The following is a 54,585-nucleotide window of genomic DNA, read 5'->3' as shown; positions in this document are numbered from 1 at the left end:
TATTGAAAATCAAAAAAATAAACTGAAAAATGAGTAAAAAGAAAATCGCCTAAAAATTACTTTTTAGACGACCTCTTCTTATGAATATTAAAAAAACTATAAAATTGCTTTATATTTTTTTCTTTAGATGATAAAAGTCATCTTTTCTTCTCAGATTTTTTAAGAAATTTGATATAGAAAGTAAAACGATTCATCATGAGAAAAAGAACACCAATATCAACAATAATGTCAACAAATTTAGTAACTCTTAATATAAAAGACGACTTAGTAACTGCAGAAAAATTATTTCTAGAAAAAAAAATAAAACACATTCCTGTTGTAAATAATAAAGAAATTATAGGGATGTTGAGCTATTCAGATATTCTGAGAATAAGTTATGCAGATAGCACAGATGATGAAAAAGGAGTAGACACATTTGTATATAACACGTTTACAATTGAACAAGTGATGGTGAAAAATATAATTATGGTGCCACCTTATGCTACAATTAAAGAAACAGCAGAATTATTAACAAAAAAAGACTTTCATGCTTTACCAGTAGTAGAAGATAGAGAATTGGTAGGCATTGTTACTACAAGAGACTTATTAAAGTACTTAATAGAGCAATTATAAATTAGTATTGCTTGGTTTTTTAAAAGTATTTTAGGCTTTATATTCAGAAGTTAATTCATCTACAATTAAGCCATCTTCTAAGGTTTGTATTACGCCCATGGCAGCTCTTTCTCCAGAAATCATAGCTGCGTTTAAAGAGCCATTCAACAATTGATCTCCTGCTAAGAATATGGTCGATTTTAGTTTTGTTTCTGTACTAGAAATCTCATATTGAAGATTGGTTAGTTCTGGCAATGCTTTTTTAATTTGATATCTCTTTAAGAAAGTAATATCAACAATACCACACTGAGTATTAAGATTTTCAATAACTTTTGCAATCAATTCTTTTTCTTCTAATTGATGCGTTTTTACTACAGTTACAGACAATAATTCTTTTGTTGTTTTTACAGAGGTTTCCAGACTGCTATGATAAAAAATATTATTTACCAAAGAACTTTCATCAGCAATTAAACCAATTAGGGGCTTGCTTATTTCTCTTTTAGTTGAAGTGAAATACAGAGTATCACAACTTTTCCAGGCTGTTTCTTGATTTTTTAAATTTGAAATTAATGAACTTACATCAGTTGCAATAATTGTAATATGGCTTTCTAAAATACTACCATCTTCTAAAAGAATACTTTTATCTTTAATTTCTTTTACTGGCGAATTGAGTTTGAACTTTGTATTCTTTAAATTATTTTTTAATTGATTTGGTATTGCTTGCATACCGTTTTTAGGAATTACTGCCAAACCATCTCCAAACATTTTGTAAACAAACTCAAACATTCTGCTTGAGGTTTCTAAATCTGGTTCTAAGAAAATTCCACTAAAGAAAGGCGTAAAGAAATCGAAAATCATAGAAGTTGAAAATCCGAAATCTTTTAAATACTGAAGCGTTGTTTTTTCTTCAGTATTAAAAATTGCGGTTATCTTTTTTTTCTTTAAAAGTGTATTCAACTTTAAAATTTTCACTTTATCAGAAAAAGTTCCAATCGAAGAAAGTAGCGTAGGAAACAATAAAGAGAAATTACGCAAAGGATCTCCAATTGTTTGTGCTTTTCCGTTTTTAAAAACGGTTGCTCCTGGTAAAAAATTTTGAAGTTCTAAATCATTATAATTTAAATATTTTTGTGCTGCAGGATAGGAAGTCAATAAAACTTGAAAACCATGGTCTAAAGTATAGCCTTCAACAATATCAGATTTTACACGTCCGCCCACAGTATTAGAAGCTTCAATAATTGTTGGATGATATCCGTGATTTTCTAGAATTTGAGCAGCAATTAAACCGCTAATTCCAGCGCCAACTATGTTAATTTTATATGCTAATTTCTTCATTTTCTAAATTTTTTAAGGCTTCTTTTTTCTTTAAATAAGAAGCTAATATTTTCTGAATATCGCTATTGTCTTTTTTAGGTTCTACAAAAAACTGATAATCTTCTGGGTTATTTAAACTTGCATCTTGTGAAAGATCTACATAACCAAAACCTTTGTAATCTCCTTCTAAAATTAGCGCAAAACCTATTTCGTTTTTAGTTCTTCCAGATTCTTTTAGTACTAAATTTTTAGCTCCAGTTCCTATAGAACTTATAGCGTCTAAAACTCTAATATTATAATTTTCTGGAGTTTCTTCATTACAACAAACTCCTTTGCAATCTTTCAATTGGTGATGAAAACAGCTAGTTACATTGGTTTGTAAATGACAATATTTAGGGCACAAAGTAAAATCTTTACATAAAATTTCTAAATAATTTCTGCATTCTTGCAAAGAATAAAAGGTTGTTATTGGGTTTGGAGTTAATTTTAGTTTGTTAAAAGCTAGATGAATTACGCCTTTTTGGTCTTCGTAAGAAAACAAACCAATAGCTTCTCGATGGTGTTTTTGAGCGCGATTGTAGGTAGGATATCGATGCTTTATTTCTGATGATTCTAACAAAAGTGCTAATAATTCGCTACCTGTCTCTGTAAAAGAAATATGAGCTGTTTCTAAACACATTTCTCTTTCTTTTTTCTTTCTGTCGTAAAAATGACTAATCACACGTTGCTTTATATTATTCGCTTTGCCAACATAAATAATTTCTTTCGCAACATTTTTAAAATAGTAAACTCCGAATTTTTCTGGTAAATTGTCTACTGCTTTTTTGTCTAACAATGGTGGTAAAGTAGCTTGTCTAGAACGCGGGTTTAAGAAAGCATTAATTATAAATTGATTGTCTCTTTTAATTAATCTTCTAAACAGCTCTACAGTAGCTTCTGCATCTCCTTTTGCTCTGTGTCTTCCGTTAATAGGAATATTTTCACCCGTACAAATATTACCCAAACTGTAAGATGGTAAACCTGGAACTATTTTTCTAGTTAAACGAACCGTACAGAGTTTTTTCCGATTGAAAATATGTCCTAAACTTTTAAATTCGTCTCTAATAATATTGTAATCGAAGTTTACGTTGTGCGCTACAAAAATAGTATCTTTAGTAATGTCTTGCACTTTTTTTGCAATCTCATAAAACTTCGGTGCGTTTCTTACCATTGCATTTGTTATGCCTGTAAGATTGGTAATAAATGGTGGAATGTTTTGCTCAGGATTTACCAAAGAAGTAAACTCATTTATCACAACTTTTCCATCAAAAATTAAAATAGCTATTTCGGTTATTTTTTGACCCTTATGCCCGTTTCCTGTAGTTTCTATGTCTACTACTGCGTACAATTTATCCAATACTATTTTTTAAATCTGCAATTGTTTCTGTTGGATTTTTACTTTTAAAAATATAACTTCCTGCGACCAAAACATTGGCACCAGCTTCAATGAGTTCATTGGCATTTTCGTTGGTAACACCACCATCAATTTCTATTTGACAATTTGATTCTGCAAATTCAATTAAATGTTTTAATTGTGCTGTTTTCTTGTAGGTGTTCTCAATAAAAGATTGGCCGCCAAAACCAGGATTTACACTCATAATACATACCAAATCTAGATCTGCAATAATATCTTCTAAAACAGCAATGGGTGTATGCGGGTTTAAAGCAACACCAGCTTTCATTCCAGCTGCTTTGATGGCCTGTACTGTTCTGTGTAAATGTGGACAGGCTTCGTAATGAACCGTTAAAATATTTGCGCCTAAATCTGCAAATGTTTGAATGTACTGATCTGGATTTACAATCATTAAATGCACATCAATTATTTTTGTAGCATGTTTAGCAATTGCTTTTAAAACGGGCATTCCAAAAGAAATGTTGGGCACAAAAACACCGTCCATAATATCAATATGAAACCAATCTGCTTCGCTGTTATTTATCATTTCTATGTCTCTTTGCAGGTTGGCGAAATCGGCGGCTAAAATTGAAGGTGCAATTAAATTACTCATTTTTTATTATGTTTTCACAAAGGTAATTAATTTAAAAAAAACGACCACATAGTAAGTATAGATTCTACGTCAGTTTTTATTGAGTAGAATTATTAATGAATTAGTTTTTAAAAAAAGAAGAATGGTTGAAAAATGAAATAGCGTGCAATTTGTCACGCTGGAAGCGTCTCACATAAGAGTGAGGAAAATAGTGAGAGATTCCTACGGAATGATACGTTTGTGGACAATACAAATACTATCTAAATTAAATCGAAAAGTTGATAAAACAAGTTTTAGCCCCGATTGAAGCATTTGTCTGAGCTCTTTTTATTCTTTTTCAGAATAAAAAAGCGAGTGCGGAAAGCGGGAAATAGCTTCAAAAAAAACTCCCAAAAATTAATTTGAGAGTTTTATAATTTTTATAAAAATTAAGATTTTTAAGTATGAGTGAGATGCTTAAAATGGTCTGCGATCATTAGCCTAAATAGGTCATTAAAATTTTACTTCTAGAAGTATGTTTTAATCTTCTAATTGCTTTTTCTTTAATTTGACGAACACGCTCACGAGTTAAATCGAAGGTTTCACCAATTTCTTCTAAAGTCATTGGTTGGTGTTCTCCTAAACCAAAGTATAGTTTTACAACATCTGCTTCACGCGGAGTCAAAGTTTCTAAGGCTCTGTTAATCTCAATACGTAAAGATTCATGTAATAATTTTCTATCAGGATTTGGAGATTCTCCAGAATTCAAAACATCGTATAAATTAGAATCTTCACCTTCAATTAAAGGTGCATCCATAGATACGTGACGTCCAGAATTCTTCATAGATTCTTTTACATCATTTACCGTCATGTCTAATTTCTTTGCAATTTCCTCAGCACTTGGTGGGCGCTCATTTTCTTGCTCTAAGAAAGCATACATTTTGTTAATTTTATTGATAGAACCAATTTTATTTAACGGCAAACGTACAATTCTAGATTGTTCTGCTAAAGCTTGTAAGATAGATTGACGAATCCACCATACGGCATAGGATATAAATTTAAAACCTCTTGTTTCGTCAAAACGTTTTGCAGCTTTAATTAACCCTAAGTTTCCTTCGTTAATTAAATCTGGTAATGTTAATCCTTGATTTTGGTATTGTTTTGCAACGGAAACCACGAATCTTAAATTGGCCTTTGTTAATTTTTCTAATGCTCTTTGATCTCCAGCTTTAATAAGCTGTGCCAATTCTACTTCTTCATCAGCAGTAATTAAATCTACTTTTCCAATTTCTTGTAAATATTTGTCTAACGATGCAGTTTCTCTATTGGTAACCTGCTTGGTAATTTTAAGTTGTCTCATGTATTCTAACCTGTAAGCTTTTTAGGATTATTGAGAGGCTTACAATTACTTATACGCAAGAAAGGATGTTTATGTTACAAAAAGAGTTGTATTTTTTTGAAAAAGAATCTTTGCTACCATTCATCGATAAAATTTGCGTGTTGAACTTTTTAAACTTTTTAGGTGTGACTTATTCATTTATTTAGTGTCATAAATACAACCAAAGTGAATACAATAGCAGTAAAAATTACCGATGAAGATTTAGTTTTTGAAATTGTTAGAACCAACAACACAGCATTATTTGCCACCTTATATGACAGATTTTCTACTGTAGTTTATAATAAATGCTACAGTTTTTCTAAAAATAAACAAGAAGCAGAAGATTTAATGCATGATGTTTTTGTAAGATTATTTGTAAAATTAAAAACATTTAAAGGGCATTCTAAATTTTCTACCTGGTTGTATTCTTTTACGTACAATTTTTGTGTAAATTATGTACAGAGAAATAGTCATAAAAAGAAAGAGAAAGTAACAGTTGTTACAGATCAAATTAAAGAAAATGATGCTGTTGAAGCGTTTGAAGATACGAACTTACTTGAGTTAAAATCTGCGAAATTAGCAAAGGTTTTAACTTTAATAGATCCTTCAGAAAAAATGATTTTATTGATGAAATACCAAGAAGAAATGAGTATCAAAGAGATTAAAGGTATTTTGAATATTGGTGAAAGTGCCGTAAAAATGCAGATTAAAAGAGCAAAAGCAAAAGCAATCAACCTATATGAAGATTTGTAAAAAATAATGAGTAATCCTTTTAAAAAGAAGCTTCCAAAACACAAGGTCTCACCAATTGTAAAACAAAAAGTACTTGTAGACATTCAAATGATTAAACAGACATTAGACATTGCAGAAATGTATATGCGTAAAAACCCAAAAACACGTACCAATTATTTTATCAACTTAGAAAACTAATAAAATAGTGGTGAACTAAAGTTAAGATGATATATTAAGCCAAACTGTATGTTCGAAGCCCATTCATTATTTTTATTCTCAAAAGCTTCTGCTTTTAGACCATCTAGTTTATCAGAAAAAAAGTATAGATAATTAAACTGTGCTACTAAATCTAGCTTTTCAGTTAATTTATATCTTGTTCCTAAGCCCATGCTAAAGGCAAAGCTTTCTCCTTTACCAATTGCTAAACTATTGGATTCCTGATATTTTTTAGGTAATAGAGTAATATCTTGTTGCCAGTCTCCTAAATCAGATTTTAAACCATTATTGTAAAATGAATATTGAACTCCGAAGGTAAAAAAGGGATTAAAAGACATATCTGAATGCGGGTATACAAATTCTTCTAAAGGTCTTAAAAAATATTCTAGATAAGCTCCTACATTTAACATTCTTAAACTTCCTTTCATGGCCCTTAGCTTTTCACCTCCAACAGATTGTTTGCTAGCCCAAGTACCATGATGTCTTAATTCTGTAGTACTTATATACTGCAATTCAGTTTTAACCATTATGTGATTATGCAGTACATTATTTGGATCCCAACGTAATGTTCTATTAAAAAAATGTAGATAGTGCGCAACTGAAAAAGACAAGTCTTTGTTGTTTAAGTCGCTTCCGAAATGATTTCTCTCTCCATAATCGCTTTGTAAACTAGTAGAGCCAACGAAACCACCAATATCATGGGTGTAGTGTTGAGCCTTAAATTCTAGAATAAAAACAATTATAAAAATAATTGTTATAGGGGTTTTCAAGAGTTAGGGTCTTAAAGTAAAGAACCAAATATATCAAATTTTTTTAGAGTACAATGTTTATTCTAAATTATTAATGGTAAAAGTATTACCTTCTAAGAAATAATTGGCTCTAACCTCTAGCTCTTCTTTATAATAAATAATATTTTCTGGTTGTTTTTTAAGAAGATAATTTCCCGTATCCCATTTTTTATTGTTGTTTTCATCAATAATTGCTCTAACTGTATATGTTTTTGGTTCTAATAAATCAAAAACCACCGTTTCTGAAGCACTCAAATACCTTCTTTCTATGATTTCTTCGTTGTCTTTTCCTGATAACAAATCTATGATAAGGTTCTTAGATTCAGTATTTACAATATTTAAAGTAATTCTACCATAATCTTCTAATTCTATGGTCTTCAGGTTGTAGTTTAAAGTATCATTTTTATAACCGTAAATATCTTCAAAAGTGCCAGGAAATGCTTTTATTACGTATTTTTCTTTCTGATTTTTTTTAAATAAAAAGCCTATTTTATTTTCCTTTTTTGAAATATAATTTGTGTAATTTACTTTTAAAGTATCTTTATCTACAAAAGAGATCTTACTGGTATCTATATTGATGATCGGATTGTTACTTTCTATAAAAAAGGTATCTCTTAAGTGTAGTGTTCCACTAGTAGAAGGTTTTAAAGTTAACGTATCTATTTTTTTCTTTCTAAAATTAACAGTTACAGTATCTAAAAAAACGTCATTTGAAACTAAAAAAATTAAAGAATCTACAGCTATTGGAGTGTGCCAATAATTTAGAGTGTCTTTGTCTACTTCAAATTTTGAAATACTTTTAAAAGTGTCTGAGACTTTAGATAACAATGCTACATTTAAATCTTTTACTTGACCTTCAAAACCAAACTGAATTTTTCCCTTAGAAACTTCTTTTGCTCTTCTAAAACGATACGGTTGAGTTTCTTTATATAACTTAATAGGTTTTGCAAGAATACTATCTTGTGGTAAAGAAATAGTATCTGTATACACCCCAATTTTATCAACCTTCGGGTCAAAAATATAATCGTTAGAACTCTCTTCTAATGCCACTAAAAGATATTTTCCTTTTCTTAAATTTGTAAAGTTAAATATTGTGGTATCTAAAGCTGTAGTTACATAATTTGGTTTTTTCTTATAGATGATAGAGTCTGTAAAAACGCTATCTATTCTATATAAAACAATGTTGGTTTTTTTAGGGTCTTTCTTAGAGAAAGCATCAACAACAGCACCAGAGGTTTCTAAAGAATCGATGTATGTACCTGTTGAGAAAACGTATTTAAAACCTTCTAATTTGTTACTCTCATTATTATCTTCAATAGCATTTCCAAAATTGAAAATATAAGTAGTATTTTGTTTTAGAGTATCTAATATTTCTATTTTTAAAAATTTACTCGCAGTTCCTTGAGGCGTTACTAATAAAGGACTTTTTAAGGGTGGAGAAGCAATTAATTGTTTGTTTAAGTCTTTTAATTTTATAAACTCATTAAAATAAAGTTTTACTTCGTTTTCTTTAAAATTTATAGTTTCATAGGGTGGTTCTGAAGTTACAAATAGTGGTGCATCTTCATCTTTTGGACCACCTTCTGGTCTTCCCGTTTTAGCACAATTGGAAATTAAAAGAATAGAAAGTATAAAAAATAGCGTTTTATAAATAAGTTTCACGAAAAATAAAATTTTGTACAAATTAACAATTAATTTTCATATTAAAATCACAAAATTTACTCAGTAAAAGCCATTGTTAAAATACTTATTTTTATTCCAGAAGTTTTTAAAAGTTCTAGACTGCAAGCTTCTAAAGTTGCACCGGTTGTAATTACGTCATCAATAATTAAAACGTGTTTGTTTTTAAAATAAGCAGTATCTTCTAGAAAAAACTTTGTTTCTAGCTCATTAAATCTTTCAAAACGAGCTTTTAGGGTTTGTGTTTTTGTAGATGATTTTCTTATTAAAATATTTTCAACAAACGGAATTTTTAAATGACTGCTTAAGGATTCTCCAAATTTAGTTACCTGATTGTAGCCTCTTATTTTTCTTTTTTTAGGGTGAATAGGAACAGGAATTATAAAATCTACATCAGAGAATTCGTTATTTTCAGCAAGTATTTCTCCAAGCCAATTTCCAAAGAAAATACCAACGTCTTCATTTCCTCTATATTTCAATTCGTGAATTAGATTTTTTGTAATGCTTTCTTTTCGAAACACTAAAAGTGCATATGCTTTTTTTATAGTAACTCTTCCGTAAAATATTTTAGAAACAGTATTCTCTTTATAACTTTTAAAATTAGTCAATGGTAAATCATGTCTGCAAAAAGTACAAATTACATGTTCATTTTGTAGTAATTGCTCGTTACAATTCGCACAAATTTTAGGATAAAAGAGGTAAAAGAAATCTTTTAATAGTTTCATTTTTTTCTAGCAGAATTCCTTTTAAAGATACTTAAAATTGAAAAACTTTAAAATTTTAAGGAAAATGGAAGAATTATTCCTAAAAAAACAACCGTTTTTTGATTAAAAAATGAAGCTATTTTTTTCTTGAAAAAGTTCGCTAAACGTTTATCTTTGTCGCCATTATGGCAAAACAAGAAGATCAATTTAAAAAGGTATTATCGCATGCGAAAGAATACGGTTATGTATTTCAATCATCAGAAATTTATGATGGTTTAAGCGCGGTGTATGATTACGCTCAAAACGGCGTTGAGTTAAAGAAAAATATTAGAGATTATTGGTGGAAAGCAATGGTGCAAATGCACGAAAATATTGTAGGTATAGATGCTTCTATTTTAATGCATCCAACCACTTGGAAAGCTTCTGGTCACGTAGATGCCTTTAATGATCCATTAATTGATAATAAAGACTCTAAAAAACGTTACAGAGCAGATGTTTTAATTGAAGATTATTGTGCCAAAATTGAAGGTAAAATAGACAAAGAAGTTGCCAAAGCTGCAAAACGTTTTGGAGCTTCTTTTAATAAAGAAGAGTTTCTTTCTACTAATGGAAGAGTTTTAGGATATCAAGAAAAAATAAAAACAATTCTTGCTAGAATGGGTAAATCTTTAGAAAATGAAGATTTAGCGGATGTAAAATTACTCATTGAAGATTTAGAAATTGCAGATCCTTTAACGGGTTCTAGAAACTGGACAGAGGTAAAGCAATTCAATTTAATGTTCGGAACCCAAATTGGTGCTTCTGCAGAAAGTGCTACGCAGGTGTATTTAAGACCAGAAACGGCACAAGGTATTTTTGTGAATTTCTTAAACGTGCAAAAAACGGGAAGAATGAAAATTCCTTTTGGAATTGCACAAACAGGAAAAGCTTTTAGGAATGAGATTGTTGCAAGACAATTTATTTTTAGAATGCGTGAGTTTGAACAAATGGAAATGCAATTCTTTGTAAAACCAGGTACGCAGAAAGAATGGTACAAAGAATGGAAAGAAACCCGTTTAAAATGGCATTTATCTTTAGGAATGGGTGCAGAGAACTATCGTTTTCATGACCACGATAAATTAGCACATTATGCAGATGCAGCTGCAGATATTGAGTTTAAATTCCCTTTTGGTTTTAAAGAATTAGAAGGAATTCATTCAAGAACCGATTTTGATTTAAAAGCACATGAAAAACATTCTGGTAAAAAATTACAGTATTTTGATCATGAAGAAAATAAAAGTTATACACCTTATGTAGTGGAAACTTCTATTGGTTTAGATAGAATGTTTTTAGCCGTTTTTTCGAACTCCTTACAAGAAGAAGCCTTAGAAAACGGAACTACAAGAACTGTTTTAAAATTACCAGCAGTTTTAGCACCTTTTAAAGCCGCCATTTTTCCGTTAGTTAAAAAAGATGGTTTGCCAGAAGTTGCTCGTAAAATTATGGACGATTTAAAATGGGATTTCAATGTTTTTTATGACGAAAAAGATGCCGTTGGTAAACGCTATAGAAGACAAGATGCCGCAGGAACACCATTTTGTATTACGGTAGATCACGATTCTTTAAATGATGATTCTGTTACCATACGTCATAGAGATACAATGGAACAAAAGAGAGTTTTAATTTCTGATTTGAAAGACATCATCAAAGCAGCAGTTGATGTAAAGACTTGGTTGCAAAAAATAGAAAAAACTGTCTAAAAACCAAAAACTTTTCGACTCTGCTCAAGGAGACAAACCTTAATTATAGAAAAATCCGTTAGAAATTAATTTCTAACGGATTTTTTATTTACAATATATTTCACTCAAGAGTGAGCTACTTATCTGTGGCGATTTGCCACTACATCATTCCTGGCATTCCACCACCCATTGGAGGCATTCCACCAGCAGGAGCATCTTCTTTAATATCCACCAAAGCACATTCTGTAGTTAAGATCATACCCGCAACAGAAGCTGCATTTTCTAACGCAACACGTGTTACTTTTTTAGGATCTATAATACCTGCTTTTAGCATGTCTACATACTCATCAGTTTTTGCGTTATAACCAAAGTCTTTTTTACCTTCTAAAACTTTATTTAATACAACAGAACCTTCGCCACCAGCATTTTCAACGATAATTCTTAAAGGAGCTTCAATAGCTTTGTTAATAATTTGTACACCTGTAGTTTCGTCTAAATTTTCTGTAGTAATTTTTTCTAAAACTTTTTTAGCACGAACAAAAGCAACACCACCACCAGCAACAATACCTTCTTCAACGGCAGCTCTTGTAGCATGTAAAGCATCATCAACTCTGTCTTTCTTTTCTTTCATTTCTACTTCAGAAGCAGCACCAACATATAAAACGGCAACACCACCAGCCAATTTCGCCAAACGCTCTTGTAGTTTCTCTCTATCGTAATCTGAAGTTGTGGTGTCTATTTGTGTTTTAATTTGATTTACTCTTGCTTTAATAGCATCTGCATTACCAGAACCATTTACAATGGTTGTATTGTCTTTATCGATAGTTACTGTTTCTGCAGTTCCTAATAAATCTAAGGTTGCATTTTCAAGAGAAAATCCTCTTTCTTCAGAAATTACAGTTCCACCAGTTAAAATAGCGATGTCTTCTAACATTGCTTTTCTTCTGTCTCCAAAACCTGGCGCTTTTACAGCAGCAATTTTTAAACCGCCACGTAATTTGTTTACGACTAGAGTAGCCAATGCTTGTCCGTCTACATCTTCAGCAATAATTAATAAAGGTCTGCTAGATTGCGCAACAGGCTCTAAAATTGGAAGGATTTCATTTAAGTTAGAAATCTTTTTATCGAACAATAAAATATACGGATTTTCTAAATCGGCAATCATTTTATCTGCATCCGTTACAAAGTAAGGCGATAAATATCCTCTATCAAACTGCATACCTTCCACAACATCTACATAAGTTTCCATCCCTTTTGCTTCTTCAACTGTAATTACTCCTTCTTTACCCACTTTGGTAAAAGCAGTGGCAATTAAATCTCCAATAGTATTGTCATTATTTGCAGAAATTGCAGCAACTTGTTTTATTTTTTCTGAAGAGTTCCCAACTTGCTTGGCTTGTTTTTCTAAATCAGCAACAATTGCAGTTACTGCTTTATCAATACCACGTTTTAAATCCATAGGATTTGCACCCGCAGCAACATTTTTGAGTCCTTCTTTTACAATTGCTTGTGCCAAAACGGTTGCAGTTGTAGTTCCATCACCTGCTAAATCATTGGTTTTAGAAGCAACTTCTTTTACCATTTGAGCTCCCATATTTTCTAGCTCATGCTCTAGCTCAATTTCTTTTGCTACAGAAACACCATCTTTGGTTACTGTTGGTGCGCCGAAAGATTTAGAAATAATTACATTTCTACCTTTAGGTCCTAAGGTTACTTTTACTGCGTTTGCTAAAGCGTCAACTCCACGTTTTAAACCATCTCTAGCTTCTATATCAAATTTTATATCTTTTGCCATTTTTTGTTTTTTTTTTTTTTGTTTCCTGCGAAGGCAGGAATCTTGTTAATTGAATTTCAGTTTTTTTAAAGAGATTCCTGCCTGCGCAGGAATGACAGCTGGATTATATAATTGCTAAAATGTCGCTTTCACGCATCATTAAATAATCTTTACCTTCTAATTTTAAATCTGTTCCACCATATTTACTATACAAAACAGTATCCCCAACTTTTACTGTTAAAGGCTCGTCAACTTTACCATTTCCAATGGCAACAACAGTTCCTTGTTGTGGCTTTTCTTTTGCGTTGTCTGGTATGATAATTCCAGATGCTGTTTTAGTTTCTGCAGGTGCAGGTTCTACAAGAACTCTATCTGCTAAAGGTTTAATGTTTAATCCCATTTTATATGAATTTTTGACCTATCTAAGACAGGCAGGTTAATTAATTATTTCTATGGATACTATGTAGTCAGAAATTATGCCAATACATTAAAACTGACAATTTTTCAAAAATTAAAATTTATGACTTCAATTCAATGCAAAAAAAAATGCCAACGTGTCATTTACGTTGGCATTTTAAATTGTTTCTAACAAATAATTATTTTAAACTATCGTTAGTATTTGTTTCTGGCGCTGCAGGAGTTGAAGTTTCTACACCTTCTAAAGTGTTGTTCAACTCAAAATTATTATCTCCGCCTCTAGGAATTGCAAAGTTTGCTAATAAAATTAAGGCAAACATAGCAATTGCTAAGGTCCAAGTTGTTCTGTCTAAAAAGTTGTTTGTGTTTTGCACACCTCCTAAAGATTGTGCTCCACCACCACCAAATGAAGAAGATAACCCTCCTCCTTTAGGATTTTGAACCATAACAATTAGTATCAAAGCTACTGCTACGATCAAAATTACAATTAAAAAAGCTGTATAACTCATGATCTATTTTTTTGTAAAATTTGTATTCTTTTAATTTGGTCTGCAAAGAAACCACTTTTTTCTGGATATTTCAAAATTAAAATTCGATATGCTTGTATGGCATTTTCATATTTTTTTTGCTCTAAATACACTTTTGCTAAAGTTTCTGTCATTAAAGCAACATCTTGTTTGTTTTTACGTACAGGAACCGAAACTGTTTTTCCTTTTTCGATGGGTTCTATTTTGGGATTGTTCTGAATAAATTTATCAATTAAATCTGCTGCTTTTACAACTTTTTGAACTGTTTTTTCTTCAACTCTAACAATTGGCTTTTTTGTTGATAACTGCAACCATTGATTAAAAGAATAATTTTCATGAACCGAAAACGATAATGGTTTTCCTAATTCTAAATTTTCTTTAACATTTACAATTTTTTCAGCAGTTTCATTAGTATTATTAGAAAGTGTAGCAATCTCTTTTTTTGCTGGTATTTCATCAGCAATTTTTGCTGTTATTTGTTGATGAATATTTTCTTCATCTTTATTTTCGGGATTGAACGATGTAATAAAATTGAATAAAACAGTTCTATCTGTGGTGTAGGCAGCCGTAACTTTTAATTCGTTATTGTATTTAAAACTATCTTGATTTTTCAAACCTTTTAAATACAAAGCTCTTGCAGATTGAAAATAAGGAAATTCTTCAACAACAGACTTTAGCTCAGCAGTTTCTATTTGTTGAATTTCAATATTTTTTTTTAGAATATTTATAAATGTATTTGTTTTCAAATTATTTAATTTTCTTCAAACTTCTCTTACCATTTTCCTACAGAAGCATTAAAAATATCTTGTGTAATTCTATCTATAATTTCCTCAAAAGCAGCTTCTAAAACACCTCCAGTAAGTTGCGATGTAGCGGCGTAATCTGAATAAAAAGAAAAAGATTGTTCAAAATCTTTCTTTTCATCTAAGGTGTTTATATACCGAACATTTACTGTAATTGTCAATCTGTTTTGAGCAGAGGTTTGATCTGATGTCGCACTCATAGGAGCAACTCTATAGCTAGTTATTTCTCCACTAAAATACAAATCTCCATTAGTATTTACCAAGGTTAAATTGGTTTGGCGTATAAATAAATCTCTTAATTCTTCTGTAAACTGCTGACTTAAGGTTGGCTCGATTAATTGTGCCTGGTTTTGAAAGAAATCTACTTGAATGGTTTTTGCTTGTCCAACATCTCCACCCGTAAAAGAGTAAAATCCACAAGCAACAAAAAGAATGCTGCTAACTGAAAATAAAAGGATATAAATTATTTTTTTCATCGATTGTGTCTGGTCGAGCCTTTTGGTTACGCTCAAGATAAACTAAAGGCGAGACCTAAAAGCGGTTATTATTAAAACCTCTCGATAGCTTCGCTAGCTACTTTCAATGAAAATGTATTTTCATTTCAGTAATGCTCGAGGGAACAAATTTATATTATTTAAACATTAACTTACAAATCGTACTGTTTAATTTTTCTATACAGCGTTCTTTCAGAAATGCCTAGTTCTTTTGCCGCCATTTTACGTTTGTTGTTATTTTTCTCGAGCGATTTTTTAATCATTTCAATTTCTTTGTCTTGTAAAGATAAAGATTCGTCTTCTTCTATTGTCTCAATATAATCATAATCTTTTTCTGATGATGAGTTTTGAGGAATATTTAAAACTTCAATATCATGCTCTCTCAATTCTTTATCGCTATAGATTTTTTCTAATAATTGATGATTTTCTTCTTGAACTTCTTCTATATTTCCATTTTTTATCAAATCTAAGGTCAGCTTCTTTAAATCGTTGATATCATTACGCATGTCAAAAAGAATTTTATACATGATATCTCTTTCTGAAGAAAAATCACTTTCTTTTTTACTACCAATAACTGCTGGGAAATTTCCTTTATTATTGGGTAAATATTGTAATAACTTCGCACCTGTAATAGTTCTGCTTTCTTCAATAACAGAAATTTGTTCTGCTAAATTTTTTAACTGGCGGATGTTTCCTGGAAAACGATAATTTAACAATGCAGCTACGGCATTTTCGTCTAAACGAATAGAAGGCATTCTGTATTTTTGTGCAAAATCTGAAGCAAATTTTCGAAACAGCAAATGAATATCCTCATTACGTTCTCTTAATGCGGGTAAATGAATTTCTACCGTACTTAATCGATAATATAAATCTTCTCTAAAACGTTCTTTTTCAATTGCTTGGTGCATGTTGATGTTTGTAGCAGCTACAATTCTAACATCTGTTTTTTGTGTTTTAGAAGAACCTACTTTTATAAATTCACCATTTTCTAAAACACGTAACAAACGTACTTGTGTTGTTAAGGGTAGTTCGCCAACTTCATCTAAAAAAATAGTACCGCCATCGGCAACTTCAAAATAACCTTTTCTGTCTTGAGTAGCTCCTGTAAAAGATCCTTTTTCGTGACCAAAAAGTTCACTATCTATGGTTCCTTCAGGAATCGCACCACAGTTTACAGCAATATATTTTGCATGTTTTCTATGTGATAAAGAATGTATAATTTTGGGTATATTCTCTTTACCAACACCACTTTCTCCTGTAACTAAAACAGAAATATCTGTTGGTGCAACTCTAATGGCTTTCTCTAAAGCATGATGCAAATGCACATCATTACCTATGATACCAAAACGTTGTTTTATTGTTTGTAAGTTTTCCATAAGCCCCTTTTAATTTCCCCGAAGGGGAAAACACTGTTGTGTTCTCAACTGTGTTTTTAACTATTTTTTTTAATAAATTTTATTTTGTCAAACGTCATAAATCATTCAGTAAGCGCCATTTTTTCAGAACAGTTTCCTTTCCTTCGGAAAGGATTAAGGATAGGATCTTTCGCAACAGTTTCTTTCCCTTTGGGAAGGGTTAGGGATGGGAATACCCAACAGCTTTCCCTTTTAAGGTTGCTGACGTACAATCTTCTACTTTTACCATCACAAAATCACCTAATTTATAATGTTCTTTTGGAAAAACAATTACAGTATTTTGTGTATTTCTTCCTTTCCATTCATTCGGGTTTTTTTTAGAGGTTCCTTCAATTAATACTTCTTCTGTTTTTCCTAAATGTTGCTGTGTTCTAAATAATGCGTGTTCTTGCTGCAAGTCTATGACTTCTTGTAATCTTCGTTTTTTTACTTCGAAAGGCACATCATCTTCCATCTTTTTTCCTGCCAAAGTTCCTGGTCTTTCAGAATAGGCAAACATAAAACCGAAGTCGTATTTTACATATTCCATCAATGCCAATGTATCTTGGTGGTCTTCTTCTGTTTCCCCACAAAAACCAACAATCATGTCTTGTGATAAAGACATTTCTGGGATAATTCTAAAAATATTATCAACCAATTCCATGTATTCTTCACGCGTATGCTGCCTGTTCATTGCTTTTAGCATGGCGTTGCTTCCGCTTTGAACTGGCAAGTGCAAGTATTTACAGATATTTCTATGTTTTGCCATCACATGAATCACGTCTAAACTCATATCTTGAGGATTAGAAGTTGAAAAACGAAAACGTGTTTTTGGAAATTTCGTAGCACACATGTCTAACAATTCTGCAAAACCTACTGCCGTTGCTTGTGCCATTTCAGTAGCTTTTTTAAAGTCTTTCTTTAAACCACCACCAAACCATAAAAAACTATCTACATTTTGTCCAAGCAATGTAATTTCTTTAAAGTTTTTATCAACCATAGATTGAATTTCGGCTAAAATACTTTTAGGATCTCTACTTCTTTCTCGTCCGCGCGTAAAAGGAACCACACAAAAAGTACACATATTGTCACAACCTCTTGTAATTGAAACAAATGCAGTAACACCATTTGTATTTAAACGAACAGGAGAAACGTCTCCATAGGTTTCATCTTTAGATAATAACACATTTACAGCATCTCTACCTTCACTAACTTCCGCTAGTAAATTTGGCAAATCTCTATACGCATCTGGACCAACAACTAAATCGACAATTTTTTCTTCCTCTAAAAATTTCTCTTTTAAGCGTTCTGCCATACAACCTAAAACACCAACTTTCATCTTCGGATTTACTTTTTTTACAGCATTGTATTTTTGTAAGCGTCTACGAACTGTAGTTTCTGCTTTTTCACGAATAGAGCAAGTATTTACCAATACTAAATCTGCTTCTTCTAAAATTTGAGTCGTATTATACCCTTCTTTATCTAAAATTGAAGCAACAATTTCACTATCATTCATATTCATTTGACAGCCGTAGCTTTCAATGAATAATTTCTTAGAGTTTTCTGGTTTATTTTCGGTTACAAGCGCCTTTCCTTGTATTTTCTCATCAATAACTTTTTCGATCTGTTCCATATTCAAAAAATGAAATGCAAATATACAACCAAAAATGAAATTTAATGACAATTTGGCAGAAAACACAAGCAATTTTAGTGGAGATTTATTGAAAAAATGTAGATAAACTATGTGTATTTCTTGTTTTTCATATTATTATTTATAGATTTGAGTATCTGATAAAATTTTAAAGATGAAAAAAATCTTACTTTTAGTCGTGTTAATCGCCTTCATTTCCTGTAAAAAAGAAAAGATAGAAAAAGCTAAAAAACCAAATATTCTCTTAATAATTGTAGATGACCAAGGGTATGCAGATTTTACTCCTTTCAACATAAATACTACTGAAGTTGCGACACCAAATATTTCTAGATTAGGAAATAGAGGAACCGTTTATACACAAGCCTATGTAACCGCGCCCGTATGCAGCCCTTCAAGAGCAGGAATTTTAACAGGTAAAAATCAATTTAGGTGGGACAAACCCGCAAGTTGGGGGCCAGGCTTGCCAGGCAATGTAAAAACAGTTGCAGAATATTTAAAGGAAGCGGGTTATGCTACGGCAAAAATCGGAAAAAATGATTTGGGAAGAAATTTCCATAAAAATAATGTTCGAGAATATCCTCTAAATCATGGTTTTGATGAATTTCTAGGGTTTAGCGCGCACGCGCACGATTATTGGTTGAATTCTCAAAAAATAAAAGACATTACTCCAGATCCTTTTGGAACAAGTGCACTTTTAGGACCTTTAATGCACAATATGGGTGAAAAAAGCTATGACGAAGGCTATTTAACGGATATTTTTTCTGATGAAGCAATTCATTACATCAAAAAAGTAGACAAAGAAAAACCATTTTTTTTAATGCTTTCTTACAATGCTGTACATCATTTAATACATGAAGTTCCAAAGAAGTATTTAGATAAATTTGGGGTTGAAGAAATTCCGAACTATCACCCAGACAGTTTAATTGCTTATGGAAAGAAAAAAGCAGGAACCTATGCTGCGTATTATGATACATATTCTAGAGTTGGAGATTTACAATCAGACCAATTAAGAAAGTATTATTTGGCGAATTTGAATTCTTTAGATGATAATATTGGTCGTGTTTTAGACGTTTTATCCGAAGAAAAGCTAGAAGAAGAAACCATCATTGTTTTTATTTCAGATAATGGAGGTTCGCCCTTAACAGGATCAAGTAATGCACCCTTAACAGGTGGAAAATATGCTCTTTGGGAAGGAGGCATTCGGGTGCCAATGGCATTGGTCTGGGATGGAAAGGTAAAACCAAACACTATTGAAGATACGTATGTTTCTGCAACCGATATTTTACCAACTTTGGTTGCTGCTGCAGGCATTGAGTTAATGGACACAACATTAGATGGTAGAAATTTGCTTTCTCAAACAGATTCAGAGCGTTTGCTAGTTTGGAAATGGCGTAAAAATTGGGCAGTTAGAAAAGGTGATTGGAAATTAACAAACGCAAAAGAGAATCACTGGAAAAGTGAACCCACTCAATTTTATATTGCGCCAATTGTAGATAATAAAGAACTGAAGTTATTTAATGTAAATGAAGACGCTGGAGAAAGAATTGATTTGGCTTTAGAACATCCAGAAATTGTAAAAGAATTAGAAATGGCTTACAATTCTTGGTATAAAAATAATTATGGTAAATTTTAAATTCACAACTTTGAACCTATAGATTATGAGCAAATATATTTTAGCGTTAGACCAAGGAACTACGAGTTCTAGAGCCATTGTTTTTGATAAAAAAGGAACTATTAAATCGGTTGCTCAAAAAGAATTTACACAAATTTTTCCAAAACCAGGCTGGGTAGAACATGATGCTGTAGAAATATGGTCTACACAGGCAGGTGTTGCTGCAGAATCTATTGCAATGAAAGGTTTAGATATGGAAGATATTGCTGCAATTGGTATTACCAATCAACGTGAAACAGTGGTTGTTTGGAATAAAACTACAGGCAAACCAGTTTATAATGCTATTGTTTGGCAAGATAAAAGAACATCAGAGTATTGTGATGCATTAAAAGCTGCTGGAAAATCTGAAATGATTAAAGAAAAAACAGGTTTAGTCATAGATTCCTATTTTTCTGGAACCAAAGTAAAATGGATTTTAGACAATGTGGAAGGTGCAAGAGATAGCGCAGAAAAAGGAGAATTATTATTAGGAACCATTGATTCTTGGTTGGTTTGGAATTTCTCAAAAAAACAAAAACACATTACAGATGTTACAAACGCATCTAGAACCTTGCTTTTCAATATCAATACGATGACTTGGGATGAGGATTTGTTAGCATTATTCACAATTCCGAAATCGATGTTACCAGAAGTAAAACAATCTAGCGAAATATACGGACATACAAAATCTACTTTTTTTGATTGTAATATTCCTATTGCTGGCATTGCAGGAGATCAACAAGCAGCACTTTTTGGGCAAATGTGTACCAAAAAAGGCATGGTAAAAAACACCTACGGAACGGGTTGTTTTATGTTGATGAATATTGGTGACCAACCAATTCTTTCTAAAAACAATCTATTAACAACAGTAGCTTGGAGGATTAATGGCAAAACTACCTATGCATTTGAGGGTAGTGTTTTTATTGCAGGAGCAGCCGTACAATGGTTAAGAGACGGATTAAAAATTATAAGAAATTCATCAGAAGTTGAAGCGTTGGCAAATTCAGTAGAAGATTCAGATGGTGTTTATTTTGTTCCAGCGTTTGCAGGTTTAGGAGCACCCTATTGGAATCAAAAAGCACAAGGAACTATTTTTGGAATCACAAGAGGTACTACAGATGCGCACATTGCCAGAGCAACTTTAGATGCGATTGCGTATCAATCTATGGATATCTTAAAAGCTATGGAAGCAGATGCAGAAACAAACATAAAAGAATTAAGAGTCGATGGAGGCGCAACCGTAAACGATACATTAATGCAGTTTCAGGCAGATGTTTTAAACACAAAAACAATTAGACCAAAAGTGGTGGAAACCACAGCAATGGGTGCTGCTTTTTTAGCAGGTTTAGCCGTTGGTTTTTGGGAAAATGAACAAGAAATTCAAGAAATATGGCAAGTAGATAAAAATTTCGACCCCACAACAGAAAGAGCAAAGATTGATAAAAATATTAAAGGTTGGTATAAAGCTATTGATGCTTTAGAATATTGGGCAAAATAATTCAATTCAAAAAAGAATAGAGGATGACACCATTTATCGCAGAAATTTTAGGTACTTTTTTTCTGATCCTTTTAGGAGGAGGCGTAGTAGCAAATGTAGTTTTAGAAAAAACAAAATCAAACGATTTAGGTTGGATGGTGATCACCACCGCTTGGGGCTTTGCTGTTTTTGTAGGTGTGTCTGTTGCTGGTCCATATAGTGGTGCGCATTTAAATCCCGCAGTTAGTATTGGTTTGGCTGTTGCAGGAAAATTCGAATGGACTTTCGTTTTAGAATACATACTTGCACAATTTATGGGTGCCATGTTAGGTGCTTTTTTTGTGTGGTTGGTTTATCGAGATCATTTTAAAGCTACAGAAAGTGGCGAATTAAAGAAAGCTGTTTTTTGTACTTCACCAGCCATTAGAAATTTTTCTAGTAATTTAATTAGTGAAATTGTGGGTTGTTTTGTGTTGGTTTTTGTGGTCTTATATTTTACAGATGCTTCTGTAAACGATGCTGATAATGGTGCGATTCCTATTGGTTTGGGTTCTTTAGGGGCAATGCCCGTTGCTATTTTAGTTTGGGTAATTGGTTTGTCTCTGGGAGGTACAACGGGTTATGCAATAAATCCTGCCAGAGATTTAGGACCAAGAATTATACATGCAATTTTACCATTTAAAAATAAAGTTTCAAATGATTGGAGTTATTCTTGGATTCCTGTTGTGGGACCAATAATTGGTGCAGTGTTAGCAGGGGTATTCTTTTTACTCTTATCAAATTGATTTTTTTTGATAAAAATATGAATTTAAAAAACTTGAAACTTTCTACACTACTAAAAGATAAACTTCTCGATACAATTTTTTTCGTACCTCAAAAAATCACTACCATTGACGTAGCTTGTAAGTTGCTGTTTTACAAATTATTAATATATGTCTGGTCGAGCGCAGTCGAGACCTTCTTTAACCTCTCGACTGCGCTCGAGGAGACATTACGTCATTCCAACCGCTTGATAAAAATTTTTCTCGGGTCTCGAAGTGACAAGCTGTTTCTATTGTTGCCCACATTGTCACATCGAGTGAAATTCTTTTTTCAAGAATTTTGTATCGAGATGTTGTATAGGCTAAAAATAATTATATTTTTATTATTTTTTCTAATTTCTTCAATAGTAATTGGGCAAGAAATTCCTCCGATTTTAAAATTTCAACCAGAAAATTACAATGCAGAAAATCAGAATTGGGCAATAACACAGCATAAAGATAAATTTATTTTTGTTGCAAATAATGAGGGTTTATTAGAATTTAATGGCGGAAAGTGGAAACTATATAATTCTCCAAACAACACAGTTATAAGATCGCTATTGTCTGACAAAGAGAGGATTTATAGTGGCGCTTATATGGATTTTGGGTATTGGAAAAGAGATGAAACAGGTCACTTAAAATATACCTCATTATCAAAAAAAATAAAAAATAATCTTCTAGAAGATGAAAATATCTGGAATATAAAAAAGTTTGATACGTGGGTTTTATTTCAGTCTTTTCATCGGATTTATTTTTACAATACAGAGACCGAAGAAGTAAGTTACCGTGGGGAATTCAATAATTATTACCGAATATTTGAAATTGATGCAATTATTTATATCATCAAAAAAAATGGAGATCTAGTTCGACTTCAAAATGATAATGAAGAATTAATTGCAAGATTTCCTGCCAATTATAATGTAAAACTAGTTTTAAACTTATTTAAAACGAATACTGGTTTTATAGCATTAACAAGAAATCAGGGCTTCTTTAAAATAAAAAATAATACAGTTGTAAAATGGCAGCTCCCATCTTATAAAGAAATAAATGCTTACCAAATTTTCTGTGGAATTAAATTAAGAGATAACACGTATATGTTAGGGACTATTTCTAACGGAATTATTCATTTATCTGAGAATGGTAAGATTATAAACAGGATAGACCAGACAAGAGGTTTGGCAAATAATACGGTTTTAAACTTATTTGAAGACATCGATGGCAATGTTTGGTCTGCCTTAGACAACGGAATTAATTGCCTCAACGTTCAATCTAATATTAGAGAATTTAATGACGACGATGGACAATTTGGAACAACCTATTGCTCCATTGAATTCAATAATAAAATTTATGTTGGAACCAATCAAGGACTGTTTTACAAATCTTTACATGCAAATGAACCTTTAAAAAAAGTGAAAGGATTGAAAGGTCAGGTTTGGTCTTTGTTTGTTTCGAATGGAGATTTATTATGTGGGCATACATCTGGTACTTTCAATATTAAAGATTATATAGCTAAACAAATTACAGATTTTTCTGGCACTTGGAATTTTAGAAAGATTCCAAATCAACCTAATTTGATATTACAAGGTCATTATGCTGGTATGAGTATTTTAAAGAAAGAAAACGGTAGTTGGACATTGAAAAATAAGATAGAAGGTTTTCAAAACTCTGCTCGTTTCTTTGAAATATTTCAAGAAAATATTGTTTTTGTAAATCATGAATACAAAGGAGTTTATAAGCTTGTTTTATCGGAAGATTATAGGAATTTTAAAGAGAATGAATTACTGTCTTCAGTAGAAAAAGGGAAAGGTTCTGGCTTAACAATGTATGAAGATAAAATATTATATAGTCAAAAGAAAGGGGTGTTTAGTTTGAGTAATGCTAAACCTACGTTTAAAAAAAATAACAAATTGAGTATGCTCTTTTCTGAAGACGAATATATCTCTGGGAAATTAATTGCTGATAAAAAAAATAGATTATGGTCTTTTAATAAAAGTACAATTAGTTACTTAGAAAAAGGCCCCGTAAAAAATAAACTCTCCGTAAAATTTATTCCGATAAAAAACTATCTCAGAAAAACAACAGTAAGTTTTGAAAATCTTTCAAATATTTATGAAAACACCTATTTAATAGGTAAAACAAATGGTTACTTATTATTAGATTTAAATAAAAAACAAGATGTATCACATACTATTTTTTTAAATGAAATACGCATAAAAAATAATGATAGTGTGAGAATTTCAGTTTTAGAGGAACATGAGTTTCAATTCAGTGAAAATTCTTTAGTGTTTGAATACAGTAGTCCTGTATATAGCAAATATGAGTTTGTAAATTATCAGTACAATCTCAATAATTCTCGTTGGGTCGACCTTGGAAATCAATCTGAATTAGCCTTCGATAATTTATCTTTTGGTGAATATGAATTGCGTATAAAATCAAACATAGGGAATCAAGATTCTGATAATACCATCTTATATAGATTTGTTATAAAACCGCCAATATATTTTACAAATACAGCCATTGTTTTATATATTTTACTATTTCTTTTAATAGGCTATTTTATTCATAAGTTAAACAGAAAATATTACAGAAAACAAAACGAGGAATTAATGAAAGAAAATTTGAGACAATTTGAAATTCAGAAAATTCAAGCAGATAAAGAAGTCATTCGATTAAAAAATGATAAATTAAGTCAAGATATTGAAGGGAAAAATAGAGAATTAGCCATTTCTACCATGAGTATTATTAAAAGAAATGAGTTTTTACATAGCATTAAAAAAGAATTGAAAAAGAATGTTAGTATCGAAGAAGATAATGAAGTATTTAAGCTGATAGAGAAAAATTTAAATAGTACTAAAGATTGGGATTTTTTTAGAGAGGCATTTAACAATGCAGACAAAGATTTTTTAAAAAGAGCAAAAAAATTGCATCCAGATTTAACCCATAACAATTTAAAATTTTGTGCCTATTTAAGACTGAACTTATCTTCAAAAGAAATCGCTCCGTTATTAAATATTTCTGTGAAAAGTGTAGAAATTAGAAGGTATCGACTAAGAAAAAAACTCAATTTACCGCACGAAACGAACTTAACGGATTATATCTTAAACATTTAAATTGTTTAAATACCTTTAAAAAACTCTACATTACCTCTACATTACTAATATTTTTCGTCTTCTTAATTTTTACTTTTCACTTCTTGAAACCTTTAAAATAGGTGGTTTAATACTTGCTTTGCTGTTGAATTTTTTCTGTAGTTTTTTTGTAAAGGTTCATTTTAGTGAACACAACTATTAATATACATAAATTTGGTTTTAAGTTAATGTTGCGTTAAACTTGAAACTTTCTCTTTCATGTAATATTGTAACACACATTCAAATCTAAAACTATATGATAATGTTTAAATTAATCAAAAAAAGAAAATTTTTAATGGTATCTTTTTTATTCTTTTTTGCTTTTAGCTTTACTTCATTAGCACAAAGAACAATTAAAGGTACCGTATTAGACGAAAGCGGAATGCCTTTGCCAGGAGCATCTGTAGCAGTAAAAGGAACCACAAATGGAACATCAACAGATTTTGATGGACAATTTTCATTAAATGCAACAATTGATGCTAAACTTTTAGTAGTCTCTTACCTAGGTTACAAAACAAAAGAAGTTTCAATAACAAGCAACACCATTACGATTGCTCTTGAAGTAGCAACAAATGCATTAGATGAAATTATTGTAGTAGGTTATGGTACGCGTAAAAAAAGCGATTTAGTAGGTGCAGTTGCTAAAGTTGATTTAGCGAAAGGTACTTTAATACCCACTTCTGATGTAACAGAGATGCTAAGAGGTAGAGTAGCGGGTCTAAGAGTTGATGTTGGTGGAGGTTCTTTAAGGCCTGGTGGAGCATCCGAAATTTTGCTAAGAGGTAGAAATTCTATTGAAGGAAATAATAGTGGAATATTTGTAGTAGATGGTATTATAAGAGATGGAGGTATAGAAGACATAAATCCTGATGATATAGAATCTATAGAAGTTTTAAAAGATGCGTCTGCGCAAGCAATTTATGGTGGTTTAGGCGCTAATGGAGTTGTGTTAATTACTACCAAAAGAGGTAAAACAGATAAGGTATCTGTTTCCTATCACGGGTTTTTAACAACAAAATCTTTAGAGAGGAATTTTGATGTGTATAATGGACAAGAATTCGCACAACTTAGAAGAGAAGCTGTAAGAGCAACAGATGCAAATAATGAATATCCAGATGATGCAACAATCTTTAGTGATGTAGAATTAAACTCCATTGAAAATAACGATTTTGTAGATTGGGAAGAAGAATTGATTGCCCCAGGAATTGTAAATAGCCATGCTGTAGGTATTTTAGGCGGTACAGAATTAACAAAAATATATGGTAGTTTAAATTATTTTAGAGAAGAAGGTATTATTCCGACATCTACATACACTAGAAAAAATCTACGTTTAAATGTAGATCAAAAAATAACAGATAAAATTTCTGCAAGATTCGATATTAATATTCTAAACGATTTTACAGAAAGAGCTGCAAATGTAAATGTAATTACAAGATCTCCTTTAGGCAGAGCTTATAATGATGATGGTACTATTACACAATTTCCAAGCGGAGAAGATGGAACAGCTTTTAATCCTCTATGGAATTTGAGAGAGCAAGATGACGATGAAAAAGGAAACGATTTTGTAATCAACTTTATTCCTACCTATCAAATAACAGATAATTTAAAATATCAATTAACAACTTCTTTTACTAGAAGAACATCAGAAAGAGGACGTTACCAATCTTCTTTAAGTGCTGCGGGAGATACAGATAGAGGTATTGCAAGTATTCAAAACCAATTAAAAGAAGCATATTTTGTTGAAAACATCATAAATTATGATAAAGTAATAAATGAGAATAACAAATTTGATATCACACTGGCACAAACAGTTAGTGAAGATAAATTTACACAAACCTTTACTGAAGGGAGAGGGTTTCCAAATGAAGATTTAGGCTATAATAATATTACCAATGCTATCAATGGTGTTTTTGTAGAACGATTAGAATCATCCTATAGAAGATTGGGATTTATGGGAAGAGTCCGTTATAACTTGTTAGATAAATATTTGTTTACTGGAACTGTTAGACATGATGGTTCGTCTGTAAATGCAAATAATTTTAAATATTCTACAAATCCTGCAGTTGCATTCGCTTGGAAACTTCATAATGAATCATTTTTAAAAGATGTCTCTGCTATACAACAATTAAAAGCGAGAATTAGTTACGGTTCGTTAGTGAACGAATCTACAAACCCTTATCGATCTCTATTTACAGCCTCTGGTCAAAATTATATCTTTGATGGGCAAACAGCCTCTGGGTATTCTCCATCGCAAATCTTACCAAGTACAGATTTAAGACACGAGAGAATAAAAACGTTAAATACAGGTTTAGATTTTATTTTATTTGATAATAAAATATCGGGTGCTATAGAATATTATGATGCTAGAACAGAAAGCTTATTATTAAGAAGGCCTGTACCACCTACAACAGGTTTTACTTCAACATATTTTAATGCAGGAGAAGTTCAAAATACAGGTGTAGAAGTAAGTTTAAATGCTAATATTTTTAATACAGAAAGTTTTAAATGGTCTGTATCAACAATTTGGTCAACAAACAGAAATCAGATATTAGACTTGTACACAAATGGAAATGGTGATCATATAAAGGAAGATGATGTTTTCAATTATTTTGTTGGGCAACCCACAAATGTGATACGAACCTATCAGTTTGATGGTATTTGGCAAGAAGGAGAAGATTTTGAAAATTCAGCGCAAGCGAGCCCAGATTCAGAATTTCCTCAGCCAGATTTAAGGCCTGGAGATATTAAAATTAGAGATATCAATGGTGTAGACGTAGATGGAAATATTGTAAGTGGTGCTGATGGTAAAATTACGCAAGAAGATAGAGTTTTTGTAGATCCAAACCCAGATTGGTTTGCTTCATTTTCCACAACATTCGCATACAAAGGTTTTGATTTGTTTTTAGATTTCTATGCAGTTGAAGGCGCTACGAAAGTAAATCCTTTTTTATCAGAATTTAATAACGGAGGTACATTGTCAGGTAAACTCAATGGTGTAAAAGTACCCTATTATACACCAGAAGATCCATCCAATACTTTTCCAAGACCAAATTTTGATAATGCACCAAGATATTTAAATGCATTGGCAGTAAAAGATGCTTCTTACCTTAGGTTAAGAACGGTTAGTTTAGGATATACATTACCAAAAACGATTACCACAAAATTAAATATAGACAATTTGAGAATATATCTAACAGGAACAAACATATTTACAAATACAGACTATATAGGTTATAGTCCAGAAGTAAATATTAGAAGTACATTTTCTAACGCAGATACTGGTTACCCAGATGCAACAGCATTTACAGTAGGTTTAAAACTTAAATTATAATAAAAAAATTATGAAAACAATCATTTTATATAAAAACGTATATAAAGCAATGTTATTCTTATCAACATTACTTTTAATAATTTCTTGTGAAGGTTTTTTAGATGAAGATCCAGGCACACTTATAGATTCAGATTATATTTACAGCACAGAAGAAGGGTTAAAATCTGGAGTAGTTAGTTTGTATAAGTTCAATAGAGATAGATATGATACAAATATTCAAGATTTTATGGGAGCTGTGTTAATGCAATCTAGAAGCGATTTGACTTTTAGCAGAACAGGTTATACAGGTCTTATGGGAAGATATCAAAGAGGAATTTCTCCTATAGATTTAGGTACAAATTTTACATCAAGATTATTCTGGAAACATTTTTATAATATTACCAATAAAGCAACAAGTATTATCAATGCAGCAGAAAATTTAGAAGGATTAGATGAAGATGCTAAAAAACAAATTATTGCAGAAGCAAAATTTTTTAGAGCAAATTCTTATTTCTTTCTTTACAGAATGTACAATAATATTTACGTAAATGCAGAAACTATTACTGTAGATAATGCTTTTGATGTTGTAGAAACAAGCTCAACTGAAGAAGAAATTTTTTCGTTGTTAAATAGCGATTTAGAGTATGCTATAGAAAATCTAGATTGGAATGTTACTTACGGAAAAGTTTCTAAAGGAACTGCAAAACACGTAAAAGCAAAAGTTGCCATGTGGGAAGGCAATTGGGCAGAAGCAAAGAAACAAGCTTTAGATGTCATAGAAGATCCTATGAGTCCTCATAGTTTAGTGGCAACAACTGCTGACGTTTTTAAAGGGAATAAAAATAATTCGGAGCAACTATTTGTAGTACAATCTCAAGACGATGTTTTAGGAGGAGGAAATACTACGATGATGAATGCAAATTTTGTGACACAGTATTTTCAAATATCTGGTATAGAAGCTAATATAGAACAAGGAGGTAGAGGTTTTTCTAGAGTTTTGCCCAATAATTATTTACTTGGTTTATTAGCTGAAGATCCAAACGATACTAGAGATGATGATACGTATTTTAGATTAAAATATTACTACACATCTGGACCCAATGTAGGACAAGAAATAGAAATTTATAAACCCATTTCTCCAGCAAATCCTAATGGAATTCAATATCAGAGATATTATCAAAGACTGCATCCTTCTTGCATAAAGTTCGCAGAAGAAGATGACAATCCAGAATCTTACCTACAAAGAAGTAATATAATGGTCTACAGGTTGGCAGAGACGTATTTAATAGCTGCAGAAGCAATGATGAGGTCTACTGGAGATCCTTTGCCATATATCAATGCAATTCGAGTAAGAGCCAAAGCTGCTCCTGTGGCTGTTGTAAACGAACAAGTTATTTTAGACGAACGCGCTAGAGAATTGTCTTTTGAAGGTCAGCGTTGGTTTACTTTAAAAAGAATGGGACAAGATGTTATCAACCGTCAAATAAGAAACTATGCAGGTGATGGTGATTTCTTCCCAGCAAATAATGGCGTAAAAGATCCAAGAGCAAACTGGCAAGACCATTTTATCAATTGGCCAATTTTTCAAGAAGATTTAGATTTATTAGGGTCTAATTATCCACAAAACCTAGGATACTAAATTCTAAAGAATATTAAAATTAATTTTTAAGAACAGTATCGAAACTAGTGAATTATTTTTTTCGATACTTTTCTTTTATTGTGCTATTTTTATACTTACAAAAACCCTCTTTTCATGCGTTTTTTAATATTTATTGTAACCACTATTATGTTTTTTTCTTGCGATAATTTTTCTGATCGTAAAAAAATAGCATTTGCTAAAAATCCTGTAATAGCTCATAGAGGTGCTTGGAAAACGAATAAGCTACCTCAAAATTCTATCGCATCCTTAAAAGAAGCTATAAAATTGAATTGTCATGCAAGTGAGTTTGATGTAAGAATGACCAAAGACGAAGTTTTAATAGTTGCACATGATAAAGATTTTAAGGGTTTACTAATTGAAGAAACGGATTATAAAGAATTGGCAAAAACGAACCTTTTTAACGAAGAAAAATTACCAACTTTAAAAGAGTATTTACTAGCTGGAATGGAAAACAATGCTACAACAGGCTTTGTTATAGAAATAAAACCAACATCTTCTAAAGAAAAGAATATTCTAATAACAGACAAAGTTTTAAATTTGGTAAAAGAACTAAAAGCAAACCGTTTTATTGTTTCTTATATTAGTTTCAATTTTAATATCTTAAAAAGAATTATTGAAAAAAATCCTACCGCTAAAACACAGTATTTAGATGGTTCTAAATCTCCAGAAACTTTAAAAGAAAACGGAATTACAGGGTTAGATTATTTAATTTATAAGCTAAAAATAAAACCACAGTTTATACAAGAGGCAAAAAATATTGGAATTACGTTAAATGCGTGGACCGCAAATGCTGTGCAAGATATTGATTGGTTGTTAGCAAACGAATTCGATTATATCACCACCAACGAACCCGAATTGGTGTTTGAAAGAATTAAAAAATCGCCTGTAAAAGATGGATGTAAACTAGTTTGGAGTGATGAATTCAATTACAAAGGAAAACCAGACCCCAAAAAATGGAATTATGATTATGGCTTTATTGCCAATAGAGAAGAGCAATATTATACAGATCGTTTAAAAAATGCCAGAGTAGAAAGCGGAAAATTAATTCTTGAAGCGCATAAAGAAAGCATTGCCAATAAAGATTATAACAATCCCGTTTTTTTAAAGAAAAGTTGGAAAAAATATGCTGCCGAACGCAAGGTAGGAACCTATACTTCCGCAAGATTAACCACTAAAAGTTTAGCATCGTGGAAATATGGACGTATTGAAGTCAGCGCAAAATTACCAAAAGGCGTTGGTTTGTGGCCTGCAATTTGGATGTTGGGAGAAAACAAAACGGCAGTGGGCTGGCCAGCATCTGGTGAAATAGATATTATGGAACATGTTGGTTTTAACAGCGATTCAATTTTTGGAACCGTACATACAAAAGCCTACAATCATACTAAAAATACAGAACAAGGAAAGAGTATTTTTATAGACAAACCTTACGATACTTTTCACATATTTGCACTAGAATGGACTCCAGAAAAAATGGATTTTATTTTAAATGATACTGTTTATAATACGTTTAGAAACGAACATCTCTCAACCGCAGAATGGCCTTTTGATCAAAAATTTTATTTGATTTTAAATGTTGCTGTTGGTGGCATGTTAGGCGGCAGAAAAGGAATTGACGATTCCATTTTTCCACAACAAATGGTCGTAGACTATGTAAGAGTATTTCAAAAAGAAAAATATTAAAAGACCTCAAAGGTTTTTAAAATCTTTGAGGTCTTAAAATAGATAAACGTTATGAAAAATATTTTAATGATAATTTTAGTAATTTTTGCAAGTTGCGCTTTAAAAAAAACAAAAAAAGGGAACAAATCAGAAAATCTAAAAGTAATGACCTATAATATTCGTTTGGATGTTGCTTCAGATGGTGAAAATTCTTGGGCAAATAGAAGCAATTTTTTACTGTCGCAAATTAAATTTTACGAGCCAACAGTATTTGGTATTCAGGAAGGTAGACCAAATCAGATCGAAGATACCACCAATGGTTTGCCCAATTACAGCTTCATTGGTCATGGTAGAGATGGTGGTAATGATGGCGAATACTCGGCTATTTTTTATGATAAAAGAAAAGTGAAATTCAGCAAAGTAAATACATTTTGGTTGTCAGAAACTCCAGAAAAACTTTCCAAAGGTTGGGACGCTGCCTATCCAAGAATTTGCACATACGGTTTAATGACCGTTTTAAATTCTGATAAAAAAGTATGGATTTTTAATACACATTTAGATCATGTTGGGCAACAAGCACAGTTAAATGGTATGAAATTAATTGAAGCAAAAATTAAAAAAGTAAATACCAAAAATTATCCTGTAATTATTACTGGTGACTTTAATGTGGAGCCAGAAAGTAAACTAATTTCAATATTAAAAAATAATTTTTCTGATGCCAAAGAATTGGCGGGTAAAAATGCATTTGGTGTAAACGGCACTTTCAATGGTTTCAAATTTCATGAGCCCGTCACAAGAAGAATCGATTATATAATGCTTTCTAAAAATACAAGTGTAGCAGTTAAAAAATATGCAGTACTTACCGATTCTAAAGATTTAAAATATCCGTCAGACCATTTTCCTGTATTTGCAGAAATACAATTAAAATGAACCACTATAAGTCAAAAGCCCATAGTTTTAGTTTGCAGACTAAAAAGTTTGCCCCCTGAAATTAGCTAAATTTAGTCACACTGTGTTGATTAATTTGTGAATTCATGGCTACAAAATTTATAGAAACTAAAACAACTGCAATAAAATTGCAGGGTTTTTAACCTTTAATTAGATAATAAATTAGAATGAGTAGAATAACATCATTTTTTATAGCAATCATAATCATTACAGTTACTTTTTTTAATTGCGAAGATTCAAAGAAACCAATGATAAAATCAAGTTTAGACCAACATATAGAACAGCAAGTAGATTCTGTTTTAAATCTGATGAATTTAGACGAGAAAATTGGTCAAATGGTGCAATATTCCGCAGGTTGGGATTTAACAGGGCCAGCATCGTCTAAAAGTGCACAGAGTAAATTAGATAAGATGAAGAAAGGATTGGTGGGTTCTGTTTTGAATGTGGTTTCTGTAAAAGAAGTACGTGAAGCACAAAGATTGGTTATGGAAAACTCCCGTCTTAAAATACCAATGATTTTTGCCTACGATGTGATTCACGGCCTAAAAACTATTTTTCCTGTTCCTTTAGCAGAAAGTGCAAGTTGGGATTTAGAGATTATAAAAAAATCGGCTTCAATTGCAGCAAAAGAATCTGCAGCTTCTGGTTTAAATTGGACGTTTGCACCGATGGTAGATGTTTCTAGAGATGCAAGGTGGGGAAGAATTATGGAAGGCGCTGGAGAAGACCCGTACTTAGGTTCTTTAATAGCTGTTGCACGTGTAAAAGGTTTTCAAGGAGATGATTTATCTAACAAGTATACAATTGCAGCTTGTGCAAAACATTTTGCAGGCTATGGTTTTGGTGAAGCTGGTAGAGATTACAATACCGTAACTGTCGGTGAATTTGAGTTGCACAATATGATTTTGCCGCCGTTTAAAGCCGTCGCAAAAGCTGGTGTAGCTACTTTTATGAACTCTTTTAATGATATTGATGGCATTCCTGCAACAGGACATAAACATCTTCAAAGGAAAATTTTAAAAGGAGATTGGGGTTGGAATGGTCTTGTAGTTTCAGATTGGGGTTCTATAGGAGAAATGAGGGCTCATGGTTTTGCAAAGGACAAAAAACAAGCAGCAGAAATTGCGTTGAATGCGGGGAGTGATATGGATATGGAGTCGTATGCGTATGAAGCTTATTTAGGGCAGTTATTAGAAGAAAATAAAATTTCTTTAAATCATATAGATGATGCTGTAAAACGTATTTTAAGATTAAAATTTCAGTTAGGTTTATTCGATGATCCTTATAAATATTGTGATGAAGAAAGAGAAAAAAAAGAAATCTATACCAAAGAACATCTAGAAATTGCAAGAGAAGCTGCAAAAAAATCTATTGTGCTGTTAAAAAATGAAAATGATATTTTGCCTGTATCTAAAAATGTAAAAAGTATTGCAGTTATTGGTCCTTTTGCAGACAATAAAAATCAACCTTTGGGAAATTGGAGAGCAAAAGGAAGGTACAATTCTGCAGTTTCCTTATTAGAAGGTGTCAAAGCAAAAGTGGGTGAAAACACAAAAGTATATTATGAAAAAGGGGTAGCATTAACCATTCCAACAGTAAAACCTGGTAAAAATCAATTTTTATATCCTTTAAAATTTAATACAGAAGATACCTCTGGAATTGCAAAAGCGGTTGCTGTAGCAAAAAAAGCGTCGATTGTTTTTTTAGCAATTGGTGAAGATGCTTACCAATCTGGCGAAGGAAGAAGTCAAACAAAAATAGGTTTTGCAGGTTTGCAAAATGAACTTTTAAAAGCTGTTTACAAAGTAAATAAAAATATTGTTTTGGTATTGTCTAACGGAAGACCCATGGATATTTCTAGAGCAAATGACATTTTACCAGCAATTTTAGTTACTTGGCATTTGGGTTCAGAATCGGGCAACGCAATTGCAGATGTGTTGTTTGGTGATTACAATCCGTCAGGAAAATTACCAGTTTCATTTCCCAGAAATGTAGGTCAAGAACCTTTGTATTACAATCAAAAAAACACGGGAAGGCCTTTTAATTCTAGACATGTAACGTATTCAGGATTTACAGATTCAAAAAAATCTGCTTTATATCCTTTTGGTTTTGGCTTGAGTTATGCTAATTTTTCTTATGATCATTTAAAGGTTGATAAAAATATAATGACTGCTGATGGCGAAATTTCACTTTCTGTAGAAGTCACAAATAATGGAAACGTAGCTGGTAAAGAAGTTGTACAACTCTATATAAGAGATCTAGTAGCAAGTATTGTAAGACCTGTAAAAGAATTGAAAGGTTTTAAAAAAATTATGCTGAAAGCAGGTGAAACAAAAACAGTTTCTTTTCAAATACATAAAGAGACACTTCAGTTTTACACAATCAATAGAAAGTGGGAAGTAGAATCAGGTGATTTTTATCTTTTTGTTGGTGGAAATTCTTCAACAAAATTGAAGCAAAAAATTACGGTTGAGTAGTAAAATCAAAAAAAGTACGCAACCTTTTCATACTTTTTGCATCTATATTGTAAACTCACAAAGCTATGAAGATATGAAGATCAAACTTTACCTAGGATTCCTGTTGGCAACACTTCTTTTTACCTCTTGTGATCATGATACTTACGAATTAGTAGACGTTTATACTCCAGAATATCTCTCTTTAGATATCTTTAGAGCTACTTCTGTAGAAATCTCAACGCCAAAAAATATTGAAAAATCTGGTAAAATATACGTTTATAAGAATTATGTTTTTGTAAATGATTTTCAAAAAGGAATACATATTATAGAAAACTCTAATCCAGAAAATCCCGTTAAAATAGGTTTTATTAAAGTTTTAGGAAATGCAGATATAGAAGTTAAAAACAACTATTTATATGCAGACAGTTATATGGATTTGATTGTTTTTGATATTTCTTCTATAGAAAATATTAAAATAGAAGCAAGACTTAAAAATGTATTTCCTCGTAATTTTGGTTTAGGATATGGATACAATGAAAATGGTATTATTACAGGATATAAAGTAACCAAAGAGTGGAGAAAAACGAGTGATTATGATTATTATTTAACAAATGATGCCCTTAATTTTAATTCAGAAGGTGGCACAGGTCAAGGAGGTTCTTTGGCAAGATTTAAAATTGTAAATGATTATTTGTATGCAGTAGATCAATCATCAATAAACGTTTTTGATATTAGCAATTTAAACACGCCTCAAGAGTTAGAAGATGTCTATGTAAATTTTGGGATAGAAACCATTTTTAACAGAGGCAATACGCTCTTTTTAGGAAGTACAAATGGCATGTATATCTATGATATTTCTTCTCCAGCATCTCCCGATTATGTGTCAGAATTACAACATGTAACTTCTTGTGATCCAGTTGTTGTAGATGGTGATTATGCGTATGTAACTTTGCGAGGCGGAAATAATTGTGGCGCCACAGAGAGTTCTTTAGAAATCATAGATATTTCTGATTTAAAAAATCCAACCTTAAAAGAACGGTATTTGATGGATAATCCTTACGGTTTAGGTGTAAAAGACGATTTTCTATTTATTTGCGATGGAACTTCTGGTTTAAAAGTTTACAATAAAAATAATATAGAAAATTTAGAGCTCTTACATACGTTTAAAAATATAAACGCTTTTGATGTTATTCCTACTGCTAATCAGCTTTTAATGATAGGAGATAGCGTTCTTTATCAATACACCTATTCGAATAACGGAATTCAACTTTTAAGTGAGTTTTCACTTCAATAAACCTGTTAAAATCGTTTAAAATTCGTCCAAACAATTTTTAATAAAAAAAAACTACATACTTTTGCAGTCAAAATCACGCAATTTAAACTGCGTTAATTACGACAAAAGAAAGATACATGGCAAAGAACTTAGTAATTGTAGAGTCACCAGCAAAAGCAAAAACCATAGAAAAGTTTCTTGGGAAAGATTTTCAAGTAGCATCTAGTTATGGACACATTGCAGACTTACCTTCTAAAGAACTAGGAATTGATGTAGATGGAGATTTTAGCCCAAAATATATCGTTTCAGATGATAAAAAACCAATTGTTAAGAAATTAAGAACCTTAGCAAAAAAAGCGGATATGGTTTGGTTAGCAAGTGATGAAGATAGAGAAGGAGAAGCAATTGCGTGGCATTTAAAAGAACAATTAGAATTAAAAGATGAAAATACAAAACGTATTGTTTTTCATGAAATTACAAAAAATGCCATTTTAAAAGCGGTCGAAAATCCTAGAGATATAGACTATAATATGGTAAATGCGCAACAAGCAAGAAGAGTTTTAGACAGATTGGTTGGGTATGAATTATCGCCTGTTTTATGGCGAAAAGTAAAAGGAGGCTTGTCTGCAGGAAGAGTACAATCTGTTGCAGTTCGTTTAATTGTAGAAAGAGAACGAAGTATTTTAGATTTTAAATCAGAAACACATTATAAAGTAGTTGCACAATTTTCTAATAACGAAGGAAAAACGTTTAAAGCAACCATCCCAAAGAATTTCGATACAAAAAAAGCCGCCGAAGATTTTTTAAAATCATGTGGGAAAGCAGATTTTTCAATTGCAGATTTAACAAAAAAGCCAGCAAAAAAATCACCAGCAGCACCTTTTACAACCTCTACCTTACAACAAGAAGCTTCTAGAAAATTAGGGTTTCCTGTAGGGAAGACCATGCAAGTTGCACAAAGGCTGTATGAAGCAGGTTTAATAACCTATATGAGAACAGATAGTGTAAACTTATCTGTAGATGCAAGAAATGCTGCCGAAGAAGAAATTAGTAATTATTACGGAAAAGAATACAGCAAACAGCGTGTTTTTAAGTCGAAAGCAAAAGGTGCACAAGAAGCCCATGAAGCCATTAGACCTACAAATATGAAAATGCATACGGTAGATACAGAATACGACCAAAATAGACTGTACGATTTAATTTGGAAAAGAACCTTGGCTTCTCAAATGAGTGATGCACAATTAGAACGTACCAACGTAAAAATTGAAAACTCAGAAAATTCAAAAATATTTACTGCAAACGGAGAAATGATCAAGTTTGAAGGTTTCTTAAAAGTATATTTAGAAGGAACAGATAATGAAGATGAAGAACAAGATGGTATGTTGCCAAATTTAAAAGTAGGTGAAAATTTAGACTATACTTTTATCAACGCAACACAACGTTTTACGAGTCCACCATACAGATTTACAGAAGCATCTTTAGTAAAACAATTAGAAGAATTAGGTATTGGAAGACCATCTACCTATGCACCAACAATTTCTACGGTTCAAAAAAGGGGGTATGTAGAAAAAGGACAAAATGAAGGAGTCGAAAGAGCATATCAACAATTAATTCTCTCTAACGGAAATGTAAGAAGTGAAACTTTGTCTGAAAAGACAGGTTCAGATAAAAATAAATTAGTGCCTACAGATATCGGGAATATTGTAAACGACTTTTTAGTAGCAAATTTCTCTAATATTTTAGATTTTGGTTTTACGGCAAAAGTGGAAAATTCTTTTGATGATATTTCTGAAGGAGAAGAAGATTGGATAGAAATGATCAAAGGTTTCTATACCAAATTTCATGACAATGTAGAAGATGTCAAAGAAAATGCGGAAAGAGAAAGTGGAGAACGTATTTTAGGAAAACACCCAGAATCTGGTAAAACAGTTTTAGTTCGTCTAGGAAAGTTCGGGCCCATTGCACAAATTGGTGCTCCAGAAGATGAAGAAAAATCATTTGCAAGCTTAAACAAAGATCAGAATTTAGGAACCATCACTATGGAAGAAGCTTTAGAGCTATTCTTGTTGCCAAAAACTTTAGGAACTTATGACGGTGAAGAAGTAATTGTTTCTAATGGACGTTTTGGACCTTATATTCGATTTGGAACTCTATTTGTTTCTTTAGATAAAGGCGAAAACCCAATGGAAGTAGATTTGCCAAGGGCAAAAGAATTAATTGTTGCTAAGCAAGAAGCAGATGCTCCAATTTGTCATTATGAAGATTTGCCTGTGCAAAAAGGTGTGGGACGTTTTGGTCCTTTTATCAAATGGAACTCAATGTTTATTAATGTTAGTAAAAAGTATGATTTTGATAATTTATCTGAAGAAGAAATTTCTGATTTAATAGAGATCAAAAAGCAGAAAGAAATAGATAAAGTGATTCATAATTGGGAAGATGTTGGGATTCGTATAGAAAAAGCAAGATGGGGACGTTTTAATGTACTGAAAGGTAAAATTAAAATAGAATTGCCTAAAACAACAGAAGTAGAAAAAATTTCGAAAGCAGAAGCTGTTAAAATGATAGAAGCCAAAACACCAAAGAAAAAAACAACAAAAAAGAAAACGACGGCAAAAAAAACTGCTAAAAAGAAATAATTTGTTAGTATATTGCATACTTTATTGACAAGAAATTAATGAACCTAGATTTTTTAACCCCTGTAAAAGATTCGGTTGTTGCACAATTGGTGCTGCAATCATCTATGTGTTTGGGTCAAAATATCCAAATTCATTCCTCTCAAAACGGCTTTCCCGAGCTAGAAAACGTTCAAATTGCAATTTTCGGTGTTCAAGAAGATAGAAATTCTCAAGACAATTTTGGTTGTGGAGAGCATTTGCATTTTATCAGAGAAAAATTATATCAATTATTCCCTGGAGATTGGCATACCAATATTGTTGATTTAGGCAATGTTAAAAAAGGAAATTCAGTTTCAGATACCTATTTTGCAGTCAAAGAAATTATTACTTCTTTGTTGAAAAAGAATATTATTCCAGTAATTATTGGTGGTGGTCAAGACATTACTTATGTAAATTATAGAGCCTATGATGCTTTAGAACAAACCGTAAATGTTACCGCAGTAGATAGTAGGTTCGACCTTGGTAATTTAGAAGAAGATTTAACGTCACAATCTTATTTGAGTAAAATAATCATGCAAGAACCCAACAACTTATTTAATTATTGCAATGTGGGGTATCAAACATATTTTAACTCTCAAGAAGAAATTCAACTTTTAGATACGTTGTTTTTTGATGGGTACAGATTAGGTAAATCAAAAGAATTAGAACATATAGAGCCCGCTTTTAGAGATGCAGATATTGTATCTATAGATATTGGTGCAATTAGACAAAGTGAAGCACCCGCAAATAATAATGCTTCTCCTAATGGTTTTTATGGCGAAGAAATTTGTGCAATTTCAAGATATGCGGGAATTAGTGATAAAGTATCATCATTTGGTATTTATGAGTACAATTCTAAACATGATAACAACCATCAAACCGCACATTTAATAGCGCAAATAATTTGGTATTTTATTGAAGGCGTTAATTTTAGAGTAAAAGATTATCCATTTTCTGGTAAAGAGAACTATCAGAAGTTTACTGTTTTGTTAGAAGATGATGAACCTTTAACCTTTTTTAAAAGTAATAAATCTGGAAGATGGTGGTTAGAAATAAACATTTTATCAAATAATAAATACAAAAGACATGCGTTAATACCATGTACATATAAAGACTATACAGAGGCAACAAAACAGATTATACCAGAGAAGTGGTATAAGGCGATGAAAAAAATGATGTAATTGCGTACAATTGAAAAATCAATACGTTAAAATGCGATTTCAACATTGTTTTTTAATAAAAAAAAGAATAGGTTTACGAACTTTTAGTTAAGATATATTTAGCATATGAAGAAAGCAGCAATATTTGCACTTTTAATAACGGTATTTTACAGTTGTGGCTCTAATGACAGAGGAGAACTGGTGGGTGTAAAAGTTAAAAAGAAGTGGTTTTCAGAAAAACCGTACGGCATGGCTTTAATACCAGGTGGTTCCTTTACCATGGGTAAACAAGATCAGGATATTATTGGTACTATGAACGCACCCACAAAAACGGTTACTGTTAGACCATATTTTATGGACGAAACAGAAATAACCAACAATGAGTACAAAGAATTTGTACATTGGGTTAGAGACTCTATTGTAAGAACACGATTGGGCTATCAAGCAGAATTTGCAGCCTTAGGTTCTACTCCAAATGCAGATGGAACGCCGCTTTCTGGTGGCATTCATGACTACGCTTTTGCAACCGTAGATACAACAGATGCAACACCCTATCAAAAATACATGTATGAGAATTATTGGAGTCTAGGAGACGGAATAGATTCTATATTGCCATTAGATTGGAGTACTGATTTGGTTTGGAAAAAACAAGAATTCCCGGATGTAGATTATGTAGAGGTGATGGATTCTCTTTTTATTAGTAGAGAAAACGCTGTAGACGGTATTAGAACATTCAACACAAAATTTTTAAAATATAGATATTCTAGATTCGATAGAGACAATGCTGCAAGAAAAGGTGGCGATAGAAAGGATTTTGTTGAAACAGAAGTTATCAAGATCTATCCAGATACTACTGTATGGGTAAAAGATTTTAATTATTCTTATAACGATCCAATGCATCAAGATTATTTTGACCATCAATCTTATGGAGATTATCCTGTGGTTGGTGTTACTTGGGGACAAGCAAATGCTTTCTGTAATTGGAGAACAAAAAAGAAAAATGATTATTTAAGAGGAAGAAAAAATGGTACGCAAGTTCCAGATTTTAGATTGCCAACAGAAGCAGAATGGGAATATGCGGCAAGAGGTGGTTTAGAATTTGCAACCTACCCTTGGGGAACTGGAAGCACTACGAGTGATAGGGGTTGTTTCTTAGCAAACTTTAAACCCGTAAGAGGTAATTATGCTGTGGATGGCGCTTTGTATACTATGGAAGCAAAATCTTTTAATGCAAACGATTATGGTTTGTACAATATGGCAGGTAATGTTTCTGAGTGGACAAACACGGCGTACAACCTATCTTCCTACTATATGGCTTCTACAATGAATCCGAATGTAGAAGACAGAAAAAACAAACGTAAAATTATACGTGGTGGATCTTGGAAAGATGTCGCGTATTTTTTAGAAGTAGGATCTAGAGATTTCGAATATGCAGATACCGCAAGAAGTTATATTGGTTTTAGAACCGTACAAAATTACATTGGAACAACTAACAAATAAATAAATTTAAAACCCCCTAAAAAAAGACATTAATATTATGGCACAATCAAGAGCATACAAAAGATCAATGAATTTCGTTTACGGAATGGGAGCGGCAGTAGTAATTATTGGAGCCCTATTTAAAATTCAACATTTTTCTATAGGACCATTAACGGGAGGCGTTATGTTAACAATTGGATTGTTAGTAGAAGCGGCCGTATTTGCAATTTCAGCGTTTGACACTCCAGAAGACGATTTAGATTGGTCTAAAGTGTATCCTGAATTAGCAGGTGATGGTTTTTCATCAGAAAAAGAGCAAAAGAAATTAGGTGCAGATGGTATGTTATCTCAGAAATTAGATAATCTATTGCAAGAAGCTAAAATAGACTCTAGTTTAATGGAAAGTTTAGGTTCTAGTATGAAAAACTTTCAACATGCAGCAGAAGGTTTGTCTGCAGCATCAGAATCTGTAACATCCACAAATAAGTACAATGAAGAAATGTCTAAGGCAGCACTTCAAATGGAATCTTTAAATAATTTATACAGGGTTCAAGTAGAAAACACCAGTAAGCAAGCAGAATTAAATAGCGCTGTAGTAGAAAATACAGAGAATTTAAAAGAGCAAATGGCGGCATTGGCAAATAATATGTCTTCTTTAAACGGTGTTTACGGGAACATGCTTTCAGCAATGTCTAGTAAATAATAATTAGTTACATAAAATATAAAAACTTAAAAAACTAATTAGAATGGCAGGAGGAAAAATGTCCGCAAGGCAAAAGATGATTAACTTGATGTATCTTGTATTTATTGCAATGTTAGCAATGAATATGAGTAAAGAGGTACTTTCAGCTTTTGGCTTTATGAATGCAGAAATTGTTATTAGCAATAATGCAACGACAAAGAAAAACAAATTAAATTACGAAGGCTTAGCTTTAAAAGCAGACGATCAACCAGAAAAATTTAGACCTTTACACGAAAAGGCAAAGGAAATAAAAAATGCTTCCTCTAGTTTTTATTCATACTTAGCAGCACTGAAAAGTAAAATGACTGCTGATATTGAAGATAAAACGGACTATGAGGCAATGGATAAGACAGATTTTCTAGACAATTATTTCTTTAAAGGTGATAATTATACAAAAGAAGGTCAAGAATTTGTAGATAATATAGAAAACTATAGAGAAAAAGTAATTACAACTTTAGGCCCTGATTTTGAGAGTATCAACGAAAGAACAAGGTTTAGATTTAATACAACATCAGATAATAAACAAGATTGGTTAGACAGACGTTATAAAGGTTTTCCTTTAGTGGCTTCTCTAACAAATGTTACTCAGTTGCAAGCTAATATTAAAAACACAGAAAGTGATGTGTTAAATGCTCTTTTAGGAGGACAATTAGAAGCAGATAGTAAGTTAACAACTAATAACTATAAGGGAATTGTATCTTTAAATAAAACAGCTTATTTTGCTGGTGAAAAGGTTACAGGGCAAGTTGTTTTAGGTAGGTATGATTCGAATTTAGTACCAACAAAAGTTACTTTAAATGGTAGAGACATTACTAATAGCGTTCAAAACGGACAAGTAATGTTAAACATGCCTGCTGGTAATGTTGGCGAGAAAACGATTAAGGGAGTTATTACTTTTATGCAAGATGGAAAAGAAGAACCTATTCCTTTTGAAAGTAAATATTCAGTAATTGCAGAACCAAGTAGTGCTGTTGTTTCCGCTGATAAAATGAATGTTGTGTATAGAGGTTTAGACAATCCTATTTCTGTTTCATTACCTGGTGTTAGTGATAGTAATTTAAAAGTTTCTGCTGCTGGAGGTAGACTTTCTGGTAAAGGAAGTAAGTATAGTTTAAGACCTGGAGCTGCAAATACTATAAAAATAAATGTTAGTGCTAAATTGAGTAGCGGTAATACTGTCAATTCAAGCAAAACATTTAGAGTTAAAGATATTCCTGCAGCAATGGCTTCTGCGCGTGGTCAATATGGTGTTGTTAGAATGCCGAAATCAAGTTTAGGGAATACTCCAATAGGAGCGGGTTTACCAGACTTTGTATTCGATTTACAGTTAAAAGTAAATAGTTTTAAAGTTAAAGTGCCTGGACAAGTAACAGTCTTAGTAACAGGTAAAACGTTTAATGCACAAGCTAAAAAGGCGTTATCAAAAGCTAGAAGAGGAGATGTAATTACTATCTATGATGTAATTGCAACAATTATTGGTAATTCATCTTATAAATTGAAAAAAGTTTTACCAGTAAGTATAGAGTTAACAAACTAGAAAATAAACATAGTTATGATTAGAAATTGTGTAGTACTATTTTTCGCTATAATAACTACAGGTTTGGTAAATGCACAAGCAAATTTACTGAATGCAAAATCTGTAAATGAAATCGGTGTAAAAAGCGACCAGCAATTAGCTGCAGATAATGACGCACCACTTCCTTATGGTTACGTAGATGATAGAGATATCTTATGGTCTAAAGTGGTCTGGGAATTTGTAGATTTAAATCAAAAAATAAACCTGCCTTACTATTTCCCAATAGATACCGCAAATATTTCTTCAGACAGAAGATCTTTGTTTGATACTTTAATCAAAGGAATTAAACAAGGTAAAATAACAGAAGCGTATTCAGATTCTTTTTTTACCTCTAAAATTACGCAAGATGAGATTGACCAACGTTTGGTGAATGTACGTGAAGAAAATGGGTATTCAGATACCTTTAGAATTCAAACGGAAGATGTTGCCGGTTATATGTTAAAAGGAATGTGGTATTTTGACAAGCGTCAAGGTGAATTAAAATACAGAATGCTGGCAATAGCGCCCATGGGAAAAGATGTGCAAACCTTAGGTGTTCAGGAAATTGAAGACGAAGAATTGTATGAACTATTTTGGATTTTCTTTCCATCCGCCAGAGGTGTTTTACATGATGCAAAGGTTTTTAATCCAAAAAATGCAGCACAGCCAATTTCTTTTGATCATTTATTAAACGCAAGAAGATTTAGTTCTACCATTGTTAGAGAAGAAAATATTTACGGAAACAGAGCCATAGAAGACTATGTTAGAGGTAATTCTTTATTTCAATTATTAGAAGCGAATAAGATTAAAGAAGATATTAGAAATAGAGAAATAGATATGTGGAATTATTAAACTCTAATTTCTAAAAAGAAAATAGAAACGTTTGTGAAAGCAAACGTTTTTTTTATTCTTCAAACTAGCCGAATCTATTTGGTAAACTTTAAGAAAAGCTAGAATTTATACACAAACTTAATTATTTTTACCAGATGAAAGTAGACTATATCATTGTCGGTTTAGGATTGGCAGGTTTGGCATTTGTTGAAGCGTTGATCGCAGCAAATAAAACATTTATTGTATTTGAGGACGATTCTCAAACATCTTCTTTGGTTGCTGGTGGCGTTTACAATCCTGTTATTCTCAAAAGATTTTCGCCAGTTTGGAATGCGAAAGAACAATTGGCAGTAGCGCTTCCTTTTTATGAAAGCTTAGAAAAAAAATTCAACTTAAAGTTTGATGAAAAATTTCTTATCAAAAAAGTGTTTAAATCCATAGCAGACCAAAACAATTGGTTTGCTGCCTTTGACAAACCAACAGTAGCTCCTTTTTTAGATGCAAAGTTAGACAAAGAAAACTATTCGGGTGTTATAGCAGATTATCATTTCGGAAATGTAAATGAGGCAGGTAGAATAGATACGCATAAATTGGTAGCAACCTATAGAAAGTATTTACAAGAAAATAATTGGATTCGATTTGAGAAATTCAATCATAAGAACATTGTCTTTAAAACTAATTCAGTTGAATACCAAGATTTAGAGGCAACTAAAATAGTATTTGCAGAAGGTTTTGGATTAAAAGAAAATCCGTATTTCAATCATTTGCCATTAGAAGAGGTAAAAGGTGAAATCATTACAATTCATGCGCCAGAATTAGAAATTGACTTTCTTTTAAAATCGACTTTATTTGTATTGCCGCTAGGAGATCATCTTTACAAAGTGGGCGCTACTTTTAATCATGCAGATAAAACTTCTCAACCTTCAAAAGAAGGAAAAGAAGAATTGGTAGAAAAACTCAAAAAAGTAATTTCGGTTCCTTATAAAATTGTAGCCCAAACAGCAGGAATAAGACCTGCCGTAAAAGACAGGAGACCAATGGTTGGAATTCATGAACAATACCTTCAATTATGTGTTTTAAATGGTCTAGGAACGCGTGGGGTGATGATTGCACCCACCGTGGCTAAAAATCTATTCAACCATATTGAAAATAACGAATTATTAGATACAGAAATAGATATCAAAAGGTTTCAAAATACGGTTAGCTAAAAAGATGCTTATTTTTTAAGACCCAAGTTAAAAGCGCACCGGTTTCATGAGCAATATCTAATTTTAGGATGATTCTACTTCTGTGTTTTTCTACAGTTCTTGGCGAAATAAATAGTAAATGACCAATTTCTTTATTTGTTTTATGTTGTGCAATTAATTTTATGATTCGCTTTTCTGATGTGGTAAGTGAATTTAAAACTGAATTAGATTCTTCTGTAAAACCAATGTGTTTTTTAAGCTCTTTACTAAAGTAAGGAATGTTATTTGAAACAGATTCTATACAGGTTTCTATTTCATCTAAAGCAAATTCTTTTAAAATGTATCCGAAAACACCCACCTTTTTTGCCAATAAATATAGATCTATTTCCTTATGAAGTGTAATTAAAACAATCTTTGTAGCTACTTTATGCTTTGCACAATGTTTGGCAATCTCAATACCAGTCTTTAAAGGCATTTCTATATCTAAGATAGCAATATCTGGTGTGTTTTTTAAAATAAAGTTTAAAGCATCTTGTCCATTAGTAGCCTTTCCAATGACATTAAAGCGCTTTGCGATCAAAAGTTCTTCTAAGCCTTTTAATAATAAAGGATGATCATCTGCTATAAAAATTTCTAAATTTCTCATTACTTAGAAAATTGAATCGTAAATGTTGTGCCTTGACTTTTTACAGAATCAATTTTTAAGGTACCGTTTAAGAATTTGACCCTTTCTTTGATGGTTTTTAACCCAAGACTTTTAAAATCATTATACTTTTCAGAAAAATCGAAACCAATACCATTGTCTTTTATAGAAATTACAATGTTATTTTTATTATTTATTACATTCACTTTGGCAGAATCTGCATTGGCATGTTTTATAATATTAGACAAACATTCTTGTACAATTCGAAATACATTTACTTCTTTCTCTTTAGGTAAGATATTTTTAATATCATCGATATTGCCAAAAATATAGGTGTTTTCATAGCTTTCATCTAGTTGAAGAATTAAGTTTTCTAAAGCTCTAGAAATCCCAATATCTTCTAATTGAAAAGGATGTAAAACGCGGGCAATACTTCTCATTTCCTCAATTGCATTATTCACCAACTCTTTCGTTTTAGCATCGCTTTTTAAAGCAACTTTATTTTTAATTAACAATAAACTCTGTCCTAAACTATCGTGTAAATCTTTAGAAATACGTTTTCTTTCCTCTTCTTGAGAAATCAACAAGTTTTGAGAATATTCTTCTTGCATTTTCTTTTTCTTTAAGGCTTGTTGTTTATTTCGATACAAGTAAAAAATAAAAAATAGAAGCGCAACGGAAACACTGCCAAATAATAGCAAACGGCGTTTTGCTTCATTCTCTTTTGCTAATGAATTGATAGAGGCCTTTTGTTCTGATATTTCTTTTTCTTGACGTTCTGTCTCGTAAAGTGTCTGATAATAACTTAGTGCATTTGTTTTGGTAACGCTAAAAATAGAATCTTTAATTTTAGAATAGGTTTTAAAAGAACTTAGCGCAAGTTTTTGGTTTCCTATTTCAGTATAAATATCAGAAAGGAGTTCACTGCTATTCATAATTCCGTTAACATTTGCATTTTTTCGAAATAGTTTGTAAGATTTTTTTGCAAAAACCAAAGCTTCTTCATATTTTGATAAGGCAAATAAATACCGTGCTTTTGCCTTGTAAAACTCTGCAGCAAAAGAGGCGTTTTTATCAATTTTATTATAATAAGGGGTTGCTTCTTCTAAGTATTTTTTTGCTTTACCAATGTCTTTACTTTTGGCATAAAAACTAATCAAACTGCTTTTAATTACCAAAGCATGATATGTGGGTAAATCTTTATCTTTAATTAGAGCTATAGCTTCATTTGCTTTTAAAAGAAACGCTTCTTGCTTTTGTAAACTATCTAATTTTTTATAGTTTAAAGATTGATTATAGTATTCTACATAAAGACCAGAGGAAAAGTTTTCTGCAATTCTTTTTTTAATTAACTTTTCTCTTTCTTCAATTGTTTTTTGGTTAAAACCATTTGCGCCATAGACATTTATAATACCTCCTAAAGAATAATTCATATATTCTTTATCGCCTAAAAGGTCATAATATTTTGCCGATAACCGATAATCTTCAATAGCCTTTAAAAATTGTCCATTGTCAAAATACTCATGTGCTCTAAATTGAAGCGCATCTGCTTTATGTATAGAATCTTTACTATTATCTTGATAACTGTTGATTGCTAAGGTGAAGTTTTCAATAGATTTTAAATAGTCTTTAGTGGCAGAATAAGCACCTGCTTTCTTTTGATAAATTCCACCAATCAAATAAGAATTGGTAACTTTATCTTTGTATTGCTCAACTTTTTCAATTAAAGTAAGTGCGCGTTTTCTCTGGTTTAAACCAGCATTTATATTGTGAAATCCTCTAATTGCAAACTTTATGGCATCATCATATCTTTCTAACTGTATCGCTAAATCTACATATTGTTCTGTTCTATCGGCAAATTTAGTAAGGTTTTTTTGATTGCCAACATTATGAATTAAACTGTCTAAAGCAGCCAGTTTTAATTCACTATTTTTAGTTGTATCGATTATTTTTTGATAATAATCTTCATTTTTTTGAGCGTATAGCTCACTACAGAAAAATAACAAAAATATAATTTTACATAAAATTTTCATTAATGGGGAATATTATAGAATAGGGCTAGTTATTCGCAAATATATTGGTAATTATATTTTTTCTTGCTATTTATATAAAAAAATAACTAATTGGTTGTCAAATGTTACGATTTCTTATAGCTTACAAACATATTTATCCATACCATTCTAGACAATCTTAAATTTAGAGGAGCTAAAACAATCAAAGCAAGAAGTATTGCAGCAAAAGACTGTAACAAAGTAAAGTTGAATACTAAAGAAGAAATTAAAAAAGTAATGACAGAAAGCGCTACAGTAATGCCATAATTTACATACATGGCGCCATAAAAAAAGGAAGGTTCTATCATGTATTTTAAATTGCAATTCGGGCAATTTTTGTGTAATTGTGTAATTTTTGATGGATGAAAAGTAAATTGATATTTAAAAAAATCACCTTCGTGACATCTTGGACATTTTCCATTTACAACACTGTATATTTTTGTCCCTTTTTTAAACAACATAACTCTATTTTTTTAAGTAGCTTTGCGCCTTACAAATTTACAAAAATTACATGTTAAACGTACATAATTTAACGGTTTCCTTTATGGGAACTGAATTGTTTTCTGGCATCACTTTTAAATTGAATAAAGGAGATAGAATTGGACTGATTGGAAAAAACGGAGCAGGAAAATCTACTTTATTAAAAGTGCTTTCTAAAGACATCGAAAGCAGTGGCGGTACCATGGCTTTTGATAAGGATGTACAAATGGGTTTTTTAAGACAAGATATCGATTTTGTAGAAGGAAGAACCATTTTAGAAGAAGCCTACCAAGCTTTTGAAGAAATTAAAGAAATTGAGCTTCAGTTAGATGAGATTAATGAACAATTAGCAACTAGAACCGACTATGAAAGCGAAGCTTACAGTCAGTTAATTATAGATTTAACAGATAAAACAGAACGTTATGAACTTTTGGGAGGGTATAACTATCAAGGAGATACAGAAAAGATTTTACAAGGTCTTGGGTTTCAAAGAGAAGATTTTGACAAACTTACAGATACCTTTTCTGGAGGTTGGAGAATGCGTATTGAATTGGCAAAATTATTACTTCAAAACAATGATATTCTATTATTAGATGAGCCAACAAACCACTTAGATATAGAATCTATTATTTGGTTAGAAAACTTTTTAAAAGCATATTCTGGGGCAATTGTATTGGTGTCGCATGATAAAATGTTTTTAGACAATGTAACCAATAGAACCATAGAAATTTCTTTAGGTCAGATTTACGATTATAAAAAACCCTATTCAGAATTTTTATTATTAAGAGGAGAAATTAAAGAAAAGCAACTACAAGCTCAGAAAAATCAAGAAAAAGAAATAAAGCAAAAACAACACTTAATAAACAAGTTTAAGGCAAAAGCAAGTAAAGCTTCTATGGCGCAATCTTTAATGAAACAACTAGATAAGGTTGAGTTGATTGAAGTTGATCAAGATGATAATCAAGCCATGAACGTGCGTTTTAACATTTCTAAAGAACCTGGTAAAATTATTGTGGAAGCAGAGAATCTTTGTAAAAGCTATGGTGACAAAACAGTGCTAGAAAATGTTGATTTACTCATTGAAAGAAATAGTAAGATTGCTTTTGTAGGTCAAAACGGACAAGGTAAATCTACTTTGGCAAAAATGATGGTGGGTGAAATTCCTTTTGAAGGACATCTAAAACTAGGTCATAATGTAGAAGTTGGGTATTTTGCTCAAAATCAATCGGAACATTTACCGCCAGAAAAAACCGTTTTACAAATCATGGAAGATGCTGCCTCAGATTCTAACAGAGCAAGAGTTCGAGACATGTTAGGTTCTTTTTTGTTTGGTGGAGATGCAGCAGATAAAAAAGCAAAAGTACTTTCTGGAGGAGAAAGAAACCGATTGGCATTGTGTAAATTATTATTATCACCTTTTAACGTGTTGATAATGGATGAGCCAACAAACCACTTAGATATTGCTTCTAAAAATGTTTTAAAAGAAGCCTTACATAATTTTAATGGAACCTTAATTTTAGTTTCTCATGATCGTGATTTCTTACAAGGATTAACCTCTACCGTGTATGGTTTTAAAGACAGAGAAATTAAAGAATATTTGGGTGATATTGATTATTTCTTAGAGCAACATAAAATTGAAAATCTACGAGAAGCAGAAAAAAGAACCGTTGTAAAAGTTGATAAAACTTCCAATAAAAAAGAGGCACACCAAATGTCTAGAGAGCAAGAAAAGGAGCTAAAAAAGCTAAATAATAAGCTGTCTAAAATTGAATCTGAAATTGCCGATTTAGAAAAAGAAATCGAAAAAATAGATTTAGAATTAGCTAATAATTATGACGAAGTTGCTGCAAGACCTAACTTTTTCTCAACATACAAAGCGAAGAAATCAAAATTAGATACTTTAATGGAACAGTGGGAAAAGGTAGAAGCTGAAGTTTCTAACTATTAGTAATTTAAGTTTTCTTAACGATTTTCCCTCGAGCATTACTGAAATGAAAATATATTTTCATTGAAAGTAGCTAGTAAAGCTATCGAGAGGTAAAATCACAAAATTAAAATTTCTTATCTATCTTAGTCGAGAGATAAAACGAATTAATGAAACTATATTATGTTTATATATTAGAATGTAACGATAAATTCCTTTACACAGGAATTACTAATAATGTTGCAAGAAGATTTAATGAGCATCAACAAGGATTAAATGAGAGCTGTTTTACTTACAAGAGAAGACCCTTAGAATTAATTTTTTATCAAGAATTTAATGATGTAGAACAAGCGATTTTTTTTGAAAAGAAAATTAAAAAATGGAGTAGAGGTAAAAAATTAGCTCTAGCCAATAGTGGTTTTGATAAACTACAAATTTTATCAGAATGTAAAAATAAAAGCTATTCTAAAAATCAAATAGTTTCGAGATTGTCTCTTCGAGCGGAGTCGAGAAGTCAAAAAATTAATCAAAATTCAGAAAAAGAATTAGGTCTCTCCCAAAATTTCGGGATCGCTCGACCAGACATTTTTAGTTTTCAAGAAACTTTAGTTAGTAAAAACCAACAAATACAACTTCCAATTTTGGAAGAAAAAAAAGTAGCCCTCTTTTTAAAAAGAGAAGATGTAATACACCCTTTTGTTTCTGGGAATAAGTTTCGAAAACTAAAATACAATCTTCAAGAAGCCAAACGTCAACAAAAAAAAAACTTATTAACTTTCGGTGGCGCATTTTCAAATCATATTGTGGCGACTGCCGTTGCTGGAAACCTAAACAATTTTAAAACTGTTGGAATTATACGTGGAGAAGAATTAGGGATTGACCTAGAAAAGACCTTAGAAAATAACGCAACTTTAAAAGAAGCACATAGAAACGGAATGACTTTTGAGTTTGTTTCAAGAGTAGCATATAAAAATAAATCTAGTGAAGAATTCAGCAATCAACTGAAAGAAAAATTTGGCGATTTTTATTTAATTCCTGAAGGCGGTACAAATGATTTTGCCATAAAAGGCTGTGAAGAAATTTTAACATCAGAAGATTCAAAATTCGATTATATTTGTTGTGCCATAGGAACTGGAGGTACCATTTCTGGATTGATAAATTCAGCAAAAGAACATCAAAAAGTAGTGGGTTTTCCTGCTTTAAAAGGCGATTTTTTAAAAGATGAAATTAAGAAATTCACCACTAAAAGAGAAAATTGGCATTTAGAACAGTATCATTTTGGTGGATATGCAAAATATAATGAAGAACTCATCCGTTTTATCAACAGTTTTTTAGAAGAAACAACTGTTTTGCTAGATCCTATTTATACAGGAAAAATGATGTTCGGAATTTTAGATTTAATTAGAAAAGATCATTTCCCAAAAAACAGTAAAATTTTAGCAATTCATACAGGCGGAATACAGGGAATTGCAGGATTTAATCAAAAATTAAAAAAGAAAAATCAACAAGTAATACATTTAAAATGAAGTTAAAAATCCTATTTGGTTGTCTGTTTTTGTTGCTTTTGTCTAGCTGTGGTGCTAAGAAAAAAGTAGTGAACAAGAAAAATCCTGGGGTAGTCATTATAGAACCAGAACCTGTAGATTTACCTTCTGTAAATGAGGTGAAACTAACGAAGAAGCTTGAAAAGAAAAACCCCAATCTTAATACATATACACTAGCATACATTCGAAAATACGCACCAATTGCAGTAAAAGAAATGCACGAATATAAAATTCCTGCAAGTATTACTCTGGCACAAGGTATTTTAGAATCTGGTAAAGGAAGAAGTGAATTAGCACTAAAATCTAACAATCATTTTGGAATAAAATGCCATACACAATGGCAAGGTGAGCGTGTTTATCATGACGATGATGAAGAGGGAGAATGTTTTAGAAAATACTTGTATCCAGAAACGTCTTATAATGATCATTCTTTGTTTTTAACCGAAAGAAGTCGCTATGCTTTTTTATTTAATTATAAAATGACTGACTATAAAAAATGGGCTTATGGTTTGCGAAAAGCGGGTTACGCTACAGATAAAAAATACCCAGCAAAATTATTAAAGATTATTAAAGATTACAAATTACACGAGTTCGATAAAGTTAAAAAAGGAAAATACACCAAAGAAATTAAAAAATTAAATGATGGTAAAAGTTTTAAAAAACCGATTGTAATCAATAGGGTAGAAGAAAACATTTATGATGTAAAAAAAGGAGATACCTTGTATTCTATTTCTAGAAAGTTTAAAATTTCTGTGGCTAATTTAAAAACTATTAATAATTTAAAAGACAATACCATTACTATTGGTCAGAAATTATTGGTTAAAAAATAAAAATAAAAGTGTCTTAGCAAATGTCTCATCGAGCATTACTGAAATGAAAATACATTTTCATTGAAAGTAGCTAGCGAAGCTATCGAGATGTTTTTTGAACTTGTATTAGTTTTCGAAAGTTTCATTCTTACCTTCAATTAAAAACTATTTTAGCATAGTAATGCTAGAACGGACATTTTAATTTCAAACTTCTTTTTTACTCAATTTCAAATTTTATATAGATAGATGTTTTCAAGACTATTTTTTCAAATTCAACAACAGATTGCTCACTTCTAAATTTAGAAAGTCCAGCAGCATATCCTTCAACATTTATAGTGTTCGCAAAAGCAAAATTTTGATGATTTGTATCAATTTCATTAATCTTAATAGGTTTCCCAACCTTTTCATCAATTGCAGATAATAAATACATTGCTTTCGATTTTGCTGCTTTTATAGCCGCAATTCTATTCTCTTTTCGCAATGCTGTTATTTTAGAATGCGTAGCTTTTGTAATCTTTACATTGGTTATTTTTAATTCTTCTAAACATTTAAAAAGCTGTTTTAGTTTTTCAGAATTGGTTACTTTTAAATTGTATTTTGCCGTAGAGAGTATTTCTTTTGTAAACCATCCTGTTTTAGCTAAAACTGAATTTACATCAGAAATAAATAAGTTGTTTTCAGGAATGCCAATACTTCTTAATTTTTGTTTTAGCTGATTTTCTAAGGATTCTAAATTTAATTTTTTTCCATTTTCCATTCGTTCCTTTAGAAAGAGATCTAAATAAATTTCATCTGGAATGATCTCTTTTTCTGAAGTTCCTACAACTTCTATAAATGGTTTTTCTTGTGAATTATTTTGACTGTAAGAAACAGTTGTTAGGAAAAGGAATACGAAGAGTTTACAATAGTTCATAATTTTATTTTTTGAGGGTATAAAACTAGAAGCAAGTATGTAAAGAAAAAAACCAAAATGAGTAAAG

42 protein-coding genes and 1 pseudogene are annotated in these 54,585 nt (G+C 31.5%); 25 read left to right on the top strand and 18 right to left on the bottom strand.

Going from position 1 to position 54,585, the window contains the following annotated elements; all coding sequences use genetic code 11:
* Positions 1-195: 195 nt before the first annotated feature.
* Complete coding sequence (locus Q0998_RS12830) at positions 196-612, top strand: CBS domain-containing protein (RefSeq protein WP_299670368.1); 417 nt, start codon at positions 196-198, stop codon at positions 610-612.
* 30 nt (positions 613-642) lie between these two features.
* Here the strand turns inward: Q0998_RS12830 and Q0998_RS12825 are convergent, their stop codons facing one another.
* From Q0998_RS12825 to Q0998_RS12810, 4 genes are all read right to left on the bottom strand, one after another.
* Positions 643-1,926, bottom strand: coding sequence for an FAD-dependent oxidoreductase (locus tag Q0998_RS12825; RefSeq protein WP_299670367.1), 1,284 nt, complete (start codon positions 1,924-1,926; stop codon positions 643-645).
* The gene (locus tag Q0998_RS12820) at positions 1,907-3,292 is read right to left on the bottom strand and encodes an exonuclease domain-containing protein (RefSeq protein WP_299670374.1); all 1,386 of its coding nucleotides are present in this window, start codon (positions 3,290-3,292) and stop codon (positions 1,907-1,909) included. Before Q0998_RS12820 ends, Q0998_RS12825 begins: the two co-directional genes overlap by 20 nt.
* A 1-nt stretch (position 3,293) precedes the next feature.
* Positions 3,294-3,950: a ribulose-phosphate 3-epimerase gene (gene rpe, locus Q0998_RS12815; RefSeq protein WP_299670366.1), complete on the bottom strand. Its 657-nt coding sequence runs from the start codon at positions 3,948-3,950 to the stop codon at positions 3,294-3,296.
* A gap of 454 nt (positions 3,951-4,404) precedes the next feature.
* Positions 4,405-5,268: an RNA polymerase sigma factor RpoD/SigA gene (locus Q0998_RS12810; protein ID WP_036827110.1), complete on the bottom strand. Its 864-nt coding sequence runs from the start codon at positions 5,266-5,268 to the stop codon at positions 4,405-4,407.
* A 204-nt stretch (positions 5,269-5,472) separates the two neighbouring features.
* Here Q0998_RS12810 and Q0998_RS12805 point away from each other — a divergent pair, with 204 nt between their 5' ends.
* Positions 5,473-6,039, top strand: a complete 567-nt coding sequence (locus Q0998_RS12805) for an RNA polymerase sigma factor (RefSeq protein ID WP_299670365.1) — start codon at positions 5,473-5,475, stop codon at positions 6,037-6,039.
* 6 nt (positions 6,040-6,045) lie between these two features.
* Entirely contained in the window at positions 6,046-6,216 is a 171-nt protein-coding gene (locus Q0998_RS12800) for a hypothetical protein (RefSeq protein ID WP_299670364.1), read from the top strand.
* On the opposite strand, the gene Q0998_RS12795 is transcribed toward Q0998_RS12800, so the two are convergent.
* The 3 genes from Q0998_RS12795 to Q0998_RS12785 are packed head-to-tail and all read right to left on the bottom strand — an operon-like array spanning position 6,213 to position 9,427.
* On the bottom strand, positions 6,213-7,004 hold the full coding sequence (locus Q0998_RS12795; protein WP_299670363.1) for a hypothetical protein: 792 nt from the start codon (positions 7,002-7,004) through the stop codon (positions 6,213-6,215). The two genes, Q0998_RS12800 and Q0998_RS12795, sit on opposite strands and share 4 nt — an antisense overlap.
* 57 nt (positions 7,005-7,061) lie before the next feature.
* Positions 7,062-8,684: an Ig-like domain-containing protein gene (locus Q0998_RS12790; RefSeq protein ID WP_299670362.1), complete on the bottom strand. Its 1,623-nt coding sequence runs from the start codon at positions 8,682-8,684 to the stop codon at positions 7,062-7,064.
* Positions 8,685-8,740: 56 nt separating this feature from the next.
* Positions 8,741-9,427, bottom strand: a complete 687-nt coding sequence (locus tag Q0998_RS12785; protein ID WP_299670361.1) for a ComF family protein — start codon at positions 9,425-9,427, stop codon at positions 8,741-8,743.
* Between the two features lie 164 nt (positions 9,428-9,591).
* Here Q0998_RS12785 and Q0998_RS12780 point away from each other — a divergent pair, with 164 nt between their 5' ends.
* Positions 9,592-11,145: a glycine--tRNA ligase gene (locus tag Q0998_RS12780; RefSeq protein ID WP_299670360.1), complete on the top strand. Its 1,554-nt coding sequence runs from the start codon at positions 9,592-9,594 to the stop codon at positions 11,143-11,145.
* Positions 11,146-11,284: 139 nt separating this feature from the next.
* Here Q0998_RS12780 and groL read toward each other — a convergent pair whose 3' ends face one another.
* From groL to miaB, 7 genes are all read right to left on the bottom strand, one after another.
* On the bottom strand, positions 11,285-12,919 hold the full coding sequence (groL, locus tag Q0998_RS12775) for a chaperonin GroEL (RefSeq protein WP_299670359.1): 1,635 nt from the start codon (positions 12,917-12,919) through the stop codon (positions 11,285-11,287).
* Positions 12,920-13,022: 103 nt separating this feature from the next.
* Positions 13,023-13,298: a co-chaperone GroES gene (locus Q0998_RS12770; RefSeq protein ID WP_299670358.1), complete on the bottom strand. Its 276-nt coding sequence runs from the start codon at positions 13,296-13,298 to the stop codon at positions 13,023-13,025.
* 196 nt (positions 13,299-13,494) lie between these two features.
* Positions 13,495-13,824, bottom strand: coding sequence for a preprotein translocase subunit SecG (secG, locus tag Q0998_RS12765; RefSeq protein ID WP_299670357.1), 330 nt, complete (start codon positions 13,822-13,824; stop codon positions 13,495-13,497).
* Positions 13,821-14,588, bottom strand: a complete 768-nt coding sequence (locus Q0998_RS12760; protein WP_299670356.1) for a tetratricopeptide repeat protein — start codon at positions 14,586-14,588, stop codon at positions 13,821-13,823. Before Q0998_RS12760 ends, secG begins: the two co-directional genes overlap by 4 nt.
* 26 nt (positions 14,589-14,614) lie before the next feature.
* Entirely contained in the window at positions 14,615-15,121 is a 507-nt protein-coding gene (locus Q0998_RS12755) for an LptE family protein (RefSeq protein ID WP_299670355.1), read from the bottom strand.
* A gap of 170 nt (positions 15,122-15,291) precedes the next feature.
* A complete protein-coding gene (locus tag Q0998_RS12750) occupies positions 15,292-16,515 on the bottom strand; it encodes a sigma-54 dependent transcriptional regulator (protein ID WP_299670354.1) in 1,224 nt (407 codons plus the stop codon).
* A 199-nt stretch (positions 16,516-16,714) separates the two neighbouring features.
* Positions 16,715-18,166, bottom strand: coding sequence for a tRNA (N6-isopentenyl adenosine(37)-C2)-methylthiotransferase MiaB (gene miaB / locus Q0998_RS12745; protein ID WP_299670353.1), 1,452 nt, complete (start codon positions 18,164-18,166; stop codon positions 16,715-16,717).
* Between the two features lie 172 nt (positions 18,167-18,338).
* Here miaB and Q0998_RS12740 point away from each other — a divergent pair, with 172 nt between their 5' ends.
* From Q0998_RS12740 to Q0998_RS12660, 17 genes are all read left to right on the top strand, one after another.
* Positions 18,339-19,817 carry a sulfatase-like hydrolase/transferase gene (locus tag Q0998_RS12740; RefSeq protein WP_299670352.1) on the top strand — a complete coding sequence of 493 codons (1,479 nt, stop codon included), beginning with the start codon at positions 18,339-18,341 and terminating at the stop codon, positions 19,815-19,817.
* A gap of 25 nt (positions 19,818-19,842) precedes the next feature.
* Positions 19,843-21,333, top strand: a complete 1,491-nt coding sequence (gene glpK / locus Q0998_RS12735; RefSeq protein ID WP_299670351.1) for a glycerol kinase GlpK — start codon at positions 19,843-19,845, stop codon at positions 21,331-21,333.
* Positions 21,334-21,356: 23 nt separating this feature from the next.
* Positions 21,357-22,097, top strand: a complete 741-nt coding sequence (locus Q0998_RS12730; protein ID WP_299670350.1) for an MIP/aquaporin family protein — start codon at positions 21,357-21,359, stop codon at positions 22,095-22,097.
* 326 nt (positions 22,098-22,423) lie between these two features.
* Positions 22,424-25,222 carry a LuxR C-terminal-related transcriptional regulator gene (locus Q0998_RS12725; protein ID WP_299670349.1) on the top strand — a complete coding sequence of 933 codons (2,799 nt, stop codon included), beginning with the start codon at positions 22,424-22,426 and terminating at the stop codon, positions 25,220-25,222.
* Between the two features lie 280 nt (positions 25,223-25,502).
* Positions 25,503-28,571: a TonB-dependent receptor gene (locus tag Q0998_RS12720; RefSeq protein ID WP_299670348.1), complete on the top strand. Its 3,069-nt coding sequence runs from the start codon at positions 25,503-25,505 to the stop codon at positions 28,569-28,571.
* A gap of 10 nt (positions 28,572-28,581) precedes the next feature.
* Complete coding sequence (locus Q0998_RS12715; protein ID WP_299670347.1) at positions 28,582-30,189, top strand: RagB/SusD family nutrient uptake outer membrane protein; 1,608 nt, start codon at positions 28,582-28,584, stop codon at positions 30,187-30,189.
* A gap of 114 nt (positions 30,190-30,303) precedes the next feature.
* Positions 30,304-31,890, top strand: a complete 1,587-nt coding sequence (locus Q0998_RS12710; protein WP_299670346.1) for a family 16 glycosylhydrolase — start codon at positions 30,304-30,306, stop codon at positions 31,888-31,890.
* 51 nt (positions 31,891-31,941) lie between these two features.
* A complete protein-coding gene (locus Q0998_RS12705; RefSeq protein ID WP_299670345.1) occupies positions 31,942-32,799 on the top strand; it encodes an endonuclease/exonuclease/phosphatase family protein in 858 nt (285 codons plus the stop codon).
* A gap of 185 nt (positions 32,800-32,984) precedes the next feature.
* The gene (gene bglX / locus Q0998_RS12700; RefSeq protein ID WP_299670344.1) at positions 32,985-35,294 is read left to right on the top strand and encodes a beta-glucosidase BglX; all 2,310 of its coding nucleotides are present in this window, start codon (positions 32,985-32,987) and stop codon (positions 35,292-35,294) included.
* A 73-nt stretch (positions 35,295-35,367) separates the two neighbouring features.
* The gene (locus Q0998_RS12695; RefSeq protein WP_299670343.1) at positions 35,368-36,567 is read left to right on the top strand and encodes a hypothetical protein; all 1,200 of its coding nucleotides are present in this window, start codon (positions 35,368-35,370) and stop codon (positions 36,565-36,567) included.
* A gap of 116 nt (positions 36,568-36,683) precedes the next feature.
* Positions 36,684-39,182 (top strand): type I DNA topoisomerase, encoded by a 2,499-nt coding sequence (gene topA, locus Q0998_RS12690; protein WP_299670342.1) that lies wholly within the window; start codon positions 36,684-36,686, stop codon positions 39,180-39,182.
* Between the two features lie 38 nt (positions 39,183-39,220).
* Entirely contained in the window at positions 39,221-40,381 is a 1,161-nt protein-coding gene (locus Q0998_RS12685; RefSeq protein ID WP_299670341.1) for a formimidoylglutamase, read from the top strand.
* A gap of 105 nt (positions 40,382-40,486) precedes the next feature.
* On the top strand, positions 40,487-41,860 hold the full coding sequence (gldK, locus tag Q0998_RS12680) for a gliding motility lipoprotein GldK (protein WP_299670340.1): 1,374 nt from the start codon (positions 40,487-40,489) through the stop codon (positions 41,858-41,860).
* Positions 41,861-41,897: 37 nt separating this feature from the next.
* Positions 41,898-42,542, top strand: coding sequence for a gliding motility protein GldL (gldL, locus tag Q0998_RS12675; RefSeq protein ID WP_299670339.1), 645 nt, complete (start codon positions 41,898-41,900; stop codon positions 42,540-42,542).
* A gap of 43 nt (positions 42,543-42,585) precedes the next feature.
* Complete coding sequence (gene gldM / locus Q0998_RS12670; protein WP_299670338.1) at positions 42,586-44,118, top strand: gliding motility protein GldM; 1,533 nt, start codon at positions 42,586-42,588, stop codon at positions 44,116-44,118.
* A gap of 15 nt (positions 44,119-44,133) precedes the next feature.
* Positions 44,134-44,988 (top strand): gliding motility protein GldN, encoded by an 855-nt coding sequence (gene gldN / locus Q0998_RS12665; protein ID WP_299670337.1) that lies wholly within the window; start codon positions 44,134-44,136, stop codon positions 44,986-44,988.
* Positions 44,989-45,122: 134 nt separating this feature from the next.
* Positions 45,123-46,175, top strand: a complete 1,053-nt coding sequence (locus Q0998_RS12660) for an FAD-binding oxidoreductase (protein WP_299670336.1) — start codon at positions 45,123-45,125, stop codon at positions 46,173-46,175.
* Here Q0998_RS12660 and Q0998_RS12655 read toward each other — a convergent pair.
* From Q0998_RS12655 to Q0998_RS12645, 3 genes are all read right to left on the bottom strand, one after another.
* Positions 46,168-46,800, bottom strand: coding sequence for a response regulator transcription factor (locus Q0998_RS12655; RefSeq protein WP_299670335.1), 633 nt, complete (start codon positions 46,798-46,800; stop codon positions 46,168-46,170). The two genes, Q0998_RS12660 and Q0998_RS12655, sit on opposite strands and share 8 nt — an antisense overlap.
* Positions 46,800-48,830 (bottom strand): ATP-binding protein, encoded by a 2,031-nt coding sequence (locus Q0998_RS12650; protein WP_299670334.1) that lies wholly within the window; start codon positions 48,828-48,830, stop codon positions 46,800-46,802. Before Q0998_RS12650 ends, Q0998_RS12655 begins: the two co-directional genes overlap by 1 nt.
* A gap of 104 nt (positions 48,831-48,934) precedes the next feature.
* Positions 48,935-49,309, bottom strand: coding sequence for a DUF983 domain-containing protein (locus Q0998_RS12645; RefSeq protein ID WP_299670333.1), 375 nt, complete (start codon positions 49,307-49,309; stop codon positions 48,935-48,937).
* 50 nt (positions 49,310-49,359) lie between these two features.
* Here Q0998_RS12645 and Q0998_RS12640 point away from each other — a divergent pair, with 50 nt between their 5' ends.
* From Q0998_RS12640 to Q0998_RS12625, 4 genes and pseudogenes are all read left to right on the top strand, one after another.
* Positions 49,360-51,276: an ATP-binding cassette domain-containing protein gene (locus Q0998_RS12640; protein WP_299670332.1), complete on the top strand. Its 1,917-nt coding sequence runs from the start codon at positions 49,360-49,362 to the stop codon at positions 51,274-51,276.
* 146 nt (positions 51,277-51,422) lie between these two features.
* A pseudogene (locus Q0998_RS12635) lies at positions 51,423-51,635 on the top strand (GIY-YIG nuclease family protein); the annotation flags it as partial.
* 243 nt (positions 51,636-51,878) lie between these two features.
* The gene (locus tag Q0998_RS12630; protein ID WP_299670373.1) at positions 51,879-52,778 is read left to right on the top strand and encodes a 1-aminocyclopropane-1-carboxylate deaminase/D-cysteine desulfhydrase; all 900 of its coding nucleotides are present in this window, start codon (positions 51,879-51,881) and stop codon (positions 52,776-52,778) included.
* A complete protein-coding gene (locus Q0998_RS12625; protein ID WP_299670331.1) occupies positions 52,775-53,626 on the top strand; it encodes a glucosaminidase domain-containing protein in 852 nt (283 codons plus the stop codon). The genes Q0998_RS12630 and Q0998_RS12625 overlap by 4 nt, the downstream gene beginning before the upstream one ends.
* 196 nt (positions 53,627-53,822) lie before the next feature.
* On the opposite strand, the gene Q0998_RS12620 is transcribed toward Q0998_RS12625, so the two are convergent.
* Positions 53,823-54,518, bottom strand: a complete 696-nt coding sequence (locus tag Q0998_RS12620; RefSeq protein WP_299670330.1) for an SIMPL domain-containing protein — start codon at positions 54,516-54,518, stop codon at positions 53,823-53,825.
* Between the last annotated feature and the right edge of the window lie 67 nt (positions 54,519-54,585).

This window comes from uncultured Polaribacter sp., from assembly GCF_947501385.1.
Taxonomy (GTDB): domain Bacteria; phylum Bacteroidota; class Bacteroidia; order Flavobacteriales; family Flavobacteriaceae; genus Polaribacter.
Note: the sequence above shows the minus strand (reverse complement) of the source record. Positions and strands in the feature narration are given on the sequence as shown.

Bases quoted from the DNA above. Each gene is read 5' to 3' on its own strand.
- Q0998_RS12685 (WP_299670341.1), top strand. From the start codon at position 39,221: ATGAACCTAGATTTTTTAACCCCTGTAAAAGATTCGGTTGTTGCACAA.
- bglX (WP_299670344.1), top strand. From the start codon at position 32,985: ATGAGTAGAATAACATCATTTTTTATAGCAATCATAATCATTACAGTT.
- Q0998_RS12725 (WP_299670349.1), top strand. From the start codon at position 22,424: ATGTTGTATAGGCTAAAAATAATTATATTTTTATTATTTTTTCTAATT.
- groL (WP_299670359.1), bottom strand. From the start codon at position 12,919: ATGGCAAAAGATATAAAATTTGATATAGAAGCTAGAGATGGTTTAAAA.
- Q0998_RS12720 (WP_299670348.1), top strand. From the start codon at position 25,503: ATGTTTAAATTAATCAAAAAAAGAAAATTTTTAATGGTATCTTTTTTA.
- Q0998_RS12825 (WP_299670367.1), bottom strand. From the start codon at position 1,926: ATGAAGAAATTAGCATATAAAATTAACATAGTTGGCGCTGGAATTAGC.
- Q0998_RS12715 (WP_299670347.1), top strand. From the start codon at position 28,582: ATGAAAACAATCATTTTATATAAAAACGTATATAAAGCAATGTTATTC.
- Q0998_RS12710 (WP_299670346.1), top strand. From the start codon at position 30,304: ATGCGTTTTTTAATATTTATTGTAACCACTATTATGTTTTTTTCTTGC.
- rpe (WP_299670366.1), bottom strand. From the start codon at position 3,950: ATGAGTAATTTAATTGCACCTTCAATTTTAGCCGCCGATTTCGCCAAC.
- secG (WP_299670357.1), bottom strand. From the start codon at position 13,824: ATGAGTTATACAGCTTTTTTAATTGTAATTTTGATCGTAGCAGTAGCT.
- Q0998_RS12730 (WP_299670350.1), top strand. From the start codon at position 21,357: ATGACACCATTTATCGCAGAAATTTTAGGTACTTTTTTTCTGATCCTT.
- Q0998_RS12625 (WP_299670331.1), top strand. From the start codon at position 52,775: ATGAAGTTAAAAATCCTATTTGGTTGTCTGTTTTTGTTGCTTTTGTCT.
- gldL (WP_299670339.1), top strand. From the start codon at position 41,898: ATGGCACAATCAAGAGCATACAAAAGATCAATGAATTTCGTTTACGGA.
- Q0998_RS12770 (WP_299670358.1), bottom strand. From the start codon at position 13,298: ATGGGATTAAACATTAAACCTTTAGCAGATAGAGTTCTTGTAGAACCT.
- Q0998_RS12830 (WP_299670368.1), top strand. From the start codon at position 196: ATGAGAAAAAGAACACCAATATCAACAATAATGTCAACAAATTTAGTA.
- Q0998_RS12645 (WP_299670333.1), bottom strand. From the start codon at position 49,309: ATGTTGTTTAAAAAAGGGACAAAAATATACAGTGTTGTAAATGGAAAA.
- gldM (WP_299670338.1), top strand. From the start codon at position 42,586: ATGGCAGGAGGAAAAATGTCCGCAAGGCAAAAGATGATTAACTTGATG.
- Q0998_RS12695 (WP_299670343.1), top strand. From the start codon at position 35,368: ATGAAGATCAAACTTTACCTAGGATTCCTGTTGGCAACACTTCTTTTT.
- Q0998_RS12780 (WP_299670360.1), top strand. From the start codon at position 9,592: ATGGCAAAACAAGAAGATCAATTTAAAAAGGTATTATCGCATGCGAAA.
- Q0998_RS12810 (WP_036827110.1), bottom strand. From the start codon at position 5,268: ATGAGACAACTTAAAATTACCAAGCAGGTTACCAATAGAGAAACTGCA.
- gldN (WP_299670337.1), top strand. From the start codon at position 44,134: ATGATTAGAAATTGTGTAGTACTATTTTTCGCTATAATAACTACAGGT.
- Q0998_RS12755 (WP_299670355.1), bottom strand. From the start codon at position 15,121: ATGAAAAAAATAATTTATATCCTTTTATTTTCAGTTAGCAGCATTCTT.
- Q0998_RS12660 (WP_299670336.1), top strand. From the start codon at position 45,123: ATGAAAGTAGACTATATCATTGTCGGTTTAGGATTGGCAGGTTTGGCA.
- miaB (WP_299670353.1), bottom strand. From the start codon at position 18,166: ATGGAACAGATCGAAAAAGTTATTGATGAGAAAATACAAGGAAAGGCG.
- Q0998_RS12750 (WP_299670354.1), bottom strand. From the start codon at position 16,515: ATGGAAAACTTACAAACAATAAAACAACGTTTTGGTATCATAGGTAAT.
- Q0998_RS12800 (WP_299670364.1), top strand. From the start codon at position 6,046: ATGAGTAATCCTTTTAAAAAGAAGCTTCCAAAACACAAGGTCTCACCA.
- gldK (WP_299670340.1), top strand. From the start codon at position 40,487: ATGAAGAAAGCAGCAATATTTGCACTTTTAATAACGGTATTTTACAGT.
- glpK (WP_299670351.1), top strand. From the start codon at position 19,843: ATGAGCAAATATATTTTAGCGTTAGACCAAGGAACTACGAGTTCTAGA.
- topA (WP_299670342.1), top strand. From the start codon at position 36,684: ATGGCAAAGAACTTAGTAATTGTAGAGTCACCAGCAAAAGCAAAAACC.
- Q0998_RS12620 (WP_299670330.1), bottom strand. From the start codon at position 54,518: ATGAACTATTGTAAACTCTTCGTATTCCTTTTCCTAACAACTGTTTCT.
- Q0998_RS12785 (WP_299670361.1), bottom strand. From the start codon at position 9,427: ATGAAACTATTAAAAGATTTCTTTTACCTCTTTTATCCTAAAATTTGT.
- Q0998_RS12650 (WP_299670334.1), bottom strand. From the start codon at position 48,830: ATGAAAATTTTATGTAAAATTATATTTTTGTTATTTTTCTGTAGTGAG.
- Q0998_RS12705 (WP_299670345.1), top strand. From the start codon at position 31,942: ATGAAAAATATTTTAATGATAATTTTAGTAATTTTTGCAAGTTGCGCT.
- Q0998_RS12655 (WP_299670335.1), bottom strand. From the start codon at position 46,800: ATGAGAAATTTAGAAATTTTTATAGCAGATGATCATCCTTTATTATTA.
- Q0998_RS12740 (WP_299670352.1), top strand. From the start codon at position 18,339: ATGAAAAAAATCTTACTTTTAGTCGTGTTAATCGCCTTCATTTCCTGT.
- Q0998_RS12640 (WP_299670332.1), top strand. From the start codon at position 49,360: ATGTTAAACGTACATAATTTAACGGTTTCCTTTATGGGAACTGAATTG.